The sequence below is a fragment of the Kribbella jejuensis genome, from assembly GCF_006715085.1.
Lineage (GTDB): Bacteria > Actinomycetota > Actinomycetes > Propionibacteriales > Kribbellaceae > Kribbella > Kribbella jejuensis.
The window spans coordinates 1-57,671 of sequence record NZ_VFMM01000003.1; the positions used below are offsets into that span (position 1 = coordinate 1).

53 protein-coding genes (1 of these 53 running past the window's edge) are annotated in these 57,671 nt (G+C 68.1%); 31 read left to right on the top strand and 22 right to left on the bottom strand.

What is annotated here, in order from left to right; translation table 11 throughout:
* On the bottom strand, nt 1-463 hold a 463-nt coding region (locus FB475_RS27720), incomplete at its 3' end, for a hypothetical protein (RefSeq protein ID WP_202878557.1).
* Nucleotides 464-1,147: 684 nt separating this feature from the next.
* Between FB475_RS27720 and FB475_RS27725 the strand changes: the two genes are divergently transcribed.
* From FB475_RS27725 to xylA, 6 genes are all read left to right on the top strand, one after another.
* Nucleotides 1,148-1,816 carry a hypothetical protein gene (locus FB475_RS27725; protein WP_141859873.1) on the top strand — a complete coding sequence of 223 codons (669 nt, stop codon included), beginning with the start codon at nt 1,148-1,150 and terminating at the stop codon, nt 1,814-1,816.
* Nucleotides 1,794-3,122, top strand: a complete 1,329-nt coding sequence (locus FB475_RS27730; RefSeq protein ID WP_141859875.1) for an amidohydrolase — start codon at nt 1,794-1,796, stop codon at nt 3,120-3,122. Before FB475_RS27725 ends, FB475_RS27730 begins: the two co-directional genes overlap by 23 nt.
* 1,102 nt (nt 3,123-4,224) lie before the next feature.
* On the top strand, nt 4,225-4,920 hold the full coding sequence (locus tag FB475_RS27735; RefSeq protein ID WP_141859877.1) for a hypothetical protein: 696 nt from the start codon (nt 4,225-4,227) through the stop codon (nt 4,918-4,920).
* 118 nt (nt 4,921-5,038) lie between these two features.
* Nucleotides 5,039-6,256 carry an ROK family transcriptional regulator gene (locus tag FB475_RS27740; RefSeq protein WP_141859879.1) on the top strand — a complete coding sequence of 406 codons (1,218 nt, stop codon included), beginning with the start codon at nt 5,039-5,041 and terminating at the stop codon, nt 6,254-6,256.
* A gap of 76 nt (nt 6,257-6,332) precedes the next feature.
* Nucleotides 6,333-7,496, top strand: coding sequence for a Gfo/Idh/MocA family protein (locus FB475_RS27745; protein WP_141859881.1), 1,164 nt, complete (start codon nt 6,333-6,335; stop codon nt 7,494-7,496).
* The gene (gene xylA, locus FB475_RS27750; protein ID WP_141859883.1) at nt 7,493-8,653 is read left to right on the top strand and encodes a xylose isomerase; all 1,161 of its coding nucleotides are present in this window, start codon (nt 7,493-7,495) and stop codon (nt 8,651-8,653) included. Before FB475_RS27745 ends, xylA begins: the two co-directional genes overlap by 4 nt.
* 4 nt (nt 8,654-8,657) lie before the next feature.
* Here xylA and FB475_RS27755 read toward each other — a convergent pair whose 3' ends face one another.
* Nucleotides 8,658-9,713 carry an epoxide hydrolase family protein gene (locus FB475_RS27755; protein WP_141859885.1) on the bottom strand — a complete coding sequence of 352 codons (1,056 nt, stop codon included), beginning with the start codon at nt 9,711-9,713 and terminating at the stop codon, nt 8,658-8,660.
* 54 nt (nt 9,714-9,767) lie between these two features.
* Here FB475_RS27755 and FB475_RS27760 point away from each other — a divergent pair, with 54 nt between their 5' ends.
* A complete protein-coding gene (locus FB475_RS27760) occupies nt 9,768-10,070 on the top strand; it encodes a hypothetical protein (protein ID WP_141859887.1) in 303 nt (100 codons plus the stop codon).
* Between the two features lie 6 nt (nt 10,071-10,076).
* The gene (locus FB475_RS27765) at nt 10,077-10,790 is read left to right on the top strand and encodes a YqjF family protein (protein WP_202878558.1); all 714 of its coding nucleotides are present in this window, start codon (nt 10,077-10,079) and stop codon (nt 10,788-10,790) included.
* Here the strand turns inward: FB475_RS27765 and FB475_RS27770 are convergent.
* Nucleotides 10,787-11,509 (bottom strand): tetratricopeptide repeat protein, encoded by a 723-nt coding sequence (locus FB475_RS27770; RefSeq protein ID WP_141859889.1) that lies wholly within the window; start codon nt 11,507-11,509, stop codon nt 10,787-10,789. The genes FB475_RS27765 and FB475_RS27770 overlap by 4 nt on opposite strands.
* A gap of 67 nt (nt 11,510-11,576) precedes the next feature.
* On the opposite strand from FB475_RS27770, the gene FB475_RS27775 reads away from it, so the two are divergent.
* Nucleotides 11,577-12,071, top strand: a complete 495-nt coding sequence (locus tag FB475_RS27775; RefSeq protein WP_238332477.1) for a MarR family winged helix-turn-helix transcriptional regulator — start codon at nt 11,577-11,579, stop codon at nt 12,069-12,071.
* A 168-nt stretch (nt 12,072-12,239) separates the two neighbouring features.
* Here FB475_RS27775 and FB475_RS27780 read toward each other — a convergent pair whose 3' ends face one another.
* Both FB475_RS27780 and FB475_RS27785 read right to left on the bottom strand, forming a co-directional pair.
* Nucleotides 12,240-12,824 carry a GNAT family N-acetyltransferase gene (locus FB475_RS27780; protein WP_141859891.1) on the bottom strand — a complete coding sequence of 195 codons (585 nt, stop codon included), beginning with the start codon at nt 12,822-12,824 and terminating at the stop codon, nt 12,240-12,242.
* Nucleotides 12,821-13,615, bottom strand: coding sequence for an SGNH/GDSL hydrolase family protein (locus tag FB475_RS27785; RefSeq protein ID WP_202878559.1), 795 nt, complete (start codon nt 13,613-13,615; stop codon nt 12,821-12,823). Before FB475_RS27785 ends, FB475_RS27780 begins: the two co-directional genes overlap by 4 nt.
* Nucleotides 13,616-13,643: 28 nt before the next feature.
* Between FB475_RS27785 and FB475_RS27790 the strand changes: the two genes are divergently transcribed.
* From FB475_RS27790 to FB475_RS27820, 7 genes are all read left to right on the top strand, one after another.
* Complete coding sequence (locus FB475_RS27790) at nt 13,644-14,075, top strand: cupin domain-containing protein (RefSeq protein WP_141859895.1); 432 nt, start codon at nt 13,644-13,646, stop codon at nt 14,073-14,075.
* A gap of 9 nt (nt 14,076-14,084) precedes the next feature.
* Nucleotides 14,085-17,078: a sacsin N-terminal ATP-binding-like domain-containing protein gene (locus FB475_RS27795; RefSeq protein WP_141859897.1), complete on the top strand. Its 2,994-nt coding sequence runs from the start codon at nt 14,085-14,087 to the stop codon at nt 17,076-17,078.
* Nucleotides 17,079-17,317: 239 nt separating this feature from the next.
* Nucleotides 17,318-19,150: an ABC transporter substrate-binding protein gene (locus FB475_RS27800; RefSeq protein WP_141859899.1), complete on the top strand. Its 1,833-nt coding sequence runs from the start codon at nt 17,318-17,320 to the stop codon at nt 19,148-19,150.
* Nucleotides 19,147-20,241: an ABC transporter permease gene (locus tag FB475_RS27805; RefSeq protein WP_141859901.1), complete on the top strand. Its 1,095-nt coding sequence runs from the start codon at nt 19,147-19,149 to the stop codon at nt 20,239-20,241. The genes FB475_RS27800 and FB475_RS27805 overlap by 4 nt, the downstream gene beginning before the upstream one ends.
* A gap of 5 nt (nt 20,242-20,246) precedes the next feature.
* Entirely contained in the window at nt 20,247-21,122 is an 876-nt protein-coding gene (locus FB475_RS27810) for an ABC transporter permease (protein WP_238332478.1), read from the top strand.
* A complete protein-coding gene (locus FB475_RS27815; RefSeq protein WP_141859904.1) occupies nt 21,115-21,924 on the top strand; it encodes an ABC transporter ATP-binding protein in 810 nt (269 codons plus the stop codon). Before FB475_RS27810 ends, FB475_RS27815 begins: the two co-directional genes overlap by 8 nt.
* Nucleotides 21,921-22,808: an ABC transporter ATP-binding protein gene (locus FB475_RS27820; RefSeq protein ID WP_141859906.1), complete on the top strand. Its 888-nt coding sequence runs from the start codon at nt 21,921-21,923 to the stop codon at nt 22,806-22,808. Before FB475_RS27815 ends, FB475_RS27820 begins: the two co-directional genes overlap by 4 nt.
* 63 nt (nt 22,809-22,871) lie before the next feature.
* On the opposite strand, the gene FB475_RS27825 is transcribed toward FB475_RS27820, so the two are convergent.
* The gene (locus tag FB475_RS27825) at nt 22,872-24,905 is read right to left on the bottom strand and encodes a phosphocholine-specific phospholipase C (RefSeq protein ID WP_141859908.1); all 2,034 of its coding nucleotides are present in this window, start codon (nt 24,903-24,905) and stop codon (nt 22,872-22,874) included.
* A 168-nt stretch (nt 24,906-25,073) separates the two neighbouring features.
* Here FB475_RS27825 and FB475_RS27830 point away from each other — a divergent pair, with 168 nt between their 5' ends.
* From FB475_RS27830 to FB475_RS27840, 3 genes are read left to right on the top strand one after another with little or no spacing between them, the layout of a single operon-like run.
* On the top strand, nt 25,074-26,435 hold the full coding sequence (locus FB475_RS27830; RefSeq protein ID WP_141859909.1) for an NAD-dependent succinate-semialdehyde dehydrogenase: 1,362 nt from the start codon (nt 25,074-25,076) through the stop codon (nt 26,433-26,435).
* A 21-nt stretch (nt 26,436-26,456) separates the two neighbouring features.
* Complete coding sequence (locus FB475_RS27835; protein ID WP_141859911.1) at nt 26,457-27,311, top strand: hypothetical protein; 855 nt, start codon at nt 26,457-26,459, stop codon at nt 27,309-27,311.
* Nucleotides 27,312-27,343: 32 nt separating this feature from the next.
* Nucleotides 27,344-27,853, top strand: coding sequence for a PaaI family thioesterase (locus tag FB475_RS27840; RefSeq protein WP_141859913.1), 510 nt, complete (start codon nt 27,344-27,346; stop codon nt 27,851-27,853).
* Here the strand turns inward: FB475_RS27840 and FB475_RS27845 are convergent.
* On the bottom strand, nt 27,844-29,106 hold the full coding sequence (locus FB475_RS27845; RefSeq protein ID WP_185759477.1) for an aspartate aminotransferase type Ic: 1,263 nt from the start codon (nt 29,104-29,106) through the stop codon (nt 27,844-27,846). The genes FB475_RS27840 and FB475_RS27845 overlap by 10 nt on opposite strands.
* A gap of 51 nt (nt 29,107-29,157) precedes the next feature.
* Nucleotides 29,158-31,566 carry a penicillin-binding protein gene (locus tag FB475_RS27850; RefSeq protein WP_141859914.1) on the bottom strand — a complete coding sequence of 803 codons (2,409 nt, stop codon included), beginning with the start codon at nt 31,564-31,566 and terminating at the stop codon, nt 29,158-29,160.
* A gap of 202 nt (nt 31,567-31,768) precedes the next feature.
* Here FB475_RS27850 and FB475_RS27855 point away from each other — a divergent pair, with 202 nt between their 5' ends.
* Nucleotides 31,769-32,170 carry a (R)-mandelonitrile lyase gene (locus FB475_RS27855; RefSeq protein ID WP_141859916.1) on the top strand — a complete coding sequence of 134 codons (402 nt, stop codon included), beginning with the start codon at nt 31,769-31,771 and terminating at the stop codon, nt 32,168-32,170.
* Here the strand turns inward: FB475_RS27855 and FB475_RS27860 are convergent.
* Nucleotides 32,139-34,400, bottom strand: coding sequence for a HelD family protein (locus FB475_RS27860; protein WP_141859918.1), 2,262 nt, complete (start codon nt 34,398-34,400; stop codon nt 32,139-32,141). The genes FB475_RS27855 and FB475_RS27860 overlap by 32 nt on opposite strands.
* A gap of 172 nt (nt 34,401-34,572) precedes the next feature.
* Between FB475_RS27860 and FB475_RS27865 the strand changes: the two genes are divergently transcribed.
* From FB475_RS27865 to FB475_RS27875, 3 genes are read left to right on the top strand one after another with little or no spacing between them, the layout of a single operon-like run.
* A complete protein-coding gene (locus tag FB475_RS27865) occupies nt 34,573-35,952 on the top strand; it encodes a ferredoxin reductase family protein (RefSeq protein WP_141859920.1) in 1,380 nt (459 codons plus the stop codon).
* Between the two features lie 6 nt (nt 35,953-35,958).
* Nucleotides 35,959-36,402, top strand: coding sequence for an FMN-binding protein (locus FB475_RS27870; RefSeq protein WP_141859922.1), 444 nt, complete (start codon nt 35,959-35,961; stop codon nt 36,400-36,402).
* Nucleotides 36,402-37,196 carry an FAD:protein FMN transferase gene (locus tag FB475_RS27875; RefSeq protein WP_202878561.1) on the top strand — a complete coding sequence of 265 codons (795 nt, stop codon included), beginning with the start codon at nt 36,402-36,404 and terminating at the stop codon, nt 37,194-37,196. The genes FB475_RS27870 and FB475_RS27875 overlap by 1 nt, the downstream gene beginning before the upstream one ends.
* Here FB475_RS27875 and FB475_RS27880 read toward each other — a convergent pair.
* Entirely contained in the window at nt 37,118-37,621 is a 504-nt protein-coding gene (locus FB475_RS27880) for a TetR/AcrR family transcriptional regulator (protein ID WP_141859924.1), read from the bottom strand. The two genes, FB475_RS27875 and FB475_RS27880, sit on opposite strands and share 79 nt — an antisense overlap.
* A 36-nt stretch (nt 37,622-37,657) precedes the next feature.
* Here FB475_RS27880 and FB475_RS27885 point away from each other — a divergent pair, with 36 nt between their 5' ends.
* Nucleotides 37,658-37,963 (top strand): DoxX family protein, encoded by a 306-nt coding sequence (locus FB475_RS27885; protein ID WP_141859926.1) that lies wholly within the window; start codon nt 37,658-37,660, stop codon nt 37,961-37,963.
* Here FB475_RS27885 and FB475_RS27890 read toward each other — a convergent pair.
* From FB475_RS27890 to FB475_RS27905, 4 genes are all read right to left on the bottom strand, one after another.
* Nucleotides 37,944-39,155, bottom strand: a complete 1,212-nt coding sequence (locus tag FB475_RS27890; RefSeq protein WP_202878562.1) for a sialidase family protein — start codon at nt 39,153-39,155, stop codon at nt 37,944-37,946. The two genes, FB475_RS27885 and FB475_RS27890, sit on opposite strands and share 20 nt — an antisense overlap.
* 233 nt (nt 39,156-39,388) lie before the next feature.
* Nucleotides 39,389-40,222 (bottom strand): carbohydrate ABC transporter permease, encoded by an 834-nt coding sequence (locus tag FB475_RS27895; protein ID WP_141859928.1) that lies wholly within the window; start codon nt 40,220-40,222, stop codon nt 39,389-39,391.
* A gap of 3 nt (nt 40,223-40,225) precedes the next feature.
* The gene (locus tag FB475_RS27900) at nt 40,226-41,167 is read right to left on the bottom strand and encodes a carbohydrate ABC transporter permease (RefSeq protein WP_238332479.1); all 942 of its coding nucleotides are present in this window, start codon (nt 41,165-41,167) and stop codon (nt 40,226-40,228) included.
* Nucleotides 41,164-42,534 (bottom strand): extracellular solute-binding protein, encoded by a 1,371-nt coding sequence (locus tag FB475_RS27905; RefSeq protein ID WP_141859929.1) that lies wholly within the window; start codon nt 42,532-42,534, stop codon nt 41,164-41,166. Before FB475_RS27905 ends, FB475_RS27900 begins: the two co-directional genes overlap by 4 nt.
* A 257-nt stretch (nt 42,535-42,791) precedes the next feature.
* Between FB475_RS27905 and FB475_RS27910 the strand changes: the two genes are divergently transcribed.
* Nucleotides 42,792-45,155 (top strand): glycoside hydrolase family 3 N-terminal domain-containing protein, encoded by a 2,364-nt coding sequence (locus FB475_RS27910; RefSeq protein WP_238332480.1) that lies wholly within the window; start codon nt 42,792-42,794, stop codon nt 45,153-45,155.
* A 4-nt stretch (nt 45,156-45,159) separates the two neighbouring features.
* Nucleotides 45,160-46,209 carry a LacI family DNA-binding transcriptional regulator gene (locus tag FB475_RS27915; protein ID WP_141859931.1) on the top strand — a complete coding sequence of 350 codons (1,050 nt, stop codon included), beginning with the start codon at nt 45,160-45,162 and terminating at the stop codon, nt 46,207-46,209.
* Here the strand turns inward: FB475_RS27915 and FB475_RS27920 are convergent, their stop codons facing one another.
* Genes FB475_RS27920 through FB475_RS27930 form a run of 3 tightly spaced genes read right to left on the bottom strand, consistent with a single transcriptional unit; the run spans nt 46,210 to nt 48,825 of the window.
* Entirely contained in the window at nt 46,210-46,863 is a 654-nt protein-coding gene (locus FB475_RS27920; protein WP_141859933.1) for a hypothetical protein, read from the bottom strand.
* Nucleotides 46,860-47,669 (bottom strand): ABC transporter ATP-binding protein, encoded by an 810-nt coding sequence (locus FB475_RS27925; protein WP_141859935.1) that lies wholly within the window; start codon nt 47,667-47,669, stop codon nt 46,860-46,862. Before FB475_RS27925 ends, FB475_RS27920 begins: the two co-directional genes overlap by 4 nt.
* Entirely contained in the window at nt 47,581-48,825 is a 1,245-nt protein-coding gene (locus FB475_RS27930; protein ID WP_141859937.1) for an MFS transporter, read from the bottom strand. Before FB475_RS27930 ends, FB475_RS27925 begins: the two co-directional genes overlap by 89 nt.
* Before the next feature lie 3 nt (nt 48,826-48,828).
* On the opposite strand from FB475_RS27930, the gene FB475_RS27935 reads away from it, so the two are divergent.
* On the top strand, nt 48,829-49,857 hold the full coding sequence (locus FB475_RS27935) for an ArsR/SmtB family transcription factor (RefSeq protein ID WP_141859939.1): 1,029 nt from the start codon (nt 48,829-48,831) through the stop codon (nt 49,855-49,857).
* A gap of 19 nt (nt 49,858-49,876) precedes the next feature.
* Here FB475_RS27935 and FB475_RS27940 read toward each other — a convergent pair whose 3' ends face one another.
* Nucleotides 49,877-52,321, bottom strand: coding sequence for a beta-glucosidase (locus FB475_RS27940; RefSeq protein ID WP_141859940.1), 2,445 nt, complete (start codon nt 52,319-52,321; stop codon nt 49,877-49,879).
* A 46-nt stretch (nt 52,322-52,367) separates the two neighbouring features.
* On the opposite strand from FB475_RS27940, the gene FB475_RS27945 reads away from it, so the two are divergent.
* The 4 genes from FB475_RS27945 (at nt 52,368) to FB475_RS27960 (ending at nt 54,825) form a co-directional block, all read left to right on the top strand.
* Nucleotides 52,368-52,952, top strand: a complete 585-nt coding sequence (locus FB475_RS27945) for a TetR/AcrR family transcriptional regulator (RefSeq protein ID WP_141859942.1) — start codon at nt 52,368-52,370, stop codon at nt 52,950-52,952.
* Between the two features lie 294 nt (nt 52,953-53,246).
* On the top strand, nt 53,247-53,864 hold the full coding sequence (locus FB475_RS27950) for a CPBP family intramembrane glutamic endopeptidase (protein WP_238332481.1): 618 nt from the start codon (nt 53,247-53,249) through the stop codon (nt 53,862-53,864).
* 74 nt (nt 53,865-53,938) lie between these two features.
* On the top strand, nt 53,939-54,262 hold the full coding sequence (locus tag FB475_RS27955; RefSeq protein WP_141859946.1) for a hypothetical protein: 324 nt from the start codon (nt 53,939-53,941) through the stop codon (nt 54,260-54,262).
* A 41-nt stretch (nt 54,263-54,303) separates the two neighbouring features.
* Entirely contained in the window at nt 54,304-54,825 is a 522-nt protein-coding gene (locus FB475_RS27960) for a GNAT family N-acetyltransferase (RefSeq protein ID WP_141859948.1), read from the top strand.
* Here FB475_RS27960 and FB475_RS27965 read toward each other — a convergent pair.
* The 4 genes in view from FB475_RS27965 to FB475_RS27980 are tightly spaced (at most 21 nt apart) and all read right to left on the bottom strand, a layout consistent with a single transcriptional unit that may run on beyond the window.
* Nucleotides 54,822-55,553 (bottom strand): amidohydrolase family protein, encoded by a 732-nt coding sequence (locus tag FB475_RS27965; protein ID WP_141859950.1) that lies wholly within the window; start codon nt 55,551-55,553, stop codon nt 54,822-54,824. The two genes, FB475_RS27960 and FB475_RS27965, sit on opposite strands and share 4 nt — an antisense overlap.
* A complete protein-coding gene (locus tag FB475_RS27970) occupies nt 55,547-56,275 on the bottom strand; it encodes an amidohydrolase family protein (protein ID WP_141859952.1) in 729 nt (242 codons plus the stop codon). The genes FB475_RS27965 and FB475_RS27970 overlap by 7 nt, the downstream gene beginning before the upstream one ends.
* Complete coding sequence (locus FB475_RS27975) at nt 56,272-57,495, bottom strand: DegT/DnrJ/EryC1/StrS family aminotransferase (protein ID WP_238332482.1); 1,224 nt, start codon at nt 57,493-57,495, stop codon at nt 56,272-56,274. Before FB475_RS27975 ends, FB475_RS27970 begins: the two co-directional genes overlap by 4 nt.
* A gap of 21 nt (nt 57,496-57,516) precedes the next feature.
* Nucleotides 57,517-57,671, bottom strand: partial view of an NHL repeat-containing protein gene (locus FB475_RS27980; RefSeq protein ID WP_141859954.1) — the end only. It continues 1,822 nt past the right edge of the window; 155 of the gene's 1,977 nt are visible here — the last part of the coding sequence; its start codon lies beyond the right edge, outside the window — the gene reads right to left on this strand; the stop codon is at nt 57,517-57,519.

Below are 57,671 nucleotides of genomic sequence, written 5' to 3' on the forward strand. Positions count from 1 at the left end.
CGCCCTGCGCCACCGGTTCCCGCTGACCTGGGCCCGGATCCAGGCAGGCGAGGCCACCCCATGGAAAGCCAGGCAGATCGTGCGCGCCTGCACCAAACTCGACCACGCCGCAGCCGAGTACGTCGACCGCCGCGTCGCCGCGATCATCGACACGATCTCCCCGTACCGTCTCGAGAAGATCACCCAAGCCGCCAAGCAGTACGCCGACCCGCAACGCGCCGCCGACGAGACCGCCGAGGCGGCCGACGACCGAGGCGTGTACGTCGGCCGCGGCGACAAACACGGCAACAAAACCATCTACATCAAAGCCCCCGCAGCCGCCGTCAACCGCCACGACACCGCCATCACCAACATCGCCGAAGCCCTCAAAGCCCTCGGCGACACGCGCCCACTCCAACACCGCCGAGCCGAAGCCGTAGGCATCCTCCCCGACCCCCGCTTCACCCAAGAACTCCTCACCCAAGCACACCAAACCCCCATCCAGCCCCCTCTCACCGAGCCCGCTCCAACTGAGTCTGCTGCGGCGCGCCCCGCTCCAGCCGAGCCCGCTCCCGCCGCGCAGGCATCGTCCGAGCCCGGTCCTGGCGGGCCTGGTCCTGACTGGCCTGCTCCCTCCTGGCCTGCTTCGACCGAGCCCCCTTCGACTGGCCCTGTTCCCGCCGGGTCTGTTCCTGCTCGGCCGACTGCCACCGCGCCCGCTCCGGCTGGCGCTGCTTCGACCCGACCTCTTCCTGCCGGACCCGGTCCCACTCGGCCCGCTCCCGCCGGGCCTACTGCCGCCGCGCTCGCTCCGGCGGGGCCCGCTCCGACCGAGGCTGCTTCGACTGGGGCTGCTGCGGCTGGGGCTGCTTCGCCTGGGCCCGTCCCCACAGGAGCTACTTTCGCCGGGCTTGCTCGTGGCCGTCCTGCTCCTGCCCGGCTTGCTGCTGGCGGGCCCGCTTCCGGCGGAGATGCTTCCGGCGGGCTGGGGTTCAGTGGCGCGGCTGCGGGCAGGGGCGCAGCAGGTGGCCTGCTGGAGCAGTTCGGGCCGCCGGATGATGAGTGGTTGGAGGCTGCTGGGCCCGAGGATCGCGAGCCGGTTTCGGATCCTTTCGATGCGCGAGTGGGCGGCCTGGATCCGCGGCGCGATCCGGCTGAAGGTGCGCCGATGACTCCTGCGGCGCTCCAAGCCCTCCGCGCCCGGCTCGCGCAGGTCAAGCAGGACGCTTATCGCGAACCGAGCCGGCGCGGCCGACGGGACGGCGCGGACAACGGACAGATACGTCCGGGGAAGACCGAGGTCGTGGTGCATCTGACCGATCACACCCTCGCGACCGGCACCGGCGTACTACGCGCCGAAGGTATTGGACCTCTTCTGGCCGCCCAACTCAGCGAACTCATCGGCCACGGACCGTACGTCGTGAAACCCGTCATCGACCTCAACGACGCCGTCAGCGTGAACGCTTACGAGATCCCCACCCGCATCCGCGAACGCGTCAAGCTCATCCACCCCGTCGAACTCTTCCCGTACGGGACCCGCGAAACGACCAACACCATCGACCTCGACCACATCGAGCCCTACGACCCACTCGGTCCACCTGGGCAGACGAGTACGGCCAATCTTGCGCCACTGGGGCGGTTCGGGCATCGGGTGAAGACGCATGCCCGTGGCTGGAGCGTGCGCCGGGTTGACGACAGGACCATCGAATGGACCACGCCTCACGGCTTCAGGTTCCGCGTTGACCCGAACGGGACACATCGGGTGGACCCTCGGATCGATCAGACTGCCGTACACAGCTCAGTCAGGAGGACGAATGCCGCGACTGATGATCCGTAACGTCTCGGTCCTTGTCGTTCCGGAGCAGGGGGAGTGCCGCGTCGACGATGCGCAGGACGTCCACGTCCAGGATGACCTGATCGTTGCGATCACCCCCACCGATCCGAGCGACCAAGCGGATGAGGTCATCGACGGGACCGGGCTGCTGGCAATGCCGGGACTGGTGAACTCGCATACGCACAGTCCGATGGTGATGATGCGCGGAGCCGCGGAGGATCTGGCGATCGAGGACTGGTTCAACCAGCGCATCTGGCCGATGGAGGTGAACCTGACGCCGGAGCGGGTGCGGGTCGGCGCGCGGCTGGCGTGTGCGGAGATGCTGCTCGGTGGCGTGACCATGTTCGTCGATCACTACTTCCACGCTGACCAGATCGCCGCAGCCGCGATCGAGTCGGGCATCCGGGCGGACCTCGCGCCGACCTTCTTTTCCTCGATGGAGAAGGGGACCGAGGCAGCCCTCGATGCGACCCGTGCGCTCGCGCGTCTGCATCCGCGGATCACCGCGTGCCTTGGGCCGCATGCGACGTACACGGTGAACGAGGACGATTTGCGGCGTGCGGCGGAGGTCGCGCGGGACGAGGGATTCCGGATCCACCTGCACGCGGCGGAGACCGACGACCAGACGCAGGCGTCGCTGGACAAGTACGGGGCCACGCCGATCCAGGTGCTCGAGCGTACCGGGGTGCTCGATGCCGGCGTACTGATCGCGCACGGGTGCGGGATCCGGGTGACTGATCTCGCAATCCTGGAGCGGTACGCCGACCGTACGGCGGTGGCGTCCTGTCCGAAGGTGTACCTCAAGCTCGCGATGGGTGAGGTCACGCCGATCAAGGGACTCCAGGCAGCGGGTGTGAGCGTAGGTGTCGGGACCGACGGCGCCGCGGTACACAACACGCTCGACGTCTGGGAGGCGATCCGCATGGTCGCTCTCACCCAAAAGCAACGCGAGAACGACGCCGAGTGGATGACGATCTCAGACACGCTCCGTCTCGCGACGAGGGGGAGTGCGGCGGCGGCAGGTCTCACGGGCAAGGTGGGCGTGCTGGAGGTCGGCCATCAGGCCGACGTGGCGCTCGTGGATCTCAGCGGACCGCACAACCAGCCGCTCCACGATCCGCGGGCGGCCCTTGTGTACTCGGTCAGAGCCAGCGACGTCGTCACGGTCCTCGTTGCCGGGCAGATTGTCGTACGCGATCGCCGGCTCACCACGATGGATCTCGACGAGGTCGTGGCCGATGCGCGGTCCCTCGCACACACCCTCGTCGATTTGTCTGCTGGGGGCGCCGTCCAGCATTACGACCCCTAAGCCCTTTGGTACGCCGGTACGCGGGTACGCCGGTACGCCGGCGTGACGCCCGCGTGTGGGGTCGGCGTGGTCGGGATGTGGCTTCACCGGAGGGTTCGCGCTGGCCACCGCGGGCTAGGGCGGTGGAGGCGCGAGCGGTCAGCCGGCGGTCGGGTACGTCGCCTCGCGGCTGTGTCGACGCCGTTTCGGTGAGCGCGACGCTGCGCCGTGACGGAGGCGTCTCGCCGCAAGAACTCGACAAGCTCAAACGGATCCGGACCGACGGGGCTTTGCGTTCCCGGATGCAGTCGGCAGGACCGGAGGGGTGTGGTCCAGCCGGGCCGGAGGGGTGCGGTCCGGCCACGGGCGGACGGGGGTGGTACAGCCGGACCGGAGGGCGTGTGGTCCGGCTACGAGCGGAGGGGTGCGGTTCAGCCGGGCCGGAGCGGTGTGGTCCGGCCACGGGCGGACGGGGGTGGTTCAGCCGGACCGGAGGGCGTGTGGTCCGGCTACGAGCGGACGGTGCGGTTCAGCCGGGCCGGAGCGGTGTGGTCCGGCCACGAGCTGATGGTGCGGGTGAGCCGGACCGGAGGGGTGTGGTCCGGCCACGAGCAAGGGTGCGGCTCAGTTAGACCGGAGGGGTGCGGTTCAGCCAGACGGGAGCGAAGCTGGAGGGGATCGTGACGCTGCGTGCGCGGGTCGGCGACGCGGGGGAGGAGATCGCGCGCAGGTGTTGCTGCGGCAGTTGTGTGGCCCTGGCTGGCTGGCTCCAGGCCCGGTGAACCTGAGGGGCCCGCGCAGCGCACGCGGCGCGCTCATCTGGGCCTGGGCGAAGATCGGCCGACGTCGTCGCGCCCACACCGGGGGATCGACGGAGCATCCGTCTGCGATGGGCTGATGACGGTGTGTGGGGAAATGCAAAGATCGCGTTGGGTAAGTCGAACGGTGTGATTCGGGGGCGCGCTTGCGGGGAAGTCTCACGTTGTCCGGGGGTTGTTTGTTGCTGTCCGCGAGGCTGGGGGAACGGTGGGTGACACCATCATTTTTCCTCTGGTCCTGGGTACCGGACACGTGGCACGATCGGCCACCGAGGCACCACAGGGGACTGGACGAGTGAGGCTGCATGAACGGGCGGACTGCGGAGGACAACCGGCTCCCGGTGAACGGGACCGCGAGTACGAACGGAACCACCAACGGTCACGGTCCGCAACCAGCCGCTAACCTCGGTGCACCGGCCGAGTGGCGTTCGGGGCAGCAGATCGCCGAGATCAAGCCGCCGAAGTCGGAGTGGCTGTCCGAGGTTCGCGACCGTCCACGGGACCCGAACGGGACGACGCTGCGCCAGTTCAACACCCCGGTCCGGGTCGACGAGATCGCGGTCGCCGCGATGACGCTCGCCGAGGACCTGCACGCGGCGACGCAGAACATGCCCGAGTCCGTCGAGCTGCGGCGGTTCCGCCGAGAGCTCGACCAGGCCGCGACGACGTTCCGCGATATCGCCAGCAAGCTGGAAGTCACCGCGGGCAAGCTCGTCCGGCTCGCGGCGAACGAAGGCCAGGCGTGCGGTGTCGGCTGGGGTGTCTGCCCCGAGCACGGCCTGACGTTGATGAACATGGGCGAGACCGCCACCTGCCACGTGCTCGGCTGCGGCCGCGAGAACGTGGGCGAGGTCGAGCGCTGCGAACACCCGGTCGCGTACCGGGTCGTCGACGCGGCCGGCCCGTCACTGCTCACCTGTGCCGGCCACGCCATCGCCTGCCGCCTGTACTTCGACAGCCCGGTCATCACCGCCACCGCCGACAGCATGGAGCTGTTCTAGTCGGCAAAAGTCCGGCAACAATCTGCAAGAACTTCACTGCAACGGACCTCTTGACGTCAAACCAGCCTGAACTTAGTTTGTTGGATCAACAGACAAAGTCGACGGAGAGGTTGCCGCCATGGCGATTCGGGGTGTTGCCGCCGATCACGTGACGTTGCGCCGCAACAATCTCTCGGTCGTACTCCGGCATGTCCACGACCTCGGCCCGCGCTCGAGAGCACGGATCGCCGAGGAGACCGGTCTCAACAAAGCCACCGTCAGCAGCCTGGTCGCCGAGCTCGTCGATCGCGGCCTGCTCCGCGAGGGCTCCGCTGACTCCAGCCGCGCCCTCGGCCGCCCGGGACAGCTCGTCGAACTCGACGGCACCGGCGTCTGCGGAGTCGGCGCCGAGATCAACGTGGACTACCTCGCCGTCGTCGCCCTCGACCTCACCGGCAACGTCGTGTTCGAGAAGCGCGTACCGGTGGACGTCGCGCACCTCGGACCCGACACAACCCTCGACCGGTTCGCCGAACTCGTCCAAGAAGCCGTCGCCGCGGTACATGCACGCCAAGGGCAACTGGCCGGCGTCACGCTCGCCGTACCGGGTCTGGTCGAAGGCGAGACCGGCGAGTTGAAGCTCGCCCCGAACCTGGGCTGGACAGAAGTGTCCGTCGCCAAGGAAATGCGCGCCCGCCTCGGCGAACCGACGTACCCGCTGCATGTGGAGAACGAGGCGAACCTCGCGACCCTGGCCGCGTACGCCGAACTGCGCGAGCACGATCTCGTACTCCTCACCGGCGCCGTCGGTGTCGGTGGTGGCGTGGTCTCCGGCGGCCAACTGCTCCGCGGCGCGCACGGCTACAGCGGCGAGGTCGGCCACATGCCGGTCGCGCCGCCCGGGCAGACCTGCGGCTGCGGCCGTACCGGTTGCTGGGAGACCGTCGTCGGCCTGACCGCATTGTTGCGCAAGGCAACGGATCGCGACGACCCGGTCCGGGATCCGTCGCTGGACGTCGAGCAGCGACTGGCCGGCATCGTGCAGCGCGCCGAGGCGGGCGACGTACGGACCCTCGACGCGTTGAAGGACGTCGGTACCTGGCTGGGCATCGGGGGCGCGATCCTGGTGAACATCCTGAACCCGGCGGTGCTCGTCCTCGGCGGGTACTTCGCCGTACTCGGACCGTGGCTGGAAGAACCGCTGGAGAAGGCGCTCCGCGGACGCGTGCTCGCGCCGGAGGGCGGCGGTTGCCGGGTGGTCCGTTCCGACCTGGGCTTCGGCGCAGCCGTCCGCGGCGGCGCGCAGATCTGTCTCGATCAAGTATTCGCCGACCCGACACAGCTAGGAGAGTCATGACCGAACGAAGTGAGGTCATCAATTCAATACAGTCGACTCGTGCCTCATCGGCGCCCGGAGCGAAGCGAGGACGCCGATGAGTGACCTGGGCATCGGCCTGATCGGCTACGCGTTCATGGGCGCGGCCCACTCGCAGGCCTGGCGGAGCGCACCGCGCTTTTTCGACCTGCCCCTCGACCCGCAGCTGAACGTCCTCTGCGGCCGGAACGCCGACGCGGTCGAAGCAGCACGAGTCAAGCTCGGCTGGAAGGAGACCGAGACCGACTGGCGCAAGCTGCTGAGTCGCGACGACGTCCAGCTGATCGACGTCTGTACGCCGGGCGACAGCCACGCGGAGATCGCGATCGCCGCCCTCGAGGCCGGCAAGCACGTGCTGTGCGAGAAGCCGCTGGCGAACACCGTCGAAGAGGCCGAGGCGATGACCGCCGCGGCGGAAGCCGCCAAGGCGAAGGGGATCCGGTCGATGGTCGGGTTCACCTACCGCAGAGTGCCGGCGATCGCACTGGCCAGGCAGCTCGTTGCCGAGGGCAAGATCGGGACGATCCGGCACGTCCGCGCGCAGTACCTGCAGGACTGGATCGCCGACCCGGAGGCACCGCTGTCCTGGCGGCTGGACAAGGCCAAGGCCGGCTCCGGTGCGCTCGGCGACATCGGCGCGCACATCGTCGACATGACGCAGTACATCACCGGCGACACGATCGGTGAGGTCAGCGCGCGGCTGGAGACGTTCGTGAAGGAACGTCCGGTGGCCGCGGAGCACTCCGGGCTTTCCGGTACGGCGGGCACGGAACGCGGTCCGGTGACCGTCGACGACGCTGCGGTGTTCCTGGCGACGTTCCGCAGCGGCGCGCTCGGCGTGTTCGAGGCCACCCGGTTCGCGACCGGCCGGAAGAACGCGATCAGGATCGAGATCAACGGCAGCGAAGGCAGTCTGGCGTTCGACTTCGAGGACATGAACCTCCTGCACTACTACGACGCAGGAGACGACGCGCGGACGGCGGGCTTCCGCCGCATCCTCGCCACCGAACCCGACCACCCGTACGTCGGCGCGTGGTGGCCGCCCGGCCACCTGCTCGGGTACGAGCACGGGTTCACCCATCAGGCCGTCGACCTGGTCACGGCGATCGCCGACGGCACCGACCCGGCGCCGTCGTTCGCCGACGGGCTGCAGGTCCAGCGCGTGCTGGCCGCGGTCGAGGCCAGTTCGAACTCACGTCAATGGCAGGAGATTGCAGGATGACTGACTACACACCGTCCAAGGACGACAAGTTCTCCTTCGGGCTGTGGACCGTCGGCTGGCGAGGCGTCGACGTCTTCGGTACCGCGGTACGCCCGGCGATGGACCCGGTGCACGCGGTCGAGAAGCTCGCGGAGTTGGGCGCCGCCGCGGTGACGTTCCACGATCAGGACGTCGTACCGGACGACAGCACCCGTGACCAGGTGCTCGAGCGGTTCAAGAAGGCGCTCGCCGAGACCGGTCTGGGCGTCGAGATGATGACGACCGACCTGTTCAGCCACCCCGTCTTCAAGGACGGCGGCCTGACCGCGAACGATCGTCAGGTACGGCGGTACGCGCTGGCCAAGGTGCTGCGCAACGTCGACCTGGCAGCCGAGCTCGGCGCGACGACGTACGTACTGTGGGGCGGCCGCGAAGGTGCCGAGTCGGGCGGGTCGAAGGACGTCCGCGCGGCGCTGGACCGCTACAAGGAGTCGATGGACCTGCTCTGCGCGTACGTCCGCGAGCAGGGCTACGACATCCGGTTCGCGCTGGAGCCGAAGCCGAACGAGCCGCGCGGCGACATCCTGCTGCCGTCGATCGGCCATGCCATTGCCTTCATCAACGACCTGGCCGACCCCGAACTGGTCGGCATCAACCCCGAGGTCGGGCACGAGGAGATGGCCGGCCTGAACTACGCGCACGGCATCGCCCAGGCGCTGTGGCACGGGAAGCTGTACCACATCGACCTCAACGGGCAGCACGGTCCGCGCTTCGACCAGGACCTGCGGTTCGGTGCCGGCAACCTGCGCGGCGCGTTCTGGACGGTCGACGCACTGCAGGGATCGGGCACCTACCCGGCGTACGAGGGTCACATCCACTTCGACTACAAGCCGCCGCGGACCGAGGACGAGGAAGGCGTCTGGGAGACGGCCCGGGCGTGCATGCGCAACTACCTGATCCTGCGCGACAAGGTAAAGGCGTTCCGTGCGGACCCCGAGGTCGCCGAGGCGCTGGCCGCGGCGCGGGTCGCGGAGCTGTCCGAGCCGACCCTGGGCGAGGGCGAGTCCCTGGCCGACCTCCGCAACGAGAAGTACGACCGCGACGCACTGGCCGATCGCGGGCTCGGCTTCGAGAAGCTCGACCAGCTCGCGATGGAGCACCTGCTCGGCGTGCGGTAGCCCCTCAGAGCTTCGCGAAGAAGGCGCGGAGGTCCTCGACGACGAGCCCGGGGACCTCCAGCGCCGCGAAGTGCCCGCCGCGGTCGAACTCGGTGTAGTGCACGACGTCGAACTCCCGCTCGACGAGCCGGCGGACCGTGCTGTCGTTCGGGAACACGGCGAGGCCGGTGCGTACCGGACAGTACCGGACCTGCGCGCCCCACGCCGACTGCGCTTCGCGGTACAGCCTCGCCTGCGATCCCGCGGTCCGCGTCAACCAGGTCAACGTGACGGTGTCGAGGATCTGATCGTTGCTGACGGCACCTTCTCGGTGACCGTAGTCGTCGTACCACTCGAGGTTCCAGGCCAGTTGCCCGATCGGGGAGTCGAGCAACGAATAGGCGAGCGTCTGCGGGCGGGTGCTCTGGATCGCGGCGTACCCGGATCGTTCGTTCTGCCAACGATCCAGCCCGCTCAGCCGTTGCTGCTCCGCCTCGGTCAGCTCCTCGCCCTGCGGGAACACGAAGTACCCGTCGAGGTGCAGGCCGATCACCCGCTCCGGCACGATCCGCGCCAGCGCCGGCCCGATCCGGGCGCCCCAGTCGTACCCATGGACGCCGTACCGGGAGAAGCCGAGCTGCTCCATCAACGCGATCCAGGCGCGCGCGATCCGGTCGACACCCCAGCCGCTCGTGGTCGTCACGCCGCTGAACCCGAACCCGGGCATCGTCGGCACGACCACGGTGAAGTCCTTCGCGAGCGCGTCGATCACGTCCAGGTAGTCCGACGCCGCGCCCGGCCAACCGTGGAGCAGCAACAACGGCGTACCACGACCGGCCTGCAGGTAGTGCACCCGTTGCCCGTCGATCTCGGTCACGAACTGTGGATACGTATTCAGCCGTTTCTCGAACCGGCGCCAGTCGTACGCCGTCCGCCAGTACTCGGTCACGTCGCGCAGCCGGCCGAGCTCCACGCCGTACGACGAACCCGCGTCCGGCAACTGGTCCGGCCAGCGCGCCGCGTCCAGCCGGCGCTGCAACTCGTCCAACTCCGCCTGCGGTACCTCTGCTCGAAACTCCATGCCGGCAACGCTAGAAGCAGTACCGGACAGCCGTTGACCGCTACGCTCGACCTCATGAAATACGTCGCACGGATCGTCGAGGTGCCGGACCACGGCATCAAGCTGGAACCGGTGGACGGGACCACGGTTCCGGACCGACCGACCGAGGTGAACCTGCTCGGGATGGCGATCGCGCTGGCGCTCGGCGCGGCCGGGTACCGGCATCATGCCGAGCAGCGGGACCCGGAGCTCCAGACGCTGGACGCGCTGCTCGTGGGTGACGCGGTGATGCCGTGGAAACCGGGCACCGGCGGGTTCCTGGTGTGCGAGCTGAACGACGGTCGGCCGACGTGTGAGGTGCGGCCGGAGGCTGAGTGAGCCGGCGTGAGCTGGCCGGATTCACCTGTGCTGCCGCGGCCGCGGATCCTGCGGCAGCGGTGGCTCGATCTGACCTTTGTGCATTGGGCTTTCGAGCCCGATCAGCTCGCGCACTTCTTCCCGCCGGGTACGCGACCGGACACCTTCGAGGGGCGAACGTACGTCGGCCTCGTGCCGTTCCGGATGGTCGACACCGGCCTGCCAGTGGGTCCAGGTGTGCCGTACTTCGGCTCGTTCCTGGAGACCAACATCCGGCTGTACTCCGTCGACGACACCGGCCGGCGTGGTGTCGTCTTCCTGAGCCTCGATGCGAACCGGCTGGCTGTCGTCGCGGCCGCCCGGAGCGTGTTCGGCTTGCCGTACCGGTGGGCGCGGATGACGCACGAACGCGACCGCAATCGCCACCACTACACCTCGACCGTACGAGGCTCCGGCGCCTCCGCGACCGTTGACGTCGAGATGGGTGACCGTCTGCCGACCGGACCGTTGGAGGACTTCCTCACCGCCCGATGGGGCCTGCATGTCCACCGCGCCGGGCAGACCTGGTACCTGCCGAACCAGCACCCGCGGTGGATCCTGCACACCGCGACGCTGACCACGCTGGACGCGGACAGCCTGCTCAGATCGGTCGGTCTCGATCCGCCCGACCGCGCACCGGATCACGTCGCTTTCAGCGCAGGCGTTCCGGCAGAGTTCGCTGTCGCAGCCAGGTCCGGTTAACGGATCAGTTCCTCGGTCTGGGCGACCAGCCAGGGAATGCCCAGTTGCTGCGCCCAGCGGTTCACCTCGGTCGCGAGGCCCTTTGATCCCGCGGTGTCGCCCTCGTCGCGAAGGAGGATTGCTAGGTGGGCCTGTTGGGCGAGGGTTGGACGCAAGTGGCCGTTCTTCTGCAGTAGTTCGGTTGAGCGCTCCCACTGTTGTCTTGCGACCTCGAGGTTCCCAGCCGCGTGCGAGTGGTGGCCGAGGTGGCGGAGGGCCTGTGCCTTCGTCAGTTCGTCGCCGAGTTCGAGTGCGAGGGTGTAGTGCTCGATGGCTTCGTTCGGCTGCTCGTAGAGGTTGTCGGCGATCGCTCCGGCCCAGAAGTTCGCCGTACCGAGGCGGGCGTCGTCGGGGGCGTCCTTGATGAGCGTCAGCATGCGGTCGCGCAGCTCGCGGTCGCCTGACTTGAAGAGGGCGTTCGCATAGTCGTTGCGGAGCTTGAGCATTGCGAGATCCCACGAGTCCTCGGCGACTGCGCCGAGGGCGGCCGTTGCGTGGTCGGATTGTTGTCCGAAGTCGCGGTCGACGGCAACGGACGCTCGGGCGAGCGCGAGGATCTCCTGCTCTCCGGGGTCGTCGGTCTGGGCGGAATCGAGGAGGTCGGCGGCGGCAGTCCAATGGCCGGCGAGCATCAGTGTCTCGGCTGCGTCGGCGACCGCGGCGGCTGGTAGTTGGCTCATGCTGGGCACTGTATTTCGACGTCGAAAGATTTGACAACTAACCTTCAGTGGATGAAAAGTTGGATGGGTGAAGGATTTTGTGGACACTCACGTCGACCTCTGGTCCGGGGAGCTGCCGGAGCTGGACCGCGACGTCGAGGGGATCACGGTGCGGCTGCAGGTGCTCACGCGGTACCTCGAGCGCCGGCGGGAGGCCGTGCTGGCGACGTACGGGCTGCAGCTCTGGGAGTTCAAGACGCTGCACATGCTGCGCCGCGGCGGTTCGCCGTACCGAGCGACGCCTGGGCAGCTCGCCCGGCAGCTGGGCATGTCGCCGGCCGCGCTGACGAACCGGCTCGACGCGCTGGAGCGTCGTGGGTACGTCGAACGCACGCACGACCGCGACGACCGCCGCAAGGTTGTCGCGACGCTCACGCCGGAGGGGAACGAGCTCTGGGAGCGCGGAATCGGCGACATCCTCCGCGTCGAGAAGGAGCTCGTCCACCACCTCCCCGGACCCGATCGAACCACCCTCGACGACCTGCTGCGCCGCCTCGTCGTGGTCACCGGAGAAGATTTCTAGCCGCCGCGTGTCAAGATCGCCCGTCCGCTTCCGACGTACCTGTGTAAACGTCGAGAAAGGACGGACCGATGGAACCCCTCAACCTGATGGTGTCGCTGAGCCACTTCGCCAACGAGGACCCCAAGAACAAGCACGGTCTGAGCACACCGGCCGGCCGCCGTCGCAAGCTCAAGCTCTGGCGGCTGGGCGGTAGAGGGCATAGTGCATCGGTCCGCTATGCGGGAGTTCCAGCTCCGCGATGACGGTGAAGCCGAAGGATTCGTAGAAGCCCACGTTGGCGGGGTCCTGGGTCTCTACGAACGTGGGGGAGTTGGCCGCGTCGGCCATCGCCAGGCCGGGGCTGATGACTGCGTGGCCGAGGCCTTGGCGTTGACGGTCCGGGTGGACAGCGGCCAGCGCCAGAAGCCAGGCGGGGGTTCTGGGGTGGAAGAGCGCGATCGCCTGGCCGTACTCGGCGGTGAGGTCGGCCCTCGAGCCGGCGAGCTGCTTGAACTCCTCGGCGTGCGGCGCGAATACCTTGGCGGGCATGTCCGGCGGGAACCAGATCGCGACCGCGCTGACGTCGTCCGTGACCCACACGCGGCCGTGCGGCAGACCGATGCCGGCGACGAACAGCCGGTGGTACTGCGTGAGCCGCTCGAGGTACCCGTCCGGGTCGAGGCACGCGCGGGTCATTGGGTAGTCGAGCAAGGCCTGCGTCAGCGTGTCGACCGCCGCGTCGACGTCCGCCTCCGTTGCCTCGCGCACCTTCATCGGTCGAGCTCGGCCAGGATCAGATCGGCGACCGCGCGCATCCCGGCGGCGTTCGGGTGGTACGGGACGAAGCCGCCGAGCGTCGGTGGCAGCATCGTGAACCCGGTCGTCCACGGTTCGGGAGATCCGATCGCGTGATCGCGGCTGGCAGCGGACGCGGTGATCAGGTCCGCCCCTGTTGCCGCCGCTGCCTTCGCGAACGACGCGGCGAGTCCGTCGGCCATCATCGCGATGCTCGGCAGCTGTTCCTCGTTGAGCGGTACGTCGAACCGCGGCCGGGTGGCCGGTCCGACCAGGGTCAGGTAGTCGACGAGCATGATCCGCGCCTGGGGCGAACGTTCGCGGGCCTGCTCGACCACGGTGGTCAGCGAGTCCGTGAGGGTCTGGTACGCCGCTTCGTCCTTGAGGTAGCTGACCCGCGCGCGGATCCGGTTCGCGACCCTGCGGCCGAAGATCGTGGCCGGCTTCGCGATCGTGTTGAGGAAGCTGCCGCGCAGGAACGTACCGACGTACTCGAGGTCGTTGCCGCCGACCGTGATCGTGACGAGCGCTGTGTCGGGGGTGAGTGCATCGAGCTGCGGTGGCGCGTCGTTCTGCGGGGTGTCGAGGAGGTGCGCGGTGGTAGCGCCGGAGTACGTCACGTCGACCAGGTCGAGACCGCGGCCGGCGGCGACCAGGTGGGCGTAGTTGTTGCCCGAACGACCCGCGGGCAGATCTACCATCGGGCTGATCCCCGGCCCGGCCGCGAACGAGCTGCCGAGTGCGACGTACCGACTGCCGGATGCGATCACCGGATCACCATAGAACGAAGGGACAAATATGTTCACTCGGGGAGTACTCGCCGCCGTGGCTGCCGGGGGACTGGCGATCGGGCTGGTCCCGTCCGTCGCCGACGCGACACCGAGCTCGGGCGTGACCGCGACGATCATCTCGAAGTCGACGATCGGGCGGACGGACTACGTACTACGCGAGATCACGATCCAGCCGGGCGGTACTACCGGCTGGCATTTCCACGACGGGACCCTGTACGCGTTCGTGAAGGCGGGGATGTTGACGCACTCCGGGTCGAACTGCAAGACCGACGGGGTGTATCGCGCGGGGGCTGCGTTCACGGAGCCGAGCGGGTCCGATCATGTGCATGTCGGGCGGAACCTCGGGCCGAAGCCTCTCGTTCTCGATGTCCTGTACGTGCTGCCGACGGGCAGTCCGCTCTCCGAGGACGCACCGAACCCGGGGTGCCCGTTCCAGTAGCCTGCCGCCGTGACTGACGACGCGTTCGGAACGGCCCAGATCCGCCAGAAGGTCCTCGCTGCTTGGGCAGCTTCCCCGGTTCGCTTCCGCGAGGATGCGAATGCCGAGGAGGAATTGGTCCTCGGAGGGTACGCCGACCGCGTCGTCATTGAACTCGCCCAGAACGCCGCCGACGCCGCCACCCGCGCCGGCACCCTGGGGCGCATCCGCTACGAACTCCGCGACAACACCCTCGTGGTCGCGAACACCGGCGCCCCGCTGGACGCCGACGGCGTGCAGTCCCTGGCGACCCTGCGCGCATCGGCCAAGCGCGATGCCGCCAGTCCAGAAGCGCCGGGTGCGGAAGGCGCCGGTGCGGGTGGCGCGGGTGGCGCCGGGCGTGTCGCGCCTGTTGGGCGGTTCGGGGTAGGGTTCTCCGCTGTGCTGGCGGTGACGGATGAGCCGGTCGTGTTGTCGCGGACGGGTGGCGTGCGGTTCTCGAAAACCGACACGGCAGCGGCGATCGCAGACGTGCTTTCGTTGGAGACGGAGGTCCGTCGTCGCGACGGTCAGGCGCCGGTGCTGCGGCTGCCGTTCGAGGCCGAGGGGGAGCCGCCGATCGGGTACGACACCGCGGTCATCCTCCCGCTGCGCGACGAGGCTGCGGTTGCCCTCGTACGCCGGCTGCTCGCGGAAGCCGACGATGCCCTCCTCCTCGCGCTCCCCGGACTCGAACGCATCGAGATCGAAACCGACGACACTCGCCGCCTCCTCGAGAACGTCGAGGACCGCTGGTACGTCCACCGCACCGGCGGCGTCTTCACTCCCGCCGAACGCGAACAACTCCTCGCCGACCGCCCCACCGAAGAACGCACCCGCCCGGCCTGGTCAGTCGTCTGGGCCCTCCCACGCATCGACCGCACCCCACCAACCGTCCTCCACGCCCCCACGCCGACCGACGAACCACTGTCGTTGGGAGCGTTGCTCTTGGCAACATTCCCGCTCGACTCCACCCGCCGCCATGTCGCGAAAGGTCCGCTCACAGACCGCCTCGTACAGGAAGCGGCAACCGCGTACGCCGACCTCCTGCACGACCGTGCTGCGTCCGGCGACGACGTGCTGCGCCTGGTACCCACCGGCCTCGCGGCAGGCGCCCTGGACCGAATGGTCCGAGAAGAGATCATGCACCGTTTACCCAGCACTGCAATGCTTCGGGCGGCTGATGCCTCGGGGGAGCTGTTGCGCCCTCAGGATGCTGTGGTGGTCGAGGGCGCTGATGAGGCGTTCAACGGCGTGTTGGCGCCGATCGTCGAGGGGCTGATCCAGGCTCGCCGGGAGGACCGGCAGGTGTTGGACGCGTTGCAGGTCAGGCGGCTCGAGTTGGCTGAGGTGGTTGATCAGCTTGGGGGAGAGGGGTCGCCTGGGTGGTGGCGGGAGCTGTACGTGTCACTGGCGAACATGGTGACCGATCCGTTGCTGAGGGAGTCGCTGGGCACGCTGCCTGTACCGCTTGCTGACGGGCGGCTGGTGCGTGGGGCTCGGGGGCTGCTCCTGCCTGGGCCGGAGATTCCGCTCGACACGTTGGCCGCGTTCAGTGAGTACGGCGTGCGGGTCGTACACCCGGAGGCCGTCGCCCCAGCTCTCGAAAGGCTCGGCGCGATTCCCGCGACTCCGCGTACGCTGCTCGAGGACAGCTCCGTACGTACGGCCGTCGAGCACTCCGCCGACGCCGACGATCCGGACGCGATCGCCCACGCCGTACTCAGCCTGGTCGCCGCCGACCCGGCCCAGGCCGACGGTCTGTGGTGGCTCTCCGATCTCGTACTGCGTGACACCGACGGCGAACTCGTCCCCGCGAACGCCCTCGTCATCCCCGGCTCGCCCGCGCACGCGATCCTCGACCCCGACGAGGTCGCCCCGATCGCCGACGACCTCGTCGACCGCTACGGCCGTCCCGCTCTCGAGGCGGTGCTGTCCACTCTCGCCGTCGTGACCGCCGCCGACGTCGCGCTCGATCAACTCCCCGAATCGCTCCGGGATCTCGACGGGATCGAGGACTGGGTGTACGACGTCGCGCCCGGCGGATCGCCGTACGGCGCGACCGTGGGCGAAATCGAGGTGATCCGCGACCTCGACTGGATCACCAACTGGCCGAAAGCCCTGCAAATACTGGGCTCCGACCCCGACCTACGCCGCGCGCTCATCACCCCAGTCCGCGTCGTCGGCCCCGACGACCGCCCCCGCGACGTCCCGTCGTACGCCGCCTGGTGGATCCGCGAACATGTAGAGCAGTTGGCCGGCCGCGCTGACCCCGACGCAGAGCCGGTGCTCGCGACCTTCCTCGACGAAGCGCCCGGCTGGACCGCTGCCCTGGACCCGGAGGTGCGGACGGCGATCGGGCTGGTTCGGGACGTCGGCGATCTGGATGCGGACGGTCTCGCGCTGGTGCTCGAACGGCTTGCCGATCCGGAGCGGGACGTCGACGAGGCGTCGATCCTTCGGCTCTGGAGCCGGCTCGGGACGCTCGCGCTGTTCCCCGGCGACGCGCCCGACCACGTCCGCGTACTCGATCCGGAGGGCGGCACCCGCGTCACGGACGCCGATCACGCGGTGGTCGTCGACGGGCCGATGTGGGTGCAGCGCCACGATCTCGGCGGATTCGTGGTGGGGTCCGGGGCAGCTGCGGACGGGCTCAGCGACCTGTTCGACGTACCGCTCGCCCAAGAAGTTGCCGACGGCAAGATTGACGGTACGGGTACCGCGGCCGACGTACCGCCGATCGTCCGCGAACTGGTCCCCGAGGTGCCGGCCACCTGGTGGGAGCACGACGAGCTGACGGTCGACGGCGTCGAGGTCTCGTGGTGGGTGGACGCCGACGGCGCGCCGCACGCCGCGACGTTCGACGGGCTGGCAAAAGCACTCGCCTGGGCGGCCGGCCGCTGGGACCGACGCCATGTGATCCGCGCGGTTCTCAACGAACCCGACCGTTCCGTCGAACTCCTGACCGACGCGATCTACGACTGACCGGTTCCGGACGGTCGCCACGGGGCGTGACGACGGCTGGAAGCGTTTCCGCCTGCGGCGTCACCCAGAGCGAGAAACGTTGTCAGAGGTTGGTATATCGACTGATCTGCGGATATGACGTTGCGGTTTCAACGTGGGAACGAACTCTTGTCAACGTTGTCAACGCTACTTATAGTCCGTGGCACCTCTCGGTCGGTGATCCGCCTGTCCACGCAACGTAAACGGAGGTGACATTCGTCATGAACGATGCGCCGCGCCCGCAGTTCGAAGACGTCGCAGATGTCGTCCGCTACCAGTTGAGCCGCCGAGCCATGATGGGAGGAGGCGCCGCCGCGTTGACCGCGTTCCTGGCCGCCTGCTCCGGTGGCGGCTCGTACTCCGACAAGCCCGCGAACAACAAGCCCGTGGCGACCAAGTCCATCCAGATCGGCAAGGCGAACATCCCGGTCCCACGGGACCAGACGGTGATCGTCGGTCAGGTCGACTACACGGTGTTCGACAGCTTCAACGGCATGATCCCGAACGGCTCGCCCGGTGGTGCCGGCGTCGAGCTCAGCACCGAGCCGCTGTTCTTCCTCAGCTTCGCCACCGGCAAGCTGACGCCGTGGCTCGCGACGGAGTACAAGTACAACGACGACCACACCGAACTGACGCTGAAGTTCGACCCGAAGGCCCACTGGAACGACGGCCAGCCGCTCGGCGCGAACGACTTCAAGTTCACCGTGATGCTGCTCAAGGACCGCCCCGACCTGTTCGGTGGCGGCGGTGAGCTGAAGGAGTTCGTCAAGGACATCGAGGTACCGGACCCGCAGACCGCCGTGGTCAAGTTCCTCAAGCCGACGCCGCGGTTCCACTACAACTTCATCGCCGCGATCGCGGGTGCGCCGAACAACATCATGCCGGAGCACATCTGGAAGTCGCAGGACCCGACGAAGTACAAGGACAACCCGCCGGTCCGCTCCGGCCCGTACAAGCTGAAGCAGGCGATCCGGAACCAGAAGATGTTCGTCTGGGAGAAGGACCCGAACTACTGGAACAAGGACAAACTCGACGTCAAGCCCCAGTACGTCGTGTTCCAGAGCACGTCCAAGCAGGCCGACCAGGCCGCGCTCGCGTTCGAGCGGGCCGAGTTCGACGTCGGCTCGATCGACGAGCAGCACGCCAAGCAGCTGCGCAACACCGGGTACCCGAACCTCGTGACCACCCAGTTCCACGACCCGAACCCGCGGGTGATGTGGCTGAACTGCGACCCGTCTCGCGGGGTGATCGCCGAACCGAAGATGCACTGGGCGATCAACTACTGCCTGGACCGGGAGAAGATCGGCAAGTCCATCTGGCAGGTCCCGGTCCCGCCGGCCGTGTACCCGTGGGCGGACTACCCGACCAACGACAAGTGGAAGAACGACGACCTCGCGAACAAGTACAAGTTCGAGTACAACCTGGACAAGGCGACCCAGCTGCTCGACGAGATCGCGCCGAAGAACGCGGCCGGCAAGCGGATGTACAAGGGCAAGGAGATCAACCTCGAGATCATCACGCCGTCGCCGGTCGACGGTGGCGAGTACGCGATCGCGAACGTCCTGAAGACCGACCTGGCCAAGGTCGGCGTACCGGCGACGCTGCGCAGCCTGGCGGGGAACGTGCACGACGAGAAGTTCCAGCGCGGTCAGTACGACATCGACTCCAGCTGGGCCGGTTTCGCCATCGACCCCGAGCAGCTCTACACCGACTGGGAGAGCAGCAAGGCTCAGCCGATCGGCAAGAACGCGGCCGGCAAGAACAAGATGCGCTTCCGGAACGCGAAGTTCGACGAGATCTCCCAGAAGCTGGCCGGGCTGGACCCGAACAGTCCGGAGGCCAAGCCGCTGCTCGACCAGGCCCTGGAGATCTACTTCCAGAACCTGCCGCTGCTGTCGGTGATCCAGACCGGCTACCCGTCGTACTTCAACACGGCGTTCTGGAAGGACTGGCCGACCGACGACAACCTGTACGAGGTGCCGCTGAACTGGTGGCCGCACTTCATCTTCGTACTCGGCAAGATCACCGCCACCGGGCAGAAGGGACCGGCGTGACGGCGGAAGCCCCGCCGGTGGTAGCTGTGGACAAGAGCCAGGACTCCGCATCCCGTACCGGGGTGCGGGCCTGGCTGTCCCGGCATCCGCTGGCGGCGTACGCGATCCGCAGGCTCGGACTGTACGTCGTGGAACTCTGGGGCGCGTTGACCATCGCGTTCTTCTTCTTCCGGCTGATGCCGGGCGACCCGATCCAGACCCTGATCCAGTCCCTGCAACAGAACTACATCTACAACGCGCAGGCGAGTGCGGAGATCATCGCCCGCTACAAGCACGAGTTCGGGCTGGACGGCAACCTGCTCACGCAGTACCTGGTCTACATGCAGAAGCTCGTGCTGCATGGTGATCTCGGCCCGTCGCTCATCAACTACCCGACTCCGGCGCAGACCGTGATCCTGCGGTCGTTGCCGTGGACAATCGGTCTGCTCGGGATCTCCGCCGTCCTGGCGTGGATCCTCGGGATGGTGATCGGCGCGATCGCCGGCTGGCGGCGCGGGAAGCTCGGTTCCGCGATCGCCACCAACCTGTCGATCGCGCTGTCGCACGTGCCGTACTTCTTCGTCGCGCTGATCCTGGTGTACATCTTCGCGTACTCGATGGGCGTGCTGCCGGCCAGATCGGCGTACGACTCGAACATCAACCCTGGCATCACACCCGAGTTCATCGGCAGCGTGCTCAAGTACGGGCTGCTGCCGGGGTTGTCGATCGTGATCATCGGGACGTTCAGCTGGATCCTGTCCACCCGGATGCTGATGATCCCGATCCTCGGGGAGGACTACCTGGTGTACGCCGAGGCGAAGGGACTGAAGGGCCGCCGGATCCTGACCCGGTACGCGCTGCGGAACTGCTACCTGCCGCAGATCACCGCGTTCGGGATCTCGCTGGGCTTCATCTTCAACGGCAACGTGCTCGTCGAGCAGCTGTTCAACTACCCGGGGCTGGGGACCACGCTGGTCACCGCGATCCAGCAGCTCGACTTCAACACGATCCTCGGTGTCACCGACATCGCGATCTTCTCGGTGCTGACCGCCGTCCTGCTTCTCGATCTCCTGCTCCCGCTGCTCGACCCGCGGGTCAAGTACTGGAAGTGATGACGATGAGACTTCTGACCGCGGTACTGCGAACGATCCGGAACAGCCGGCGGCTGGCGACCGGACTGGTCATCCTCGGCCTGCTGGTCCTGCTCGCACTGTTCAGCCCGCTGATCGCGAAGGCGATCGGCGGGAGCCAGGACCCGATCGAGCTGGCGGCGTACGACAAGTGGCTCGTTCCCGGGCCGGATCATCTGCTCGGCACCGACCAGTTCGGCCGGGACGTGTTCGCGATGGTGGTGAAGGCGCTCGCGGTGTCCCTGCAGATCGGGGCGATCGCCGGCGTGATCTCCACCGTCGTCGGTGTGATCGTCGCGTTCGTCGCCGGGTACAAAGGCGGCTGGATCGACGGGATATTGTCCACGTTCACCGGGATCCTGTTGGTCATCCCCACGTTCCCGTTGCTGATCGCGCTGTCGGCGTACGCGAAGAACGTCAGCCTGTTCCAGGTCGGCGTGATGATCTCGATCTTCTCCTGGCCGTTCGCGGCCAAGACGATCCGATCCCAGGTGCTCTCGCTGCGAACCCGGCCGTACGTCGACCTGGCGCGGGTCAGCAAGGCGCGCGACATCGAGATCATCGTCACCGAGCTGCTGCCGAACCTGCTGCCGTTCATCGGCGTCGGGTTCGCGTCGTCGGCGCTCGGCGCGATCTTCGGCCTGGTCGGTCTGGAGATCATCGGCCTCGGGCCCGGTGGCGTGATCGACCTCGGGCAGATCATCTTCAACGCGATCGGCACCGGCGCGCTGACGCTCGGGGCGTGGCCGATGTTCGTGGTCCCGATCGCCCTGCTGACGCTGCTGTTCGCGGCGCTGAACATGGTGAACATCGGCCTCGAAGAGGTCTACAACCCGCGGCTGAGGGGAGTGGCCGGTGAATAACGTGCTTGAAGTGAACGGCCTCGAGGTCGTCTACTCCACCAACCGCGGAGATGTGAAGGCGGTCAGGGGGATCGATCTCGACGTACGCCGGGGTGAGATCCTCGGCATCGCCGGAGAGTCCGGCAGCGGCAAGAGTACGCTCGCGGTCGCGCTCCTCCGGCTCCTCAAGGCGCCGGGCAAGGTGACCGGGGGATCGGTGATGTTCCACCCGGCCGGGCGCTCGCCGGTCGACCTGCTCAAGGTGCACGGTGAACAACTCCGGGTCCTGCGGTGGTCGGCGTTGTCCTACCTCCCGCAGGGCTCGATGAGCTCGCTCAACCCGGTGATGCGCGTCCACGACCAGTTCAAAGATGTGATCCTGGAACACGCGCCGGCCCGCAAGGATTCCTTGGACGAGATGATTCCGAGGCTACTCGAGCAGGTCGGCCTGGAGGCGCGCGTCGGCCGGATGTATCCGCACGAGCTGTCCGGCGGGATGAAGCAGCGGGTGCTGATGGCGATCGCGGTCGCCCTCGAGCCGGACCTGGTGATCGCGGACGAGCCGACCACCGCGCTGGACGTGACGATCCAGCGGGTGATCCTGCAGTCGCTGGCCGATCTGCGGAGGGACTTCGGCGTGACGCTGATGGTGATCTCGCACGACATGGGCGTGCACGCGCAGCTCGCGGACCGGGTCGCGGTGATGTACGAAGGGCAGCTGGTCGAGGTGGGCGACGTACGGCAGGTGTTCAAGGACCCGCGGGACCCGTACACCCGGCAGCTGATCGACTCGATCCCGAAGTTCGGAAGGAGGGCCTCGTGAAGTCCGAGCTCGAACTTCGTGGTGTACAGCAACGGTTCCATGCCCGTGGAGTTGCCGAGGGCTACATCACCGCGGTCGACGACGTGAGCTTCAGCCTGGCCGCGTCACCACCGCAGATCGTCAGCCTGGTCGGGCAGAGCGGCAGCGGGAAGAGCACGATCGCCCGCAACGTCCTCGGCCTGCAGAAGCCGACGGCCGGCTCGGTGCTGTACGGCGGCAAGGACATCTTCAAGCTGAGCCGGGCCGAGTACGACGCGTACCGGCGCGACGTACAGCCCGTCTTCCAGGACCCGTACGCGATCTTCAACCCGTTCTACCGGGTCGATCGCGTGCTGTGGAAGGCGGTGAAGAAGTTCAAGCTCGCCTCCACCCGCGCCGCCGGATTGGCGTTGATCGAGGAGTCGCTGCGTGCCGTCCGGCTGGAACCGGAGAACGTCCTCGGGCGGTACCCGCACCAGCTGTCAGGTGGTCAACGGCAACGGATCATGCTGGCCCGCGTGCACATGCTGCGCCCGTCCTTCATCATCGCCGACGAGCCCGTGTCGATGCTGGACGCCCAGGTGCGCAAACACTTCCTGGACATCCTGCTCGACTTCCAGCGCGAACACGGTATGACCACGCTGTTCATCACGCACGACCTGTCCACGGTCTACTACCTCGGCGGCGAGGTCATGGTGATCACCAAGGGCCAGATCGTCGAACGCGGCCCGGTCTCGACGGTGATGCACGAGCCCTCCCACCCGTACACCAAACTCCTGCTCGACTCCATCCCGCAACCTGACCCCGACCAACGCTGGACCACCCGCATCGCCGTCGACGAACTCGACCACCTCGACGACCAAACCCCCGGCGACACGACCAAACCCGAAGCGCCGATCATCTAGCCGGCACAGGCGCTGGGGACCGGGGAGAAGCTATGGCCTCTCTCCGGTCCCCAAGAGACGTGGTCAGACCGTCTTGATGGCTGGATCGCTGATACCCGGGGCACCGGTTTCCACGTGGCCGGCGAAGCGGCGGAGGTACGTGGGGTCGGTGGTCGTGGTGACCGAGACGTCGTACCAGCGGGTGGTTGTGGTGATGGTGTGGGTGGTCTTGCCCGGGTGGAGGTCCAGGGTGGTTGACCTGCCGTTGTAGGTGTTGGTGATGGTGACGCGGCGGGCGACGTCGGTCGTCAGGGTGAGGACGACGTTGCCGGTGGTCGCGTTCTCGCGGGCGGTGATTTCCAGGGCGGTGGCGGGCTTGCCCTTGAAGGTGCGGAGGAAGCCGTTCGGGCCGTGGACGGTGAGGTCGGTGACGCCGCCGGAGTAGATCGGGTTCCAGCTGTCGGCGACGGTCTTTCCGGCCTCGGTGGTGTACGTCCACGGGCCGTCAGTGCGGTTCGCGGACGTGATCAGGAACTGGGCACCGGCGTGCGGGCCGGAGCTGAAGGTCAGCTTGTACTTGCTGTCGGCAACAGTTCCGTCGACGACCGGTGCGTAGGGCAACGGCCGGGTCCGGCGGCGGCCACGTTCCTGGGCCGGAAGCTTGCCGGACGCGGGCGGCGTCGGGACGTAGTCCGGGTGCCGCTTGTTGTCGGGCGGCTGGTACGCGCTGGTGTCCGGGAGCTTCGTAGGCCGCGTTGCCGACCTACCGAAGTCGAACGCGGACGACAGGTCGCCGCAGACCGCGCGCCGCCAGGGCGAGATGTTCGGCTCGTGCACGCCGAACCGCGACTCCATGAAGCGGATGATCGAGGTGTGGTCGAACACCTCGGAGCAGGTGTAGCCGCCGGTGCTCCACGGCGACACGACGATCATCGGCACGCGCTGTCCGAGACCGTACTGACCGTGCGCGGCCTTCGAGCCGGTGTAGAGATCCGGGTTCGGATCGACCGTCGACAGGCCTTGGTTCGCGTCCATCGGGGGGTAGGGCGGTACGACGTGGTCGAAGAAGCCGTCGTTCTCGTCGTACGTGATGAACAGGGCCGTCTTGCTCCACACGTCCGGGTTGGCGGTGAGCGCGTCGAGGACCTGGGAGATGTACCAGGCGCCGTAGTTGGCCGGCCAGTTCGGGTGCTCGGTGAACGCCTCCGGCGCCGCGATCCAGGAGATCTTGGGCAGCCGGTTGTGCTTCACGTCGGCCGCGAGCTGGGCGAACAGGCTCTCGCCCGCCTTGGCGTTCGTGCCCGTGCGAGCCTTGTCGTACAAGGGGTTTCCGGGTTGCGCGTTGCGGTAGTTGTTGAAGTACAGCAGCGAGTTGTCGCCGTAGTTGCCGCGGTAAGCGTCGTCGATCCAGCCCCAACCGTGATCGCCGTCCAGGCCGTCGCCGATGTCCTGGTAGATCTTCCACGACACCCCGGCCTTCTCCAGCCGTTCGGGGTACGTCGTCCAGCCGTAGCCGGCCTCGTCGTTGCCGAGGACCGGGCCGCCACCGGTGCCGTCGTTGCCGGTGTACCCGGTCCACATGTAGTACCGGTTCGGGTCGGTGGAACCCATGAACGAGCAGTGGTACGCGTCGCAGAGCGTGAACTTGTCCGCGAGCGCGTAGTGGAACGGGATGTCCTCGCGGGTCAGGTACGCCATCGTGGTCGGCGTCTTCGCCGGGATCCACTGGTCGTACCGGCCGTTGTTGAACGCGGCGTGCGCGTCCGGCCAGCTGTGTGCCAGGTCCTGGATGAACTGCAGCCCGAGATTGTCCGCCTCCGGCCGGAACGGCAGGATCTCCTGGCCGAGCGCGTTCTTCTGGTAGAACGTCGGCTTGCCACTGGGCATGGTCACCGGTCGCGGATCGCCGTACCCGCGAACGCCGCTGAGCGTGCCGAAGTAGTGATCGAACGACCGGTTCTCCTGCATCAGCACGACGATGTGCTCGACGTCCTGAATGGTCCCGAACCGGCGGTGCGCGGGAATCGCGGCGGCCTGCTCGATACTGCTCGCCATCGCGGCGAAGCCGGCCGAGGCGCCGGCCAGCTGCAGGAACCTCCGGCGGTTGATCTCTGGCATCCAAGTCTCCTGACGTTGCGGGCGGATGGAGTCTGATTCACCAGCAATGCATCGCAGGCACCCTAGTCTGAACGTTTCACCGACGGAAGATGAACTGACGGGGAGAGTGCGAATCCCAACGGCGACTGTATACAGTATGTGGATTGTCGTCTCTGGTTGGAGGGATTCATGTACTCGGTGACCGATCCGGCGCGTGGAGTGTTGGTGGAGGAAGTGGCCAACTGGACGGATGTGGAGGTGCAGGCGGCGATCGGGCGGGTGGCGGGGGCTTATCAGGGGTGGCGGGCGCGGGGTGTGGGGGAGCGGGCGGCGATTGTGGCGCGGGCGGCGGAGTTGTTCGCGGAGCGGGTGGACGACTTGGCCGCGATCATGACGCTCGAGATGGGGAAGCGGGTCAACGAAGGTCGCGGCGAGATCGGCATCGTCGTCGACATTTTCCGGTATTACGCGGAGCACGGGCCGGCACTGCTCGCGGACGAACCGGTCGAGATCACAGGCGGCCGCGCGGTCATCACGAAGGGCCCGATCGGAGCGTTGCTCGGGATCATGCCGTGGAACTTCCCGTGCTATCAGGTGGCCCGGTTCGTCGCGCCGAACCTGGTTCTCGGGAACACGATCCTGCTCAAGCACGCCTCGATCTGCCCGCGGTCGGCGCGGGCGATCGAGGAGATCCTGCACGCGGCCGGCGTACCGGACGACGTGTACGTGAACACGTTCGCGTCCAGCCGGCAGATCCCGGCGATCCTGGCCGATCCGCGGATCGCCGGCGTCTCGCTCACCGGGAGCGAGCAGGCGGGCATGAGCGTCGCCGCCGAGGCCGGGAAGAACCTGAAGAAGACCGTCCTCGAACTCGGCGGTTCCGACCCGCTGATCATCCTCGACACCAACGACCTCGACGAGACCGTCAACGCCACTGCGACCGCCCGGATGCGGAACTGCGGCCAGTCCTGCAACGCGCCGAAGCGGATGATCGTGCTCGCCGACCTGTACGACGAGTACGTCGACCGGCTGACCAAGCGCGTCACGGAGTACTACGTACCGGGCGACCCGGCCGATCCCGCGACGACCCTCCCGCCGCTCGCCTCGAACGCCGCCGCGGACGAGGTCGCCGCCCAGGTCGCGAAGGCGGTCGAGCAGGGCGCGACACTGCGCGCGGGCGGCCGGCGGATCACGCCCGGCGCGTACCTCGAGGCCACGGTCCTCACCGCCGTGACACCCGGGATGGACGCGTACTACGAGGAGATCTTCGGGCCGGTCGCGATCGTGTTCAAGGCCGAGGACGAGGACGACGCCGTACGGCTCGCGAACGACACGCCGTTCGGCCTCGGTGCGTCGGTCTGGGGTACCGATCCGGCCCGGAACCGCCGCGTCGCCGACCGCATCGACGCCGGCATGGTGTACCTGAACCGGGCCGGCGGATCCCAGGCCGACCTGCCGTTCGGCGGCATCAAACGCTCCGGCCTCGGCCGCGAACTCGGCCCGGCCGGCATCGAGGAGTTCATGAACAAGAAGTCCATTAGACTCGGCTGACAGCGCTCAAGGGGGCCAGCCGTGACCGGTTACCCGATCAAGACCTATCGCTACCTGCGAATGGCGATGGTGGCGATGATCGTGCTGCTCGCGGTCGCGGTGGTGATCGAGTGGTCGAAGACCGAGCCGCATTGCCTGCAGACCTCGATCAGCGCGTACTACTACACGCCGGTCCGGGCGATCTTCGTCGGCGCGCTGATCACGATCGGCGTCTGCATGGTGGTGCTCAAGGGCAACACCGAGACCGAGGACATCCTGCTCAACGTCGCCGGCATCCTCGCGCCCGGCGTGGCGCTGGTGCCGACGCCGCGGCAGGGGCAGTGCCACTCGGTACCGGTGGTGCTCGGCGACGCCGCCGCGAACGTCTCGAACAACATGCTCGCGCTGTTCGTGGTCGGCGTACCGTGCCTGCTGCTGGCCGCGGTTTTCATCATCCGTGACCGGATCAGCGACCCGGCTGGTTGGACACCGGTGTACGTGCTCGGGCTCGGGGTCGCGGTGCTGATCTTCGGCGGCGGACTGGCCTGGTTCCTGGCCGACCGGTCCGGTTTCATCGGGCACGCACACTACGCGGCCGCGATCGTGATGTTCCTGTGCATCGTCGTGGTCGTGGTGGTCAACGCGGAGCAGCTCAGGCGCAAGCGCGGCGTACCGCGCGCACTCGCCAACCGGTACTCCGTGATCGCGGTCGCGATGGTCGCCGTACCGCTGCTGATGGTCGCGTGGTGGAAGCTGTTCAGCTGGGCGCACGTAGTACTCGGCATCGAAGCAACCCTGATCGTGCTGTTCGCCGCCTTCTGGATCACCCAAACCACCGAACTGTGGAACGAAGGGCTCCGCCAGCAGAACGTGGTCAGGAGAGCTAAGTCTCGTTGACAGACTCAGGCGGGGGGTGTGAGGCTCGGTCCATGGAGACTGAGCAGGGCGTGCGTAGCCGGACGTTCGAGTGGAGCGATCCGGCGCAGACCGCGGCGCGGGTCGGGCGGTCGTCCGGGTTGGAGATGCTGCGCGCTATGCGCGACGGCGACCTGCCCGCGCCGCCGATCCTGCACCTGGTCGGTGGGACCGGGATCGAGGTCGAGGAGGGCAAGGTCACCGTGCTGATGCCGGCGGCCGAGTTCCACTACAACCCACTCGGCACCGTGCACGGCGGCGTCATCGCCACGCTGCTCGACACCGCGGCCGGCTGCACGGTCCACTCCACGCTGCCGGCCGGTGTCGGCTACACCTCGCTCGACCTGATGACGCGGTTCATCAGGCCGGTCACGGTCGACTCCGGCGTGCTGCGGTGCGAGGGCGGGATCATCAGCCGCGGCCGTCGTACGGCGGTCGCCGAAGCGCACCTGTACGACGAACGCGGCAAACTCCTCGCCCACGCAACCTCGAACTGCCTGATCTTCGATCTGCCTCAGGCCTGATCGGCGAGCAGTTTCTCCGAGGCGACCAGCCGGACGCACGTGGCCAGGCCGGTGATCGCGGCCTCGACCTCGGGGAGCTCCGGGTACGTCGGGGCAATCCGGATCACCTGGTCCGTCGGGTCGTCACCGTACGGATGGGTGGCGCCGGCCGGGGTGATCGCGATACCGGCAGCCTTCGCCTTCGCGACCACCTCGCGGGCGCAGCCCTCCGGCACCTGCAGGCTGACGAAGTACCCACCGGCCGGCGCGGTCCAGGATGCCAGTCCGGTGCCGCCGAGCTCGGCGGTGAGGATCTTGTCGACCGCGTCGAACTTCGGCCGGATCAGCTCGGCCAGGGTCCGCATGTGTTGGTGCAGGCCGTCCGCGTCGCGGAGGAACTGGACGTGCCGGAGCTGGTTGATCTTGTCCGGCCCGATGCTTCGCTTGACCGTGTGGCTCAGCCACCAGGTGATGTTGTCCGGGGACGACCCGAAGAACGCGACGCCGGCGCCGGCGAAGGTGATCTTCGAGCTCGACCCGAACACGAACACCCGGTCCGGATGCCCGTTCTCCGCGCACAACGCCAGTACGTCGGCCAGCTGCGCGGGGGAGTCCGTCAGGTGGTGGACGGCGTACGCGTTGTCCCAGAAGATCCGGAAGTCCGGCGCGGCGGTCTCCATCGCGGCGAGCCGGCGGACCGTCTCGTCGGAGTACACCGTGCCGTCCGGGTTGCTGTACTTCGGCACGCACCAGATGCCCTTGATCGCGGCGTCCTCCGCGACCAGCCGCTCGACCACGTCCATGTCCGGGCCCGCGGGCGTCATCGGTACCGGAATCATCTTGATCCCGTACCGCTCGCAGATCCCGAAGTGCCGGTCGTACCCCGGCACCGGGCAGAGGAACGCCAGCCCCTCGACGTCGGCCCAGCGGGTCTGAGCACCCGGAACCTTCCCGAGCAACGCGAACACGACCGCGTCGTGCATCAGCTCGAGGCTCGAGTTGCCCGCCGCGAGCAGCTGCTCCGCGGGCACCTGCAGGTCCTCGGCGAAGATCGCCCGCACCTCGGGGAGCCCGTGCAGACCACCGTAGTTCCGCAGGTCGGTCCCGTCGGCCGACACCGGATCCCCGCTCAGCTGCAGCACCGCGTTCGCCGCATCGAGCTGCTTGGGCGACGGCTTCCCCCGCGTCAGATCGAGCTTGAGCCCCTGGGCCACCAACGCTTCGTAATCCTGGCGCGCACGCTCAACCTGAGCAGTCAGCTCATCCACACTCACGGGGAGTCCTTTCACAGGTACTAGGTGTTGGACCCCAGCCTAATGACTACCTCAGCGGCCTCTGCACTTGGGGAACTTGGGGTCCCAGGGCGGGCAGGTCGGGAGGTTGGGTGGGGGCTTGATCGTGGGGGGTGGGATGACCGGGGGAGTGACCGGTGGGGTCGGGGGTTGGGCCTTGCTGCCGTTGGAGATGAACAGGACCACGGTGGAGCCTGCGGGGGCGCCGTCCTCCTGGCGGGGGTTGGTCCAGGCGACTGTGCCGGCCGGGGCGTCGGAGTCGACGCGGGGGCCGTGGTCCATCCGGACCTGGAAGCCCAGCGAGAGGAGTTTCGCGCCGGCGTCGGCGGGCGTCATCCCCTTCAGGTACGGGAGATCCTTGACGTTGCCGCGGATGATCTTGTCGTCGGGCCTGACGAACTTGCTGGTCGGCAACCCGTGCAACGCCAGCTGCATCGCGGTCTCCCAGATCGGACCCGCGGTACCGGAACCGGAGGCGTCGGACAGCTTCTTCCCGTTGAAGACCTGGCCGATCAGATCATCGGTCGGCGGATCCGCGTCGGCGACCACCGACGCGGCAGCAAGCTTCGACGAATAGCCGGAGAACCACACCGCGTGGTTGTTCTGGATGGTACCGGTCTTGCCGGCCAGGTCGCTCTTGCCGAACTTCAGCTTGGCGCCGGTACCGCCCTTGGCCATCACCTGCTGGAGCACGTAGTTGACACCGTCCGCGACACCCGGCGACAGCACCCGGTGGCAGTTCGGGCCCGGGGTCGTGATCGCCTTGCCGGTCTTGAGCGAGGTGATCGACGTGACGATCTGCGGGTTGCAGTACATCCCCCGGGCGGCGAACGTCGCGTACGCGTTCGACAGCATCAGCGGGGTGATCTGACCCGCCGAGCCGAGCGTGAAGGAGACCACCTGCTGGAGCGGTTTGAGCTGTTGTGCGTCGTACATGCCGAGGTTGGAGGCGATGGTCGCGATCGGGCAGAGCCCGATCTGCTCGGACAGCTGCAGGAAGTAGGTGTTCGTCGACGCCCTGGCCGCGTCGACCATCGAGGGGTCGGCGATCGTCTTGGTCGAGTTGCTCGGGTTGTAGCTGTCGTCCGACGTCGTCCCGCTGCAGGTGCTGAACTCCTTGCCGCTGAGGTTGATCGTCTGCGGCGAATTGATCCGGTACGTCGTCGGCACGCCCTTCGCGATCGCCGCCGCGATCGTGAAGGCCTTCATCGTGGACCCGTTCTGGAAGCCGCCGAAGCCACCGGCGTAGGACTTCTCGACGTTGTAGTTGTACGCCGTCTGCCCCTTCTTCGCGCCGTACGGCCGGCTCTGGGCCATTGCCTTGACCAGCCCGGTGCCGGGCTCGACCATCGTGATCGCGGCGACGGCCTGGTCGCCGGACTTCGAGTGCTGGTCGATCGAGGTCTGCGCGGCCGCCTGGATCCGCTGGTCGAGCGAGGTCTTGATCAGCAGCCCGGCGGTCTCGATGTAGTTCTCGCGTTCCTCGGGCGTCTTGCCGAACGCCGAATTCGCCTTCAGCTTCGAGACGACGTACTCGCAGTAGAACGGGTACTTCGAGTTCGCGCAGCCGCTCGGGATGACGCGGACCTTGGCCGGGTCGATGACCGGGGTCTTGATCGCGTCCTGGGCCTGCTTGGCGGTGATCACGTTCAGTTCCTGCATCCGGCGCAGGACGACGTCGCGGCGGGCCTTGGCGCGCTGCGGGTTGTCGATCGGGTCGTAGCCGGTCGGGTTCTTCACGATGCCGGCCAGCATCGCGGCCTGCGGCAGGTTCAGCTTCGCGGCGTGCACGCCGAAGTAGTGCATGGCCGCGGCCTCGACGCCGTACGAACGGTCACCGAAGAAGGCGAGGTTCAGGTAGCCGTTGAGGATGGCGCCCTTCGACATCTGTTTCTCGACGGCGATGGCGTAGCGCAGCTCGGCGATCTTCCGCTCGTACGTCTCGGCGGTCGCCTGCTTGACCTCTTCGGGCGTGCGGGCCTTGTTGATCAGGGTTTGTTTCACGTACTGCTGGGTGATGCTCGAACCGCCCTGCTGGACGCCGCCGGAGGACTGGTTGCGCAGCAGGGCGCGGAGCGTGCCCTTGAAGTCGAGTGCGCCGTGCTCGTAGAACCGGTCGTCCTCGATCGCGACGATCGCCTTGAGCATGATCGGGCTGATCTGCTTGAGCGTGACCGGGGTGCGGTTCTGCTGGTACAGGGTGGCGATGGTGTGGCCCTGGGAGTCCTGGATGATCGACTTCTGGGCCAGCGGTGCGGTCTCCAGGTCCTGAGGCAGGTACTGGACCGAGTCGTGCGCCTTCGCCGTGGTCACGCCGACCAGACCGGCGAACGGAAGCGCCAGCCCGGCCGCCAGCGCTCCGGCCACGGCACTCGCCAGCAGGAACACGAAGACCGACCACACGACGTTGGGCCGCCTGGCCCGCCGCTCGCCTCTGTGCATGGTTGGGCAGAGTACGTGACGAGAGTGCCGTCCGGGAGCCTCCTCGTTACGGAATTTACACATTAGCCCAACGATCTCACCCTCAGTGATGAACCGTTCACTGCCGGCCGATCATCTCACATGTACTGACAGTGCCTCCCTAGGCGTCCTGGCGGTCCCTAGGGTGGGGAGCAAGAACGGTTGCTGCAGACAAGGAAGCTCTATGGAAATCCTCCCCAAGGCGCCGACCGCGAAGGGCCCGGCGGAATGGTTCACCGGCGACGTCTGGTTCGACGTGATCATCCGCGGCGACGCGCCGTCCCGTGTGCGGGTGAACATCGTCCGTTTCGCGCCGGGCGCCCACACCGCTTGGCACCGGCACGCGAACGGTCAGACGCTGCACGTCACCGAAGGTCTTGGCCTCGTCCAGTCGCGCGGCGGGCAAGTCACCGTGATCCGGCCGGGCGACGTCATCTACACCCCGCCCGGCGAATGGCACTGGCACGGCGCCTGCCCCGACAACTTCATGACCCACACCGCGATCTGGGAAGGCGTGGACGACGACACCCCAGAAACCGAATGGGGCGACCACGTCACGGCCGCGGAGTACGTCGTACCTGAGTGAGCACTTCCGGGAGCTCGCCGAGGATCGTGAGGCGTTTGGTGGCTCGGGTGACTGCTACGTAGAGGTCGGAGAGGCCTCGGTCGGAGTTGGTCAGGATCCCTTGGGGATCGGCGATGATGACCGAGTCGAATTCGAGGCCCTTGGACTGAGGGATGTCCAGGAGGGCTACGGCGCCGTCGAGGACGGACGGGTCGTGGGTGTGCGCCACGTCCGGGAGGGCGTCGGCGAACTCGTCGTAGCGGGTCGCCGGGACGATGACGGCGATGCGGCCTTCGTCGATGGCTCGTTGTTCGGAGGTGATGGCGGCTTTGAGTGCGTCGACGAGGCAGCCGGCCGGGACCGCGTCGAGGAAGGGCCGGGTGCCGGTGTCCCGGACAGACGTCGGTGGCCGCAGGGTCGGGTCGATCGCCGAGAGGATGGCGGTGGCGACCGTCATGATCTCGCTCGGGGTGCGGTAGTTGACGGTGAGTTCGGCGGTGCGCCAGCGGCGCGGGGCGTAGTGGTCGAGGAGTTCGGCCCAGGAGCGGACGCCGGAGGCCGACCCGGTCTGGGCGATGTCGCCGACCAGCGTCATCGAGCGCCGTGGCGCGCGGCGCATCAGCATCCGCCAGTCCATCGCGGACAACTCCTGCGCTTCGTCGACGATCACGTGACCGAAGACCGACGTACGGTCGTACGACCGGTCACCGCCCGCCGATGGGTTCGCGAGTTGCTGGGTGCGCTGGGCGATCAGGTCGCGGAACTGCTCGATCTCCCACGGCATGATCTCGATCCGCTCCGCGGTCAGCTCGATGTCGACCACACCGCTCGCGTACTCGCGGTTCGCCTCCGCCGCGGCCGCTGCCTCGGATGCTTCGCGTTTGCGGCCGACCACGACCTCCGCGGTCTCGCCGAGCAGCTCGGCCGCCTCGTCGAGCAGGGCGGCGTCCGACGGCGTCCAGGCCGCCGAGAGTGGTCGGAGTACGGCGGAACGCTCGGCGCTGGTGAGGTACGGCGCAGCGGCCGCGAGACGCTCGTCGGACGAGAACAGGACCGATACGAGCAGCTCCGGCGTGAGCTCCGGCCACAACCGGTCCAGGATCTCCAGCACCTGGTCGTCCTGGAACAGCTCCTGCTCGAGGTCCTCGACGTCCGCGTCCCCGACGTACTGCTTGCCGATCCGGTCGACGATCTGGTTCGCCAGCGTCTTGATGATCCGCCGGACGAAGATCGGCCGCGCCCGGTTGTGCAGCGGCTGTGCCGCGAGCGCGCCCCGCTGTGCCTTGCGGATCGCGTCCGGCCGCAGCACGAGCTCGTCGGCGTTCATCTTGAACCGGATCGCCTTGGTCGGCACGATCCGGAACCCCGCGATCGCCCGCGCGATCACGTCGGCCATCGCCAGCTCGCCCTTGATCCGCGCCGCCTCGGCAGACTCCGGCGCGGTCGCCGTCACGCCCGAGTACAGCTCGCTGACTGTCGCGAGGACGACGTCGTTCTCACCGAGCGAGGGGAGTACCTGGTCGATGTAGCGCAGGAAGGTGGTGTTCGGCCCGACGACGAGTACGCCGGTACGCCCGAGCTGTTCGCGATAGGTGTAGAGCAGGTACGCCGCCCGGTGCAGCGCGACCACGGTCTTACCCGTACCCGGGCCGCCTTGGACCACGAGTACGCCGGGAAGTCCGGAGCGGATGATCTCGTCCTGCTCGGACTGGATCGTCGCGACGATCTCGTTCATCCGGCCGGTACGGCTCGCGCCGAGCGAGGAGAGCAGCGCGGCCTCGCCGATCAGCGTGCCGCGTTCGTTCTCACCGAGCGCGGCGGCGTCCAGCAGGTCGTCGTCGACGCCGACGACGGTACGGCCGTGCAGCCGGATGTGCCGCCGGCGCTTCACGCCGAGCGGCTCGGCCGCGGTGGCCCGGTAGAACACCTGCGCCACCGGAGTCCGCCAGTCGATCAGCAACGGGTTGTACTCGTCGTCGAACAGCCCGATCCGGCCGATGTGGAACCGTTCGCCGCTGGTCTCGTCGATCCGCCCGAAACACAATCCGCGTTCGACCGACGACAATTGTGCGAAGCGGCCGGAATACAGCTTGGTGAACGACTCGCGTTCCGACCGGGCCTGATCGGTGCCGGTGGTTTCCTCGACCTGAACCCGCCCGAGGTCACCTCGCGCCTTTTCCCGCAGCACGTCGAGCCGCGCGTACATCGCCGTCACATCGCCTTGTTCTACGGCGATCTCCTGCTCCAGCACGTGATCCCCCGACCTTTCTTGCATTGCCCGAGAAGCTCTGATATTCTGAACATGTGAGCCTGAAGAGGGCTCTTTTTTATTTCTCGACACAAACACCCAACGGTACCGCTTTTCACAGCTGACTGCCAGCCAAGGCCAAGCGATTGCTCAGCAGCCGATTCGACACTGAGGTGTGTTTGTCACCGCAGGAGAGCCGATCGGCCGGAGGGCTCGCACCGACGGCGCCGTCCGCCTCGGCGCCCTGGCCGCGTTGTGGCTGAGCCTGTTACTCGTCACGTACTGGTGGGTCGCAGGCGGCGGTGTGCAGGAACTCGGCGGCTGGGCGACAGGCCTGACGTCGCTCGGGCGCCTGACCGGTCTGGTCGCGGCCGTGCTTCTGCTGGCGCAGGTCGTGTTGATGGCGCGCGTTCCGCTCCTGGAAGCCGCGTTCGGGCAGGACCAACTGGCCCGCATCCACCGCATCACCGGGTTCACATCGTTCAACCTGATGCTGGCGCACCTCGTCACGATCACGTGGGGCTACGCGGCCGGCGAGCTGCGACGTACGCCGGCCACGCTCTGGGACCTGACGGTCGACTACCCGGGCATGCTGCTCGCGGTCGGTGGGACGCTCGCGCTCTGTCTGAGCGTGCTGACCAGCATCCGCGCGGCGCGCAGACGGCTCCGGTACGAGTCCTGGCATCTCCTGCACCTGTACGCGTACCTGGGCGTCGGCATCGCGCTCCCGCACCAACTGTGGACCGGCCAGGAGTTCCTCGCGTCCACCGGGCGGACCGTGTTCTGGTGGACGGTCTGGGCGCTCGCGGTCGTGACCGTGCTCGTGTACCGGATCGCCGTACCGGTGTGGCAGAACGCCCGGCACCGCCTCCACGTAACAGCCGTCGTGCCGGAGGCGAACGGAGTGGTCTCCGTGTACGTCGGTGGGCAGCGGCTGGATCGTCTCCGCGCCGAGGCCGGACAGTTCTTCGCGTGGCGGTTCCTTGATCGGCCCGGGTGGGCGCGCGCGAACCCGTACTCGCTGTCGGCCGCGCCCGACGGACACGGCCTACGCATCACCGTGCAGGAAGCCGGCGACGGTAGTGCGGCGCTCAGCACGTTGCGACCCGGTACGCGCGTATTCGTGGAGGGACCGTACGGGCGGATGAGCCCGCGCGCCCGTACCCAACGGAAGATCGCGCTGACCGGCGCCGGTGTCGGCGTCACGCCGTTGCGTGCGCTCGCCGAGGGTCTCGAGTACGCCCCGGGTGACGCCCTGCTGATCCAGCGGTACACCGAAGAGCCCTTGTTCCACGAGGAGTTCCAGCGGTTGTGGAACGACCGCGGTCTGGCGCTGCTCACGCTGCCGGGTCCGCGACGACGGGCCGACTCGTGGTTCGGTGCCGGCGTACCGAAGTACGACGACCTGCACGTCCTCCTGCACTGGGTCCCGGACATCGCCGAGCGCGACGTCTACCTGTGCGGACCCGAGACGTGGACCGACCTGGTCCGCTCGACCCTCACCGCCGCCGGTCTGCCGGCCGAACGGCTCCATCTCGAATCCTTCAAGTGGTGACCGCCCGTGAAACGCATCGTGCTCTGGCTTCTCGGTACCGTCTCGGCCGTTGTGCTGATGTTCGGATACCACACCTCGACCTCCGGCCCCGAGGCGACCGTGGGACCGACCATCGGTGGCGGCACCAACGAGTCCCCAGCAACCACGCCGACCACTCCGGCCACCCCCGCGCCAGGAGGTACGTCGACCGTGACGGGCGATGTTGCGCAGACCCAGTGGGGACCCGTCCAGGTCCGGCTCACCGAGCAGGCCGGAAAGATCACCGCGGTCGACGTCGTCCAGTACCCGAACGGCAACCACCGCGACGCCGAGATCAACGACTACGCGCTACCGATCCTGATCAACGAAACGATCCAGGCGCAGAGCGCGAAGATCGACATGGTCAGCGGCGCCACCGTCACCAGCGACGGTTACGTGCGATCCCTGCAGAGCGCATTGGATCAGGGCTGATGAAGAGGTACGTCGAGCACGTGATGGGCATGCCGATCAGCCTCGCGCTGCGCGGCCGCCACACCAACGACGACCTCGCGGGTCGCGCTTGGTCCGAGGTTCTCGACGTACTCCGGACCGCGGACCGGGTGTTCAGCACGTATCGCGAGGACTCTTACGTCTCCCGGCTCAACCGCGGCGCCCTGGCCGTCGCGGACTGCCCGCCCGAGGTGGCCGAGGTGCTGGCGCTGGGGGAGCAGGCCCGGATCGAGTCCGGCGGAGCGTTCGATGTACGACGGAACGCCCGGTTGGATCCGAGCGGTGTCGTGAAAGGCTGGGCCGTCGAACGGGCCGCCCAGAAGCTCGCGGAACTGCCCGCGACCGACTACTGCCTGGGCGCCGGCGGCGACCTGACGTGCCATGTCGCGGGCCCCGACTCGGAACCGTGGCAGATCGGGATCGAGGACCCGTTCGATCCCGATCAGCTCGCGGCGGTGGTACCGATCCGCAACGGCGCGATCGCCACGTCCGGGCTGCACCGCCGCGGCCGGCACATCACCGACGCCCGGACCGGTGTCACGCCGACCGTGGTGGCGTCGGTGACCGTCGTGCACCACTCACTCACCCAGGCCGACATCGACGCCACCGCGGCGTTCGCGCTCGGCACGGATGCCCTCCCGTGGCTGCAGTCCCGTCCCGGCCGCGCCGGGCTGGTGATCTTCGCCGACGGAACCCGTCAGGTGTTCGGGAACAGGACGCGGGCCACCACGTCACCGACCATCCGCCGCGGAATGGGGCGGTGGGCAACGAAGTGACGATAGAAGAACGGGCTCGTCAATAGGTCGGTGGTCAGCTCGGGATCCATGTCCGGCGGGAGCTCGCCGCGGTCGCGGCCGCGCTGCAGGACGGCGAGCATCGGTTCGCGACGGCGCCTGGTCAGATCTTGGTGGATCTCCGACAGGGCGGGATCGCGTTCGGCGGCGTCGATGAACGCGGCCAGCAGGCGGGGGAACGGCGTCCGTTCGAGCAGCGTGACGAACGCGGTCAGGATCTCGGTGACGTCCTTCGTGACCGAGCCGGTGTCGGGTGCCGGGAACGGGCGGTACGTCGCATCCATCGCGTCGACGAGGAGGGCCCCGGTGGTGGGCCAGCGGCGGTAGAGGGTCGCCTTGCTGGCGCCGGCGCGCCGGGCGACCGCCTCCATGGTGAACCCGGCCAGCCCGGCCTCGTCGAGCACCACGACGGCGGTCGGGGGGTGGGGGAGTCGGGGGGGACGATGGATCTGTTCCGGATGGCGCCGTTCTACCCGCTGTTGATCGACCTCGGGTATCCGAGCTACCTCTCGACGATCCTCGGCGGCGCGAAACTCGCCGCCGCCGTGGTGATCGCCCTACCGGGGCTGCCTCGGCTGAAGGAATGGGCGTACGCCGGGGTCCTGATCAACATGTCCGGGGCCGTCGCGTCCAACGCCGCGACCCACCGCTACGCCGGGACGGTCGCCCCCGCCGCGTTCGCCGTACTGGCGCTCGCGTCGTGGGCGACCAGACCCCTGAGCAGGAAGCTCAGTCGTTCAGGGAGATGATGCCTGCTTCGACGGGACCGGACTTGCCGTACTGCGCTCCGGTGATGACGAAGACCAGGCCACGGTTCTGCGGGTCTCCGGGGCCGTCCAGCGGGATGGTGAACCGGCTGTAGCCGGCCGGCATCGGTGACGAGAACCGCGTCCAGGCCCCGGGGGCACCGAGTTCGCGGTTGATGAAGAAGTCCTGATCATCGTTGCCCGTGACAATGATCGTGCCGTTCACTCCGCCCGATTGCGACCAGCTGACAACCGGGGCACCGTTCGGGGCGCCGCCGTTCTGGTCCAGGAGCGGCGTGTCCGGAGAGAACCGGAACGATTCGGGGTCCTTCGCGATCCGGTAGTGCACGTGGTAGGTGTAGTTGTTCTGATCGGGGTGGGCCGGGTCGTCGGGCTCTCCGAATTCGTACGTCATGATCCACAGATCGCCCTTCAGGCGTGCCACCGTGGTCATACCGGGCCGCTCGGCGTAGGCGGTGCCGGTCGCGTCGTCGACGACCGGACCCCAGTTGTACAGGTCCGTGCTGGTCTGGTGCGCGAGCTTCTGCCCGAAGTTGGGGTCCCGCTGGTCGGAGTAGTAACAGATCAGGTTGTCGTTGTGCAGCAGCAGGAACGGCTCCCACACCGGCGTCGCGCCGTTCGTGGTGTTGGCCGGCCCACCTTGAGCCACCGTGCTCAGGAACTCCCACGTGAGACCGCGGTCCGTGCTGGCGTACAGCTGGATGTTGGTGCTACCGAAGTTCTTTCCGAGCCAGTTGCACGCGAACAGGAGCGCGCCCTTGGGCAGACCCGCGAACGCGCGCGGCAACTCGTAAAGGAACGGCTGCAGATAGACCCCCGACGCGGTGCTGGGGTCGGGGACGCTGCTCTGCTTCGCCCACGTGCGGCCGTCGTCGTCACTGCGATAGAGAGGGAACCCTGGGCCTCCGCCTTGATAGGTCGCGAGCAGGCTCCGCGACTTGCCGGGCGCTCCGCTGCTGAGCCGGACAGCGCGAGCGTACGACGAGCGTCCGGTTGGTGGACCAGCCACGACGACAGGTCCGAACGGAACCTCCCCACCAGCCTGGCCGGCATCACCGACCGGGCCGGGATCCGCGAACGCCGGACCCGCAAGGCCCAGGCCCACGCCCGCCGCCGCAGCTGCGCCGGCGCCGAGAAACACCCGGCGAGAAAGCTGGTTGGTCGAACTACTCACGGGTGCATTGCGATACTTCACTTCTGCCTCCCTGGTGAACTGTTGAAGCCGCTGCCACGCGCAGCGATACGCGCGGTGCGGAGAAAGGGGCGACTCGCACGGGAGCGCTCAAGGGCGCGTTCGCCGTACGGGCGCGCGTGTCAGGGCGAGCCGGCCCGAGGCGGGCGGCTCTGCCCTGAGGTTCGAGCCCGAAGGCTCTAGCGGAACACCTAGCTGTACATCTGGCGGTACATCTAGCGGCTGAAGCCCGCGGTGAGACCGCTGAGCAGTTGCCGGCGACCCACGGCGTACAGGATGACGATCGGTAGCGTGGTGAGGACGACCGAGGCGAGCACCGCCGGCACGTTGACGCTGTACTGACCCTGGAACGTCCACAGCGCCAGCGGAAGGGTGCGCTTGTCAGGGCTCTGCGTGAGGATCAGCGGCAGCAGGAACCCGTTCCACACGCCCAGGCCGTTGTAGATGCTGACCGTGACGAGTGCGGGCCGGGTCAAGGGCAGCGCGAGCTTGCGCATCATGCCCCACTCGGTCGCCCCGTCGACGCGCATCGACTCGAAGAGTTCCTTCGGTACGTCGCGGATGAAGTTCGCGAGGACAAGGACGGACAGCGGGATCGAGAACGCGATCGACGGCAGGATCAGCGCCAGCAGGCTGTCGTACAGCCGCATCCGGATGATCAGCAGGTAGACCGGGATGATCGTGGCCTGCAGCGGGATCGCCAGCCCCATCAGGAACAGGCCGTTGACCCCGGCAAGGAACCTGCTGCCGGCGCCGCGGATGATCGCGTACGCCGCCATGAACGAGATCGCGACCGCCGGGATGATCGTGCCCGCGGTGACGATCACGCTGTTCAGGAAGTACCGCGGGAAGTCGGACTGGATGACCAGCTTGTAGTTGTTCGCGGTCGGCGCGGACGGCAGCGCGAACGGGTTCTGGGTGAAGTACGCGCTCTGGTCCTTGAAGCTGGTGACCACGATCCAGTACAGCGGGATCAGGACGATCGCCAGCCAGATCCAGCCGGCCAGGCCACCGAACCAGTTCAGTTGCGTGAGCTTGCGAGCCTGCATCGGTCACGCACCTTCCTGCTGGCTGGCCGTCGTACTGCCGCCGAGGCGCCGCAGGATCAGTGCGAGCGCGAGGCCGAGCAGGACGATCAGGGTCGCGATCACACTCGCCGGACCCATCTGGTTGGACATGAAGCCGCGCTTGTACATGTCCAGCGCGAGCACCCGGGTCGCGTCACCGGGACCGCCGGCGGTGAGCACGAAGATCAGGTCGAAGAACGTCAGCGAACCGACCACCATCAGCGTCGACGAGGTGATGATCGTGTACTTCAGCTGCGGCACCGTGATGCTGAAGAACTGCCGGACCCGGCCGGCGCCGTCGATCGAGGCCGCCTCGTACATCGTGGTCGGGATCTGCCGGACACCGCCTTGGTAGATCAGCGAGTGGAACGGGATGAACTGCCAGGACACGATGAAGATCACCACACCGATCGCGAGGGTGTTCTTGCCGAGCCAGTCCTGGGTGAGGAACCCGAGTTTCAGGCCCGGCCCGAGCCCGAAGTTCGGGTCGAGCAGGGCCTTGTAGGTGATCGCGATGGCCGCCGAGCTGAGCAGCAGCGGGATGAAGTACAGCACCGCGAGGAAGGCGCGGTACCGCTGCCGCCCGGCGAGGAAGGTGCCGAGCAGCAGGCTCATCGGGGTCTGCACGGCCCACGAGAGAATCATGATCTCGAAGGTCACCAGGATGCTGTGCGGGAGTTGTGAGTCGGTCAGTACCGACTTCCAGTTGGTCAGCCCGGCGGCGTGGATCGCGCCGAGCCCGTCCCACTGGGTGAAGCTCAGCACGAGTACGCCGACCAGCGGGATGACGCCGAACACGACGAACAGCAACAGCGCGGGCAGCACCATCCAGGCGACCGCACCGCTCCGCCCGGCGCCCGAGGAGCCGGCGCGGGACGCTTCGGTGCGGCCGGTCGGCGGCGCGACGGGCGGAGCGGTAGCTGTCACTGGCCAATCACCGCGTTCATGTTGGTGGCGAACTGCTGCGGGGAGATGGACAGCTGGAACAACTTGGCGATGTTGTCGAGCAGCGTCTCGGCCTGGGTCGGGCTGAGGGCCTGGTCCCACGACTGGGCGAAGTTCTTCGCGTTCGCCGCGGTGTCGTAGACGAAGTTCAGCCACTTGGAGTCGTTCGGGTCCGTGATCGACGAGAGCTTGTCCTTCGCGCTCTTGACCACCGGGATGTTGCCGGACTTGACCCAGGCCTCCACCGTGGCGTCGTCGAGGGTGTTGTTCGCGATGAACTTCTTCGCGGTCTCCTTGTCCGCGGCGCTGGCCTTGGAGGAGATCGACATGTACTGACCCGGGTTGCCGACGGTGTCGCTCGGGTCGCCCTTGCCGCCGTCGACCGGCGGGAAGTTCATGTAGCCGAGGTGCCCACCGGTCACGAAGTCGCCGCCGGAGGCCTTCATGTTGCCGTAGGTCCAGGCGCCGTGCAGCATCATCGCGGCCTTGCCGGTGTAGAGCAGCGCCTGGTCGGCGTTGGAGTCGGCGGTGATCGAGGAGAAGCCCTTGATGAAGCCGTTCGCCTTGATCAGCTTCTGCATCTCGTCCAGGGCCTTCAGCGCGGACGGGTCGGACCAGCCGTCCTTCTTGCCCTCGTAGATGTTCTGGAAGACCTCGCTGCCGCCGATCCGGTCGAACAGGAACTCCAGCCACATCATGTTGGTCCAGCGCGACTGGCCACCGAGCGAGAACGGCGCGATGCCCTTCTCGTTGAACTTCGGGACCAGGTCCATGATGTCGCCCCAGGACTGCGGGGGCTGGGCGCCGATCTTCTCGAACGCGCGCTTGTCGTAGAACAGCACGATCGGCGTCACGGTCTCGCCCGGCACCGCGTAGATCTTGCCGTTGACCGTCGCCGCCGTGAACGCCGACGGGAAGATCGAGTTCTTGAGGCTGGCCTCCTGGGTGTTGAGCCAGTCGGTCAGGTCCTCGACCTGGCCGGCTTCGACGTACGCCTTCAGACCGCCGCCGCCCCAGCCCCAGATCAGCGTCGGGCCCTGGCCGGCCCCGATCGCGGTCTTGATCTTGGCCTTGAACGCGTCGTTCTGGAACTCGGTCGTCTTGATCTTGGTGTTCGGGTTGGCGTCGTTGAACCGCTTGACCTGCGCCTCGCGGATGCCCTGCTGCGGCTGGCCGGTGAGGAACCAGTAGGTCGTACCGCTGCCGGCACCGCCGCCGCCACCGGCGCCCGTGGTCGAACCGGGCGTACTGGTCGGGCCGGAACTACCGCACGCTGCGAGGCCGGCTGCCAGCGCGCCACCGCCGACCAGGCCTAGGAAAGTACGCCGGGATGTCGTGTTGGGATCCACCGTGATCTCCGTACTTCGTGCTGCCCCCACAGGTTGCGGAAGCACCTGCCGATATGACTTGTTTTCGAAACATAGATTTCGGGGATTGTGCTGTCAAGACTTGAACTAAGGACTTTCCGGGGTCACAGTGAGGTCACGTAATCGCCTGGTCATGCAGGAGATTCAGAGATCGGCGCCGAGTGTCGCGGCGATCGGGGAGCTTCGAAAACTTTTCGATAATTGCTCACCGAAACGAAGTTTCAGCAAGGGAGATTTTCTTGTCCATCTCGACCGACCGGCCCTGGAGCGACCCGTCCCTGCCCGCCGCCGAGCGTGCCGGTCTGCTGCTCGCGGCGATGACGCCGGCGGAGAAGATCGCCCAGCTCGGCAGCCGCTGGGCCGGCAACGACATGGCCGACCAGGAGCTTCCCCAGGACGAGACGATCAACGTCGCGCCGATGGAGGACGTGTTCTCGACCGGCGGGTCGGTGTCGCTGGAGGACGCGAGCCGCGACGGCCTCGGGCACCTGACGCGCGTGTGGGGAAGCTATCCGCAGACCGTCGAGCAGGGTGTCGCCGAGGTGGTCCGGCAGCACGAGGTGGTGCTGAAGGGGTCCCGGCTCGGCGTACCGGCGCTGGTTCACGAAGAGTGTCTGACCGGTTTCACGACGTACGGCGCGACCGTGTATCCGGCGTCGATCGCGTGGGGCGCGACGTTCGACCCGGAGTTGGTGGAACGGATGGCCGCCGCGATCGGGCGGGACATGGCTGCGGCCGGCGTCCACCAGGGGTTGTCGCCGGTGCTCGACGTGGTCCGCGACTACCGGTGGGGCCGGGTCGAGGAGACGATGGGCGAAGACCCTTACCTGGTGGCGATTCTGGGCTCGGCGTACGTCCGTGGTCTGCAGAGCGCCGGCGTGATCGCGACGCTGAAGCACTTCGCCGGGTACTCCGCCTCCCGGGCCGGGCGCAACCACGGGCCCGTGTCGATGGGGCGCCGCGAACTGCTCGACATCATCCTGCCGACCTTCGAGACCGCGATCGCGACGGCTGCCGCCGGGTCGGTGATGAGCTCGTACGCCGACATCGACGGGCTGCCCGCGAGCGCCGACCCGTGGCTGTTCACCGACGTACTCCGCGACGACTGGGGTTTCGAGGGCACGGTCGTCTCGGACTACTGGGCGGTCCCGTTCCTGTCGTCGATGCACCGCGTCGCCGCCGATGACGCCGACGCCGGAGCACTCGCGCTGACCGCCGGCACGGACGTCGAACTCCCGGACACGATCGGGTACGCCGGGTTGGCGGCCAAGGTCCGCTCCGGCGAACTGTCGGAGGAGCTGATCGACCGAGCCGCCCGCCGGGTCCTGCAACAAAAGGCCGAACTAGGGCTGCTGGATGCCGACTGGACTCCCCAGGCCTCGGTCAGCACCGAGCCCATCGACCTGAACTCCGAACACAACAGGGCCATCGGAGCCGAGCTGGCCGAGAAGTCGATCGTCCTGCTCGACGCGGGCTCGGTCCTCCCGCTCGCCAACCTGACGAAGGTTGCCGTGGTCGGACCGTGCGCCGACGACCCGCGCACGTTGATGGGCTGCTACGCCTTCCCGAACCACGTGCTCCCGCGGTACCCCGAGCGCGGGTTGGGCATCACGATCACCTCACCACTGGACGCCTTGCGCAACGAGCTCTCCGGTGTGGAGGTGTCGTACGCCAAGGGCTGTGAGGTGATGGGGGACGACCGCTCCGGGTTCGAGGAGGCTGTTGCGCAGGCCCAGGACTCTGAGCTGACGGTTGCCTTCGTCGGAGATCTGTCCGGGTTGTTCGGGCATGGGACCTCCGGGGAAGGGTGTGACGCGGAGGACCTGCGGCTGCCCGGGGTGCAGGGGGAGCTCGTCAACGCGTTGCTCGAGACCGGGAAACCTGTGGTGCTCGTCGTGGTGTCCGGGCGGCCCTATGCGCTGGGGGATTTCGACGGACGGGTTGCCGGGTTGGTGCAGGCGTTTCTCCCCGGGCAGGAAGGCGCCGCGGCGATGGCGGGCGTGTTGAGCGGGCGGATCGTGCCGAGTGGGAAGTTGCCGGTGCAGATCCCGCGGCACGTCGGTGGGCAGCCCGGTACGTACCTGCAGCCGGCGCTCGGGAGTGTCGAGAGTGCGGGGATCAGCGGGCTCGAGACGCGACCGTTGTACCCGTTCGGCTACGGCTCGTCGTACACGAGCTTCTCGGTCGGTGAGCTGCGGCTGAGCGCGGACGAGATCGGCAGCGACGGCGAGTTCACCGCGACCGTGAAGGTGACGAACACCGGTGGTCGCGCCGGCGACGAGGTCGTGCAGCTGTATTTGCGGGACGTGGTCGCGCAGGTCGCCCGTCCGTTGAAGCTGTTGACCGGGTTCGCGCGGGTGTCGCTCGAGCCGGGACAGGCCGTCGATGTCACGTTCCGCGTGCATGCCGATCGCACGGCGTACACGGGTCCCGATCTGCGCCGGATCGTCGAACCGGGGGAGTTCGAAGTGATGGTGGGCACGTCGGCACTGGACCTGCCGTGTCGTGCGATGCTGCGGATGACCGGGGATGTGAGGGTGGTGGGGCACGACCGGGTCCTGACGACACCGGTCTCGATCAGCGCTGACCCAGGAGGAGGGTGATGAGATGTCGCGGTTGAAGGGTCGCGTCACCCTGGCGACGGTGGCCGGATCGGCCGGTGTCTCGGTCGCCACGGTCTCCAAGGTGCTGAACGGGCGCAGCGACGTCTCGCCGGTCACCCGCGCACGGGTCCAGGAGATCCTGGAGAAGCACGGGTACGTCGGGCGCCGCCCGGAGCCCACCCGCCGGGACACGATCGAGCTGTTCTACCAGGGCGTCGTAAACGCGTACTCCGTCGAGGTGATCCAGGGCGTCGTCGAGGCGGGGCAGGCGGCCGGCGTCGACGTCGTACTGAACTCCCGGCCGAAGCACCCGCCGACCTCCAACGCGAACCCGGGCCGCGCGGCGTCCTGGATCCGGCAGCTGATCGCGAACGGCCGCCGCGCTGCCATCGGCCTGACCAGCGAGCTGTCCGAGGCGGACCTGGCCGCGCTGGAACGGGCGCGGGTGCCGCTCGTGGTGATCGACCCGGCGAACACGCCGGAGCCCGAGCTGACCAGCGTCGGCTCGACGAACTTCGCCGGCGGTGTGACCGCGGCGCAGCACCTGCTGGCCCTCGGGCACCGGCGGATCGGGTACGTCGGTGGCCCGCCGACGTCCGGCTGCAACCAGGCCCGGATGAGCGGATTCCGCAGCGTGATGGACTCGATCGGCGCGCCGGTACCGCCGGAGTACATCTGGCTCAGTGACTTCCTGTACGACGACGGTGTGGCGGGCGGCTCCGCGCTGCTCGATCTGCGGGACCGCCCGACCGCGATCTTCGCCGGCAGCGACGAAGTGGCGCTCGGCGTCCTGGAGGCGGCCCGGGCCCGCGGTCTGCGGGTCCCGGAGGACCTCAGCGTGGTCGGCTTCGACGACACCGAGGTGGCCCGGCTCGCGTCACCGCCGTTGACCACGGTCCGCCAGCCGCTGCGCGAGATGGGCGCGGTCGCAGTCCGTACGGCGCTGCAGCTGGCGGTGGGTGAGCCGGTCGCGTCGCATCACGTGGAGTTGGCAACGACCCTGATCGTCCGCGGATCGGCCGCCCAACACGGCCTCTCGATCGCCGCCTCCTGACTACTCGCGCCGATCCGAGATCGTCCGCGCGACGAGGACGGCGGCGGTCAGGACGGCGAGGCAGACGACGGCGAGGAGGGTCGTCGGTACGGCGTTGGTGGCGGCGGACTTCTCGTCGGACAGCACCTTCATCAGCGCGCTGACCGGGGAGATCCGGCGCACCATCATCAACAGGATCAGCGTCGCCGCGGTCAGCATCGCGATCCCGATCCGGCGGATCAGCAGCCGTGAACACAGCACCCCGATCGCGATCCCGATCATCGCCGACGCCAGTTGCGCGACCGCCCCGATCACCAGGTCGCCGATCGTCACCTCGTGGTCCCCGGTGACGATCGGGCAGATCAGCCCGAACAGCAGCAGCGGCACGCACCACGTGACCACCACCGCGATCGTGACCGCGAGCACCCGCAGCGAGTCGCCGACCGTGACGAGGGTGATCTGCCGCTGCGTCGGGTTCTCGTGGTTGACGATCGCGACCGTCAGCCAGGTCGAACAGACCAGCATCACCAGCACGCCGAACGCGTACGACGACTGCAGCGGCCCGTTGTCGGACGCCGTACCGACCGCGAGGACGCCGAAGAAGATCAGCATCGGCGGGAGGTAGCGCTGCGAGAGCAGCACGCTGTTCATCAGGTAGCGGTACAGGGAGCTCATTTCACCCGCCGTACGGTTGTGACCGACCAGCCGTGGTTGAGGGCGGTCAGCAGCGCGGCGTCGTGGCGGCCCGTCGGCAGTGTCAGCGTGACGTGCCCGTCCTCGCGTCGTACGTCGATGATGTCGGGGTGCTGCGTCCAGTCGATGTCCGCACCTGGGATCAGCGACACCTCGGTGATGCTTGGTTGCTCCGATGTCGTGGTGAGCCGGCCGTGGTTGATCTCGCAGACGCGGGTGGCGGTCGTCCGGACCGTCTCCGCCGAATGCTCGGTGAACGCGACGGCAGCACCTTGGGCGGCGGCCTCGGTGAGCAACGCGCGCAGCGTGCTGTGGGCGTTGGCGTCGAGACCTGCCCACGGTTCGTCGAGGACGAGTAGCTCCGGTGGTTCGAGCAGCGCCTGCGCCAACGCGACCTTCTGCGCGTTGCCTTTCGACAGTTTGCGCATCGGAGTACTTGCGCCGCCCGGCAACGCCAGCCGATCAAGCAGCTCGTGCGCCCGGTCGTGGGCAGCCCGGGTGCTGAGTCCACGGATCCTGCCCATGTGCGTGAGGTACGCCGATGCGGAGAGCCGATCGTGCGATGCGAAGACGTCGGGCACGTAGCCGACAACGCGGGCGTCACGCTGCACGGAACCCTCGGACGGGTGCGACAGTCCGACGAGCATTCGCAGGACCGTCGACTTCCCGGAGCCGTTGGCGCCGATCAGCGCGACAAGTTCACCCGCGTTCAGGTGCAGGTCGACGTCGGTCAGGATCTGCCGCCGCCCGTACCGTTTGGAGACCTTCTGCAGCCGGACCACTACCATGCAGCGAGCTTAGAGCGCGGGTCAGGGCAAGCGAGACCAACAGTGAGGCGATGGCGCAGACCGTCATCGTCGGGGCGGAAGCGGTCAGGTCGGCGAACGCGCCGGCCAGGATCGCGACCACACCGAACGTCGTCATCCGGAGCGCCGACTCCAGCCCGAGCACCTGACCGCGCAGCTCGCCGGGCGTGAGGTCCACGAGCACCTCCTGTTGCGCAAGTGAAGCGGAGTACCCGCTGCTGCCGATCGCGACGAGTACGCACAGCACCCCGATCGGCAGGTCGAACGCGAAGCCGAGGAACGGTACGGCGAGTACGAACCGCAGGAACCGCGCGGCGATCCACCTGCCGTTGCGGGTGAGGAAGCGGCCGACCACGAGGTCGCCTGTCATCATCCCGGCGGCTCCGGCCGCGAGCAACCAGCCCGCGCGCGAGCCGGCGTACGGGACGAACAACGCTTCGCACCCGACGATCAGCCCGTTCGGTAGCGCGAGCGCGATGAGCAACGGACGGGTACGGCGTTGAGCGAGCAGCGTGCGGTTGCCGCGCCAGGTCTCGGCGAGCCCGGTCCGCGCGACCCGGCGCGGCGGGCGGTCCCGGAGACCGAAGCGGTTGACCAGTACGGCGACCGCGGAGAAGCCGGTGGCGAGCCACAGCACGGTCGACGGGCTGAGGGTCTGCAGCAGGATGCCGGCGATGCCGAACCCGGCGATCTGCATCGCGCCGACCGACAGGTTGATCGCCGACCGGCCGAGCACGAACTGCTGCTCGTCCACGACCTCGCTGAGCAGACCCCAGCGGGCGCCCGACCCGATCGACAGGCCGTACGCCAACGCGAGCGCCAGCACGAGCCGCGCGCCGGGCGGCAGGTCGAACGCGGCCTGGGCCGCGACCTCGATGGTCGCCAGCAGACTCAGCATCGTGAGCACCTGACGCGGCCGCGCGGTGTCGGCCGCGGACATCAGCGTGGAGACGCCGAGGACCTGGGCGAGCGACGGGCCGAACATGATCATCGCGGACAGCAGCGCGGAGCCGGTCGTGGTCTCGACCAGCAGCGCCAGCGTCAGGCTGGTCATGGTGGCCGACGCGTTGCTCAGCGCGCTGCCGATCCACAGGTTCCGGAACTCGGAGTTGGCGAAGATCGCCCGGTAGGTGCCCATGCTGTGGAGAATCGACGAGCGGGCGCCGTACCGCCTACAGTTTCGGGTGGAGGCGAAACGTTGTCCGAGTTCCTGGTCGATGCCGACACCCTGGCGAATGCCCGGTTCGGTACGTCGCAGCTCACCGAGACGGTGTCCGCGCTGAAGTTACTGCGGACGCCGGTCGAGCCGTGGTACCGCCCGTGGAAGGACGCGCACGTCGGCGCGTACCAGGCCGTGCTGGACGCGAACCCGTTGTGGGCGACGCTGATCGACAGCTCGTTCGGGGTCAGTTGGGCGGCGGACTTCCTGACCGTTCCGCCGCTCGAGCCGGACCTTACGCTGGAGGAGGAGCTCGCGTACCTGACCTCGCTGGACGATGAGCAGATCCGGGCGGACCTGAGGGTCGTACGAACACCGCTGCCGGCTGTCATTTGTGAGACGTCCGGGCTGGCGGACGCGGCGGCGGACCTGTTGCGATGGGTGTGGAAGGAGACGGTCGAGCCGGACTGGCCGCGGCGGCTGCGGGTCCTGCAGGCCGACGTGGTGTCGCGGACATCGCGGCTCAGCGAGCAGGGTTGGTCCGGCGTACTGCGTGGGCTCGGGCCTGACGTGCGATGGCTCGGTGACGGGCGGATCCAGGTGAACCGGTGGGACTACCCGGTGACCGATGTGCGCGGGCGGGACCTGATGTTCATCGCGGCGCATACCCAGCGCGTCAACGTGAGCTGGCGGTTGCCGGACCGGTTCGCGCTGACCTACCCGGTGACCGGCATCTTCGCCGCGGCGGAGGAACCGGCCGAACCCCTGGTCCAGCTGCTCGGGCGGAACCGTGCGCGGATTCTGGTGGAGGCGGCCTCGCCGGTCAGTACGACGTTGCTCGTGGCAACTACTGGGTTGTCACTGGCAACGATCTCGGATCACCTGCGGGTGCTGGCCGATGCGGGCCTGCTGGAGCGCCGGCGGTCCGGGCGATCGGTGCTGTACTGGCAGTCCGATACCGGCCGCCGCGTGGTGCGGCGGCCGGTACCGAACCCTTCCGAGCCCGGTTAGAGCTCGTTCAGCCGGGCAGCTAACGAACCTGCAGCTCCGTGGAGAGCGGCAGGTCCGAAACCGACGAGCCGGCTCGGATCGTGAAAGCACCGGGTTCCATGGTCCAGCCGTTGTCCCAGTGCTCGAAGGTGTGCTCGTGGAGGTTGATCGTGATCTCGCGGGCCTGCCCGGCGTCCAGCCGGACGACGGCGAACCCGGCGAGCCAGCGCACCGGGCGGTCCACCGCGCTGTCCGGACGTTCGACGTACACCTGGACGACGTGCTTGCCCGCTCGATCACCGCTGTTGCGGACGGTCAGCGCGACCGACGACGGGTCGTTCGCGCGCAGGTCCGACAGCTCCCAGGTGGTGTAGCCGAGACCGTGGCCGAACTCGTACGCCGGTGCGGTTCCCGCCTTCAGCCAGGCGCGGTACCCGATGTGGATGCCCTCGTCGTACCGCACGACGCCGTTCTCCGGCGTGACGTTGATGACCGGTACGTCAGCCTGCGCGCGCGGCCAGGTGGTGGGCAGCCGGCCGCCCGGCTCGGTCCGGCCGAGCAGCACGTCGGCGAGCGCGTCGCCGTACTCCTGACCACCGAAGTACGTCGCCAGCACCGCCGCGACGTCGTCGCGCCAGGGCAGGAGGACGGGCGAGCCTGCGTTGACGACGACGACCGTACGGGGGTTGGCGGCCGCGACGGCGCGGACCAGGTCGTCCTGGCGGCCGGGGAGCTCAAGTGTGGTGCGGTCGTATCCTTCGGACTCGACCTTCGAGTTGGTGCCGACGACAACGAGTGCGACGTCGGCGTCGCGGGCTGCGGCGACGGCTTCGTCGATGAGCGCCTGCGGGTCGTCATTGGCCGGCTCGACGCCGACCGTGATGCTCAGTGCGTTGAGCTCTCCTGCTGCGGCGGGCACATCGAGCTCGATCCGTACGTCGACCGGCCGGCCGGCGGTCACCTCGAGCGGCGCCGAGATCGACGGTGGGGAGAGCAGCGCGGCGCCGGGGTCGTTGCCGACCGGTACGGTGGTGTCCTCGCGAAGGGGGTTGCCGTCGGCAAAGATCCGGCCGTGGCCGACCGAGGCGAAACCGAGGTTCACCACGCCGGACTCGTCCGGCGTCCAGGTCGTCCGGAACTCGAACGCCGCTGCCTCGCCGATCGGGGCATTGCCGCCGAGGTACACGAGCGCGCTGGAGAACCGGTCCTCGGCGAACAATTCGGTACCGTCCGCCGCGAGGAACCGGACCCGGGCGCCGTGCTCACCGGACTGTGGATTCGTCATCGCGCCGAGCGGGAGCTCCACGACACCTTCCTGGACGACCGCGCCGATCGAGTAGGTGATCTCGGCCTCCGGTAGCGCCGCCCGAATCCCCTCGAGCGGCGAAACAACCTTCTCCGGAATGACAGTCGCACTACCGCCACCTTGCGTCCGAGCGTCGCGGGCGTTGTGCCCGATCACCGCGACCTTCATCAGCTCACCCGCCCGCCAGGGCAGCTCGCGCCGACCGGAGCCCGCAGCTGCACCTGCCGGCGCTTCGGTGCGCTTGTTGGTGAGCAGTACGGTACCTTCGGCCGCCGCCGTTCGTGCGAAGGCTTTTCCGTCGACCTGCGGTATGGCGGCCGGCTTCGCGGTGCCTTCGAGTGCTCCGACGCGGGCGGCGAGGGCGAGGATCCGGCGTACCTTACGGTCGATCGCGTCCTCCTTCACCTCACCCGAGCGAACCGCCTCGACCAGCGCGTCGCCCCAGGCCCCGATCGGCCCCGGCATCGCCAGGTCCTGCGAGTGCCTCGCGCTCTCGATGCTGCGCACGGCGGTCCAGTCGCTGACCACCACTCCGTCGAACCCCCATTCGCTGTTCAGCGGCGTCTCGAGCAGCTCGTTCTCCGATGCGGTAGCACCGTTGATCGAGTTGTACGCGCTCATCACCAGCCACGCCTTCGACTCGGTGACGGCCTTCTCGAACGCGAGCAGGTACACCTCGCGGAGCGTCCGCTCGTCGACCTCGACGTTCGCGGTGAAGCGCTCGGTCTCGAAGTCGTTGGCCACGTAGTGCTTCGGGGTGGCGCCGACGCCGAGCTCCTGGACGCCGGCGACGTACGCGGCGGCGAGGTCCGCGGTCAGCACCGGGTCCTCACTGAACGCCTCGAAGTGCCGGCCGCCGAGGGGGGAGCGGTGCAGGTTGATCGTCGGGCCGAGGACGACGTCGACGTTCTTGCGGCGGGCCTCGAGCGCGGACACCACGCCGTACCGATGGGCGATGTCGACGTCCCAGGACGACGACAGGGCGGTCGCGGACGGGAGGTTGAGCGACGGGTCGCGCTCGTCCCAGACCGCACCGCGGACGCCGCTCGGGCCGTCGGACAGCACCATCGAGCGGAGTCCGATCGACGGCAGGGCGTGGGTGGACCAGAAGTCCTGGCCGGTGAGGATCCGGACCTTCTCCTCCAGGGAGAGCCGGCCGAGCAGCTCGTCGAAGTTCATGGCGACGATGCTACGGCTGAAAACCGAGTGATGCTAGGTTTTGGATATGACTACTTCCCGGGGTCCGTACGCGAAGGGGGTGGCGAAGCGCGCCGAGATCCTGCGCGCGGCGCTGGAGGTGATCGCGCGGCACGGCTACCGGAAGACGTCGACCCGCGAGCTCGCGGCCGCGGTCGGGTTGAGCGAGGCGGGGATGCTGCACTACTTCGGCTCGAAGGAGAAGCTCTTCGAGGAGGTACTGCGCGCTCGTGACGAGGCGGACATGGAACGCATCGAGGCCACCGACTCGATCGACGGCCTACAGGCGGTCATCCGGCACAACGGGACCGTTCCGGGGCTGGTCCAGCTCTACTCGACCTTCTCGGCCGAAGCAGGCGACCCCGACCACACCTCCCACGCCTTCTTCGTAGACCGCTACGCCACCCTCCGCACCCGCCTCGCCGACACCATCCGCACCCGCCAATCCGAAGGCACGCTCACCCCCGACGCCGACCCGAACACCATCGCCACCCTCCTGATCGCCCTCTCGGACGGCCTCCAAATCCAATCCCAGTACGAACTGACCACAGACCCAGCCGACGCCTTCCACCACCTCCTCACCCTCCTCGCCGGCCCCCCGCGCAATAGTTGACCCATGACACCCCCCGCCAAAGACCCCACCCCACCGGCGGCCCACTCCTCCCCACCCACCCCCACCACCCACCCCACCGCCCCCGCGCCCGCGGCTCCCACCGCCTCCGTCACCGCCTCCGCCACCGGGGATGGAGCGGCTGGATTCACCACCACGCCCGCTGGTGCCCGGCGGGTGTTGGGGCGGGAGGTTTGGTTGGTGTTGGGGCTTTCGTTGGGGGCTTCGGGGGTGGCGGCTGTTATTTCGTTTGTGGGGGTTTTGACGTCGGGGAAGCCGTTGGGTGGGCAGACGGCGGTGATCGTGGGGTCGCGGGCGCCGGGGCGGCCTTGGCTGGATCTGGCGTGGCAGGTGTTCGCGGTGGTGACCGCGTTGGTGCCGGTCGCGTTGGTGGGGCATCTGCTGGTTCGTACCAGGGAGTCGTTCCGGACGATCGGGTTCGACCTGCGCGAACGGTGGCGCGACCTCGGGCGCGGTACGGCGATCGCGGCGATCATCGGCGGTGCGGGCCTGCTGCTCTACATCGGTGCACACGCATCCGGCGTCAACCTGACCGTCGACCCGTCACAGCTCCCGGACTACTGGTGGCGGATCCCGATCCTGGTCGCCGTCTCCGCGCAGAACGCCGTACTCGAGGAAGTCATCGTGCTCGGCTACCTCAACCACCGGCTCGACCAACTCGGCTGGTCCGTCCGCCGCGCCAGCGCGACAAGCGCGCTCCTGCGCGGTTCGTACCACCTCTACCAGGGCCTCGGCGGCTTCGCCGGCAACGTGATCATGGGCGTGATCTTCACCTACCTGTACCGCCGCTGGGGCCGCGTGATGCCGCTCGTCGTCGCGCACACGCTGATCGACACCACCGCACTGATCGGCGCCACCTACCTGCTCGGAAAGGTCCACTGGCTGCCCAGTTGAGCTGCCAGTTGAGCGTTGGTCAACTGTCAAGACTCACACGTAACCCATCCGCACCCCGGCGGGTTGTTGGTGTCGTGACAGTCAACGGGGAAATCACGGATCCGCCTGAAATCGATGCTGGTCTGGCCGCCGCCGCGCTGGCGGTGTTCGCGCACCGGCACGAGGTCGTCCATCTGCTGTACGCCGCCACCGACGAGCCGGACGCGCTGGCCCGGATCGGCGGCCTGCTGAGGGTGGATCAGGCGACCATCGCACGCGTCCTGGACCAGCCGCTGCGCTGGATGCTTCCGCAGTTCCGTTCCGAGCTGGAGACGATCGCGGCGACGCCCGACGCGCTTCCGGCCCGACGGCCCGCGCCGGAGAACGCGGACCTGGAAGAGGCGGCCGCCGTCCAGTGAAGCGCAGTACGACGCACCGCTCCATCGCCTAGGTTGGAGCGGTGCAGACGTATGGGCGGGACATCCTGGACATCGCGGACGAACTGACGACGGCGTACGTCGAGGTGTTCACCGCACCGCCCTTCGAGCACCGGAACCCCCAGCAGACCCGGACGGCGTTCCGTACCCGGCTCGAGGGTGATGCCGAGCGGGACGGGTTCCAGGCCTGGGTGGAGCGCTCGGACGACGGACGGATCGCCGGGTTCCTGACCGGGTGGACCACGCCGGCCCCGTTCCGGACGGACCGCTCGTACGGCAGCGTGCTCGACCGGCTCGGCCCGGAGCAGGTCGAGGAGCTGCTGATCGGCGCGTTCGAGGTGGACGAACTCGGCGTACTCCGGCACGCCCGCGGCACCGGCTTCGCCCGCCGCCTCCTCGAAGCCGCCACCCGCACCCACGCCCGCGCCTGGCTGCTCGCGTGGAACCAGAACCACCGAGCGATCGCGTTCTACCGCCACCTCGGCTGGAAAGAACCCGAGACCCGAGGCCCCGAACACGACATCCTGGTTTTCGTGAACGGTTAGAGCCCGAACAGGGCCTGAGCGTTCCGATGTGTGATCGCCGCGTGCTCGTCCGGCGTGAGATCGGCGGCCTCGAGCGCGCCGAGGGCGACGGACGGGTCGATCAACGTGGCGTCGGTGCCGAACATCATCCGGTCGTGGCCGATCCGGTCCAGGATCCAGCGGATCCGATTGGCCTCGGGCGCGGACCAGCACGGCTCGAACCAGATCCGGTCGGACCGGTCCGCGGCCTCGGGCACGCGCGGCCAGCCGTTCGCGCCCATGTGCCCGGCGAGCACCCGCGCTCCCGGCACCCGCGCTGCGACGTCCGCGAGATCGACGACCGTGTCGCCCCACGTGTGCACGAGCGTCGGCAACTCGTACTCCGTGGTCAGCTCGATCGCGGCCTGCATCGGCGGTGTGTTGATCGGCGTCCGGCTGTACTCGCTGTGGATCTTCGCGCCGACCCATTGCTTCCGCCCGTCCCCGGCGAGCAGTTTGTCGAGGTCCTTCCGGGCCTCGTCCAGCCGTCGCGGATCGACCACGATCATCCCGCGCAGCCGCGGATCGGCCGGCAACTGTTCGGCGAGGGACCGGTTGCCGAGCGGAGCGTCGTACACGATGGCCTCGATCGCCGAGACCAGCTGGAGGTCGATGCCGAACCGGTCCAGCCCGTCGATGTTGACGTCGATGCTGCCGACGTCCATCGAGAAGAACCACGGTCCCCAGTGGGCGTGGACGTCGATCAGCATGCGGGCTCCAGGACAGTGGTGAGACTGCGGCTGCCGGCCTGCGCGATCTCGTCCGGGCTGAGCTTCGACGTGAGCAAGCGGCGGACCACCGATCGGGTCTCGTGGAACGGCGTACGGCTGCCGAAGACGAGCCGCTCAGCCCCGACCTCGGCGGCCACGATCTCCAGCGAGTCCGGCCCGGTGAGCATCCGCGTCGACGTGTGGAACCCGGGCTCGGACCGGGCCAGCAGCACGAAGTCGCCCAGGTAGTAGAAGTGCGTGTCGAGGAACACCACCCGCGCGCCGAGCCCGCGCAGCGCCGGGCCGACCTTCCGGACGTCGCCCTCGGTGAAGATCGTCAGGTCGGCGTTGACGAGCAGCTGGACGACGTGCCCGAACGCCGGGTACCCGGGCTCGACCGCCTGCGCCGTCGGCGCCAACCGCACCGCCCGCGGCGGCGTCGGACGAGCGAGCTGTCGCTCCAACTCCTTCTCCGCACCCAGCGGATCGCGCAGGTCGAGCACCGGCACCGCGGTCCATCCGTTGCCATCGGCAACCTCAGCGGCCTCGTCGTTCCCGGACGGTACGTCGAAGTGCACGGCCCGCAGCGCCGACAGCAGACCGCCCGCGATGCCGCTGTCCGCGAGCACCTTCGCGATGTTCTCCGGCCGCCCCCAGTGCCCGGTCGTCACGTCGTGCCCGACCAGCAGGTCGCAGTCGAGCAGCGGGGGAGTGTCACTCATCGGGGCTCCAGGGCTCTGTGGACCTTGCGGATCGCGGCGGCGATGTCGTCGACGTCGGAGTCGGTGTAGTTCTCGTTCCAGGGCAGCACGAGCAGCGTCCGGCCGATCAGTTCCTCGGCGTTCGGGCACAGGCCGGGCGGGTACTCGACGTCCTGCAACGGGAACCCGGACCGACCGTACGTGATCCGGTCGCGGACCGCGGGCGCGGCGTACAGCGGGCTGCTCAGGTACCCGCCGTTGGCCGGAACGCCTTCGGCCGTCAGCGCGGCCGCCCACTCGCGCAGATCACCGGCTGCTTCGGAGACGATCAGCGGGTACTGCCAGTACACGTGATCGCCTCCGTCCGGCGGCGTCGTCAACCCGGCCAGGTCCGCGATCGCGGAGGACAGCCGCGCGGCCGTCGTACGCCGGTCCGCAACGACGCTGCGCAGCTTGGTGAGCTGCGCGCGGGTCACCGATGCGACCAGCTCGGTCATCCGGTAATTGAGCGCGAGGAACAGGTACGTGCGCTCGTCGGTGTCGCGCGGCCAGCCCTTGTCGGCGAACAGCCGCATCCGGCGCGCGTGTTCCGCATTGTCGGTCACGGTCAGACCGCCGTCGCCCGCGCTGATGTGCTTGGTCTGCTGCAGGCTGAAGCAGCCGATGTGCCCGATCCGGCCGACGTACGAGTCGCCGACCGGCGCGAGGTACGCCTGCGCGCAGTCCTCGATCAGCAGGATCCCGCGCTGGTCGCAGAGCTCGCGCAGTTCCCGCACCGCGGCTGGTTTGCCGAACAAATGGACGACGATGACGGCCTTGGTCCGCGGCGTGATTGCGGCCGCGACTGTCTCCGGCGTCAGGTTCCCCGTGATCGGGTCCACGTCCGCGAACACCGGTACGGCGTTCTGCATCATGATCGGGAACACCGTACCCATGTCGCTGATCGGCGTGGTGATGATCTCGTCACCCGGATCCGGGTCCACCGCGGCCACAGCCAGGTGCAGCGCCGCCGTACCCGAGCTGCAGGCGACCGCGTGCCCGGCGCCGAGCAGGGAGGCGAACTCCAGCTCGAGCGCCGGCACCTCGGTACCCCACGTGCCGGACAGCATCCCGCTGCGCAGCACCCGTTCGACCGCCTTCACCTCGTCGTCGCCGAACCGCCGGCCGGAGGCGTCCATCGTCGACGGCAGCGGATCGGTGCGGACCGGCGTACCGCCGTCGCGTGCGAGCTGTTCGATCACAGCGATTCCTCCGTTGGTGGCTCAGGGCAATGGCAGCTGGACGAGGTCGCGATCGGCCAGGCCCCACACGCTGTGCCGGGTGCCGCGTACCGGGGTCAGTTGCGGCACGGTGTACCAGCCGTCGCCGAGCTTGTTCACCAGCAGTGTCGCGGCGTTCGGTCCGAGCTGGTACAGGT

Coding starts and splice junctions, on each gene's coding strand:
- FB475_RS27770 (WP_141859889.1), bottom strand. CDS start 11,509: ATGAGCCAACTACCAGCCGCCGCGGTCGCCGACGCAGCCGAGACACTG.
- FB475_RS27945 (WP_141859942.1), top strand. CDS start 52,368: ATGACTACTTCCCGGGGTCCGTACGCGAAGGGGGTGGCGAAGCGCGCC.
- FB475_RS27760 (WP_141859887.1), top strand. CDS start 9,768: ATGAAATACGTCGCACGGATCGTCGAGGTGCCGGACCACGGCATCAAG.
- FB475_RS27875 (WP_202878561.1), top strand. CDS start 36,402: ATGAAGAGGTACGTCGAGCACGTGATGGGCATGCCGATCAGCCTCGCG.
- FB475_RS27885 (WP_141859926.1), top strand. CDS start 37,658: ATGGATCTGTTCCGGATGGCGCCGTTCTACCCGCTGTTGATCGACCTC.
- FB475_RS27810 (WP_238332478.1), top strand. CDS start 20,247: ATGAGACTTCTGACCGCGGTACTGCGAACGATCCGGAACAGCCGGCGG.
- FB475_RS27800 (WP_141859899.1), top strand. CDS start 17,318: ATGAACGATGCGCCGCGCCCGCAGTTCGAAGACGTCGCAGATGTCGTC.
- FB475_RS27940 (WP_141859940.1), bottom strand. CDS start 52,321: ATGAACTTCGACGAGCTGCTCGGCCGGCTCTCCCTGGAGGAGAAGGTC.
- FB475_RS27730 (WP_141859875.1), top strand. CDS start 1,794: ATGCCGCGACTGATGATCCGTAACGTCTCGGTCCTTGTCGTTCCGGAG.
- FB475_RS27895 (WP_141859928.1), bottom strand. CDS start 40,222: ATGCAGGCTCGCAAGCTCACGCAACTGAACTGGTTCGGTGGCCTGGCC.
- FB475_RS27970 (WP_141859952.1), bottom strand. CDS start 56,275: ATGAGTGACACTCCCCCGCTGCTCGACTGCGACCTGCTGGTCGGGCAC.
- xylA (WP_141859883.1), top strand. CDS start 7,493: ATGACTGACTACACACCGTCCAAGGACGACAAGTTCTCCTTCGGGCTG.
- FB475_RS27740 (WP_141859879.1), top strand. CDS start 5,039: ATGGCGATTCGGGGTGTTGCCGCCGATCACGTGACGTTGCGCCGCAAC.
- FB475_RS27920 (WP_141859933.1), bottom strand. CDS start 46,863: ATGAGCTCCCTGTACCGCTACCTGATGAACAGCGTGCTGCTCTCGCAG.
- FB475_RS27830 (WP_141859909.1), top strand. CDS start 25,074: ATGTACTCGGTGACCGATCCGGCGCGTGGAGTGTTGGTGGAGGAAGTG.
- FB475_RS27725 (WP_141859873.1), top strand. CDS start 1,148: ATGACTCCTGCGGCGCTCCAAGCCCTCCGCGCCCGGCTCGCGCAGGTC.
- FB475_RS27965 (WP_141859950.1), bottom strand. CDS start 55,553: ATGCTGATCGACGTCCACGCCCACTGGGGACCGTGGTTCTTCTCGATG.
- FB475_RS27855 (WP_141859916.1), top strand. CDS start 31,769: ATGGAAATCCTCCCCAAGGCGCCGACCGCGAAGGGCCCGGCGGAATGG.
- FB475_RS27825 (WP_141859908.1), bottom strand. CDS start 24,905: ATGCCAGAGATCAACCGCCGGAGGTTCCTGCAGCTGGCCGGCGCCTCG.
- FB475_RS27915 (WP_141859931.1), top strand. CDS start 45,160: ATGTCGCGGTTGAAGGGTCGCGTCACCCTGGCGACGGTGGCCGGATCG.
- FB475_RS27790 (WP_141859895.1), top strand. CDS start 13,644: ATGTTCACTCGGGGAGTACTCGCCGCCGTGGCTGCCGGGGGACTGGCG.
- FB475_RS27745 (WP_141859881.1), top strand. CDS start 6,333: ATGAGTGACCTGGGCATCGGCCTGATCGGCTACGCGTTCATGGGCGCG.
- FB475_RS27840 (WP_141859913.1), top strand. CDS start 27,344: ATGGAGACTGAGCAGGGCGTGCGTAGCCGGACGTTCGAGTGGAGCGAT.
- FB475_RS27780 (WP_141859891.1), bottom strand. CDS start 12,824: ATGAAGGTGCGCGAGGCAACGGAGGCGGACGTCGACGCGGCGGTCGAC.
- FB475_RS27930 (WP_141859937.1), bottom strand. CDS start 48,825: ATGGGCACCTACCGGGCGATCTTCGCCAACTCCGAGTTCCGGAACCTG.
- FB475_RS27850 (WP_141859914.1), bottom strand. CDS start 31,566: ATGCACAGAGGCGAGCGGCGGGCCAGGCGGCCCAACGTCGTGTGGTCG.
- FB475_RS27755 (WP_141859885.1), bottom strand. CDS start 9,713: ATGGAGTTTCGAGCAGAGGTACCGCAGGCGGAGTTGGACGAGTTGCAG.
- FB475_RS27925 (WP_141859935.1), bottom strand. CDS start 47,669: ATGGTAGTGGTCCGGCTGCAGAAGGTCTCCAAACGGTACGGGCGGCGG.
- FB475_RS27735 (WP_141859877.1), top strand. CDS start 4,225: ATGAACGGGCGGACTGCGGAGGACAACCGGCTCCCGGTGAACGGGACC.